The following is a 56,042-nucleotide window of genomic DNA, read 5'->3' as shown; positions in this document are numbered from 1 at the left end:
CGGCACCCGCGGCGCGGGCCTCCTCCGCCTTCGCGGCGTTCGCAAACACGATGACCTTGGCGGTCTTACCCGTACCGTGCGGCAGGTTCACCGTGCCGCGGACCATCTGGTCCGCCTGGCGCGGGTCCACACCGAGACGGAACACGACCTCGACGGTCGAGTCGTACTTGGTGGTCGCGGTCTCCTTGGCGAGACGGACCGCCTCGAGCGGCGCGTAGAGGTTGTCGCGGTCGACCTTCGCGAACGCGCTGCGGTAGTTCTTGCCCTGCTTGGCCATTTCTGAGCCCTTCCTTCGTGGTCGTAGCGGGCCTGACGGCCCTGCCACAGTGCTGAACCGGGGAGCTTCCTAGCCGGGCTGCCGGCTCCGGCCTCGTTCCTCGGCCGGTGCCGTTCGCCGCGTCTTCGTCAGTTCCACAGTGCTGCCCGACGGCGGTCGCCGGGCACCCGGTCTGGTTCGGATCGGTCGCCTGCCGGTGTCGCGGAGAACGCGACCGCCGGCGGCGGGACCGTCACTGGCTGACGGTGATCCCCATCGAGCGGGCGGTGCCCGCGATGATCTTGGAGGCCGCGTCGATGTCGTTCGCGTTGAGATCCGGCATCTTGGTCTGCGCGATCTCCTTGACCTGGTCCATGGTCAGGTTCGCGACCTTGGTCGTGTGCGGGGTGCCCGAGCCCTTCTTGACACCCGCCGCCTTCTTGATGAGCTCCGCGGCCGGCGGCGTCTTCGTGATGAAGGTGAAGGAGCGGTCCTCGTAGACCGTGATCTCCACCGGGATCACGTTGCCGCGCTGCGACTCGGTCGCCGCGTTGTAGGCCTTGCAGAACTCCATGATGTTCACGCCGTGCTGACCCAGCGCGGGACCGATCGGCGGGGCGGGGTTCGCCGCGCCGGCCTGGATCTGGAGCTTGATGAGGCCGGCGACCTTCTTCTTGGGGGGCATTCTCTGCGCTTTCTGTCGATGGGCCGACGCCGTGGGCGATGACCCGGTTGCAATGGGACCGGGGACGGATCAGATCTTGGCGACCTGGTCGAACCCCAGCTCGACCGGGGTCTCCCGGCCGAAGATCGAAACGAGCACGTGGAGCTTCTGCGACTCCACGTTGATCTCGGAGATGGTGGCGGGCAGCGTGTCGAACGGGCCGTCCGTGACGGTGACCGACTCGCCGACCTCGAAGTCCACGTGCACGGCGGACTTGGCCGGCCCACCGGAGGCGGCGGACTCGCCGCCTGCCTTCCCGGCGGCGGCCGGCTGGGCCTCCACCGTCGGGGCGAGCATCGAGTAGATCTCGTCGAACGTCAGGGGAACCGGCTGGTGGGTGTGCCCGACGAAGCCCGTCACGCCCGGCGTGTGGCGCACGGCGCCCCACGACTCGTCGGTGAGGTCCATGCGCACGAGCACGTACCCGGGGATGCGGACCCGGCGCACGATCTTCTTCTGCGCGTTCTTGATCTCGGCCACCTCTTCCATGGGGACCTCGATCTGGAAGATGTAGTCCTCCATGTTCAGGCTCTGGATGCGGTTCTCCAGGTTGGCCTTCACACGGTTCTCGTAGCCCGCGTAGGAGTGGATGACGTACCAGTCGCCCGGCTGCGAGCGCAGCATGCTCTTGAACTCGGCGACCTCGTCGACGGCCTCGGCCGGAGCGGCCTCGTCCGCCGGGGTCGGCTCCTCGGCGGGGACCTCCTCGTCATCGGCGACGTCCGCAGGCGCGTCGGCGTTCTCGGTGTCCACGGTCACGTCATCGCCCGCCTCGGCGCTCTCGGCGTCGGGCAGCTCGACGTTCTCCGTCTGGTCCAGAGAATCCTGGGACACGTACGAACCTGCTTTCTTCTCCTGGCCGGGAAGGACCCGGCACAACGTTGCGAACCCGGTGGCTCGGATGCGGCCTTCGGAACACGACACCACACCCGGCTCCCATTGTCGCGCAGTGTGCGCGGTGACGAGCTACCGATCGCGCCCGAAGACCTGTGCCGTGTGACACGGCACCGCGGGCCCGGCGAGCCTCGAGGGCTCAGCGTGCTCGCGTCAGTTTCCGAAGACCAGGAAGGTGAGCTTGCCGATCCCGAAGTCGAGTGCCGTCACGAACAGCATGACCACGACCAGGAACACGAGGACGACCCAGGTGTAGTTGAGCAGCTCCGAGCGTGTGGGCGTGACGACCTTCTTGAGCTCGCCGATCACCTGACGCACGAAGAGCGCGATCCGCGCGAAGATGTTGCGGCGGCCCTCACTGGGACGTTCCGCAGTGCTCTTCATCACCTCGGTGTCGCTCACTGCTAACCCCACTCCTGTGGCATCTGCCCCGCCACGGAGGCGGAACGGTCTGGCCCGGCGCCACTCGCGTGGCCCCGCTCTGCGTGACCCCGGCGGGACCAACGCTGGCAGGGTAGACAGGACTCGAACCTGCAACCTGCGGTTTTGGAGACCGCTGCGCTACCAATTGCGCCACTACCCTTCGGCGGCAGCATCGTCACCATCCAGCCACCACGCCAACAGGGGCGCGGTCCAGCTGGCGACGAGCCAATCACCGGTGCCCAACTGTACGGCACGGGAGGCGGTGGGTCGAACCCGAATCCGCCCGCGCACCTCCCGGAGCGCGACAGCCGGAGCCCGATCGTCCCGTGCCGCTCGCCTCAGCCCGCATCCTGCTCAAGACCACCGCCGGCGCCGCCGTCGGCACCGGTCCCGCCGCCACCGGTGCCGCCGTCGCCCGTGCCGTCGTCACCGGTCCCGTCGCCGCCCGTGCCGCCGTCGCCCGTGCCGTCGCCACCGGTCCCGCCGTCATCGTCCGGCGGGTCGGACACCTCGTCGGTCGGCTCGTCCGTCGGTTCCTCGGTGGGATCCTCGGTCGGCTCCTCGCTGGGCTCGGTCGGCGACGACGACGGGGACGACGACGGCGTCGAGGACGGCGTCGGAGACGGCGCCGGTTCCGTCGTCCCGGGGTCCGTCTCCGGCACGGCGGGCACCACGGGATCCGACGACGGCGGCGAGGACGGCGGCGACGGCCTCGGCCGCTTCGAGGCCTCCCGCGTCACCTCGTCGGCAGGAGTCCACGTCCAGTCGTTGTTCAGCAGGCTCGTGAGCGCGAGCCCGCCGGCGCCGAACAGCAGGACCATCGCCACCACGAGGGCGACGACACGCCCGCGCCGGGCCGGCTGCCCCTCCTCGGGGACGGCGACCGGGGGCGGGCCGATGGGTGGCCGCCCCCCGCCCGCGGCCGGCACGGCCGGCGGGAGCACCTCGGTCGACGCCGTGTCGGCCACCGGGACGTAGGCGCCGACGACGGTGGTACGCGACCCGCCTGCGACGTCGTCGGACAACTGACCGACCTTGAGCGTGCCGCCACCGACCTGGTCGAGCTTCTCCGTGGGGTCGCTGCCGAGCTGCGCGAGGTCGACCGTCGGGTCCCCCGAGGGCAGCGCGACGACCGGGCGGCCGCCGGGACCGTCGAAGCCCTTGAGCAGGGATCGGACCGCGGCTGCCATCGCTACGGCGTCCGGGTAGCGGCGGACGGGGTTCTTCGCCATCGCCCGGGCGACGATCCGGTCGACCTGTCCCGGCACCGTGGGCTTGCGCGCGGACACCGCGGGAACCGGCGCCTCGACGTGGGCCCGGAGCACGTCCTGTGCCGCCGCCCGCTCGAACGGGGCGTGCCCCGTGATCGCGTAGTAGGTCAGGGCGCCGATCGAGTACAGATCGCTGCGCGCGTCGAGCGGCTGCCCCTTGGCCTGCTCCGGTGACATGCCGATGATCGAGCCGGAGACGGTCTCGCCGTCGCCCGGGCCTCCGGTCGGTGCCGTCAGCCCCAGGTCGAGCAGCCCGACGCCGTACGTCCCGTCCTCGCGCCGGTCCACCAAGACGTTGCGCGGTGCGATGTCGCGGTGGACGAGCCCGGCGTCGTGCACCGCGGCGAGCCCGTCCAGCAGGTCGGCGACGATCTCCAGCGCGGCCTGCCAGGGCAGGCCCCCGCTCGCAGCCGCGTCGGAGAGCAGTGTCCCGGGGAACCGGCCCATGACCGTCCAGGGCACGACGGCGCCGGCGACGTCGTCCTCCCCCGTCGCCAGCACCGAGACCACCCCGGGATGCTCGACCCGTGCCGACGCGGTGACCTCGCGCAGCAGGGCCGTGCGCGCGAACTCGTCGTCGACCAGGTGTGGGTGCAGCACCTTGACCACCAGGGGCCACGCGTCGCCGGTGCCGGCCTCGTCGACCGCGCGGGCCTCGTAGACCGTGAACGTGGCGCCCGTACCGAGCACGTCGCCGAGCTCGTAACGCCCTCCGAGCATGACGCGCCCGCCGTGATGTTCGGGCTCGGCCGACGCGCCCTCGAGGTCGGGCTGGGTACGGTCACCGTCGGGCTCGGGCGAGCTGTCGTCATCCTCGCCGCCGCTCTCGCGGTCACCGCCGGCACGCTCGCCGCCGTCGTGGTGAACGCCGTCGACATCGTCGCGCTCGGCGTTGTCGACGTCGGCGTCGTCCTTGTCGGCGTCACCGGCGGCGGAGCCGTCATCATCGGTGCCGGCGTCGCCGACACCGGTCGCGTCGGCGTCCGCGTCGCGCTCGGCATCCGCGTCATCTTCGCCCTTGTCAAGGTTGCCGGCGTCGGGGCCGTCACCACCGAAGCCGGCGTCGCCGGCAGTGGTCGCATCGGTGGCGTCGTCGCGCATGGCGACGTCGTCGCGCTCGGCGTCCGCGGCGGCGTCATCCTCGCCCTTGTCGGGGCCGCCGGCATCGGGGCCGTCATCATCGGCCCGGGCGTCGGAGCCGGCGTCGCCGGTGGCCGGGGGCTCGGTGTCCGGCCCGTTCCCTGGGTCCGCGCTCTCGTGCTCCGGCTGGGTGGCCTCGATGTCGTGGTCGTCGGGCACGCCCTCGCCAGGCGTTTTCGGTGTACTGGTCATTTCTCCCGGGAGTTCCGGCGGGCGACGCCAGGCGCTTGTTTCGGAGATCGATGTGGTGGAAACAATCACGGACGGCGCATGCCACGCTCAGCCCGCTTTGCCAGACTACGCAGATGCGAGACCTGGCGCTCCTTCCGAAGGCCCACCTACACCTCCATTTCACGGGATCCATGCGAGTCGGGACACTCACCGACCTGGCGGCGAAGTACCGGGTCAAGCTCCCGGCAGCGCTGACCGACGGCGACCCGCTGCAGCTCCCGGCGACCGAGCGCGGCTGGTTCCGTTTCCAGCGTCTTTACGACGCCGCACGCAAGTGCGTCCGCTCCGAGGACGACATGCGCCGCATCGTCGACGAGGCCGCCGCCGACGACGCCGCCGAGGGCTCGGGGCGGCTGGAGATCCAGGTGGATCCGACGTCGTACGCCCCGTTCACCGGCGGGATCACGCCCGCCGTGGAGGTCGTCATCGACGCCGCACGCCGCGCGAGCGCCGACCACGGCATCGAGGTCGCGGTGATCGTGGCCGCCTCGCGCATGAAGCACCCGCTCGACGCCCGGACGCTCGCCCGGCTGGCCGCGCGCTACGCGGGTGACGGCGTCGGCGACGTCGTCGGCTTCGGGCTGTCCAACGACGAGCGCCGCGGGAACACGAGCGGATTCGCCCGCGCCTTCGAGATCGCCCGCCGGGCCGGCCTCGCGGCGGTGCCGCACGGCGGCGAGCTGCTCGGCCCCGACCACATCGCCGTGGTGCTGCGCGACCTGGAACCCGACCGCCTCGGGCACGGCGTGCGGGCCGCCGAGAGCGACCGGCTGCTCGAGAAGATCGTGGACCGCGAGGTCGCCCTGGAGGTGTGTCCTGCCTCCAACGTGAGCCTCGGCGTCTATCACGAGGCCGCGGAGGTCCCGCTGCGCCGGCTGGCCGACGCCGGAGCCCGGATCGCGCTCGGCGCCGACGACCCGCTGCTCTTCGGTTCCCGCCTGCTGGCTCAGTACGAGACCGCCCGGGACATGCACGGGTTCTCGGACGCGGAGCTGGCCGAGCTGGCGCGGTCGTCGATCCGGGCGAGCCGCGCGTCGTCGTCCACGAAGAAGCGACTGCTTGACGGCGTGGACACCTGGCTGGCCACTCCTGACCCCGGAATCGCCGCAGGTCACGGTAGATTTGGCAGGAATCAGGACGAGCCGGTCACGGTTGTGTGACGATCTCTTGGGACAACGAATGTCGGTACTGGCGCGTCAGCTCTCAGTGACGGACACTCGCGACGAGTGCCGAGGCACTTCACGGGGTCGCGCCGGCGCGACCCCTTAGGCGGCAGGCGCCCCGATCGGGCGGCCTCATGAGGGGAACGACATGTCCAGGACAGACGGCGGGACCTCCGCCCGACGCGCGGTAGCACTGCTCACGGCCTTGCTGCTGAGCGGCACGGTGGTGGCCGGATGCTCCGCCGACGGCGGATCGGAGGCCGACGCGACGGCGTCGTCGCCCGCGAGCTCGCCCACGGCCTCGCCGTCGCCGAGCGGGACGGACGACGGGACCGAGGATCCGGGCCCCTCACCCTCCGAGGAGCCGAGCGGGGCCGGGGAGTCCGAGGAGCCGGACGACGAGGGTTCCGACGGTCCGTCCGGTGACGCGGACGACGCCGACGACGCCGACGACGACGCGAGCGGGGACGACGACGGCGAGCGCGGCGACCGCGACCGTGACGACGGCAGGGACGACGAGGCCGACGACGGCGACGCGGACGGCGACCCGGAGGAGACGACGGACGAGGAGCCCGAGCTTCCCGCGTACATCGCGTTCGGCGAGGACAGCGAGCGCGTCGCGGACGTGCAGCAGCGGCTGCAGGATCTCGGCTACTACATCACGGCGGTCGACGGCGTCTACGGCGGCGAGACGCAGCAGGCCCTGTGGGCGCTGCAGAAGGCGGGCGGCCTGTACCGGGACGGCGTCGTCGGCCCGAACACGCAGCGTGCGCTCGACAACGGGGTGGTGCCGCAGCCGCGAAGCTCCTCGGGCAAGGTCATCGAGATCGACATCGCCCGGCAGCTCGTGCTGGCGGTGGAGAACGGCCGGGTCGTCAGGACCATCAACGCGGCCTCGGGCAACGGGGAGCGGTTCGAGGCGCGGGGCAGGACCTACACGGCGTCCACGCCGCGGGGCGACTTCGCCGTGTACAACCAGATCGACGGGATGCACTCCTCGACGCTCGAGCTGGGCGACATGTGGCGGCCCAAGTACTTCAACGGCGCGATCGCGGTGCACGGGTCGGGGTCCGTGCCGCCGTTCCCGGCGTCGCACGGCTGTGTGCGCGTGTCGAACGCCGCGATGAACTGGATCTGGGACGCCTGGGGGGCGCCTCCGGGGACGCGGGTGCTCGTGTACTGACAACGCGCAGGGAACTCCTGCGCGGGCGTCCTGTCAGAGCGCCACGCCCACCAGGACCGGCTCCGGGACCAGGGTGATGTCGAAGTGGTCCCGGACACCGTCGCGGACCGCCCGGGCCAGCGCGATGAGGTCCTCGGCGCGGGCGCTGCCCCGGTTGGTGAGCGCCAGGGTGTGCTTCGTGGACAGCCGTGCCGGGCTGTGCTCGCCGGACAGCCCGAACCCGGGCTCGAAGCCGGCGTGCTGGATGAGCCAGGCGGCGGACGTTTTCACGACGGCCGGGTCGACGGCTGTCTCCCGCCCCGCCTCGGTGGTCTCCCGGACCGGGAAGCGCGGCGCCGACGCGGGCAACCGCTCCGCGAGGTCGATCGGCACGATCGGGTTCGTGAAGAACGACCCGGCGCTCCACCGGTCGTGGTCCGGTGCGTCCGGCTGATCCAGCACCATCCCCTTGCTGCCGCGTAGCGCCAGCACCGCCTCGCGCACGTCCTGGGTAGGCATCCGGTCACCCTGCGCGGCGCCGAGCCGGGCCGCGAGCTGACCGTAGGCGATCGGGGCCGACAGCGTGCCGAGCCGCATCTGGAACGTGACGTCCAGGACGATGTAGCGCGGTGTCGGGTACCAGGGCGCCAGCGGGTCGCCCGCGCCCTCCTGGCGGCCGGCGGCATGCATGGAACGCTTGAGGGTCGACGTGCGGTACCCGAACCCGAGCTCGCTGTTCGCGAGCGTGCGCACCCGGGACTGCGCGCGGTCCCACACGCGGATGCTGGCCAGCGTCGACGCGACCTCCTGGCCGTACGCGCCGATGTTCTGCACGGGCGCGGCCCCGACGGTCCCCGGGATACCGGACAGCGCCTCCACCCCGTACCAGCCGGAGTCGACCGCTTCCCGGACGAGCTCGTCCCAGCTCTGCCCGGCGGGAGCGGAGACCACGGCGCCGCCGCACGCGTCCGTGGACACGACGTCCAGGCCGGTGCGCACATCGCGGACCACCACCCCGTCGAAGCCCTCGTCTGCGACGAGCAGGTTCGAACCGCCGCCGACGACCAGGAGCGGGGTTCCGGTCTCGTCCGCCGTGCGCACGGCGTCGAGGAACTCCTGCTCGGTCGTGGCCTCCACGTAGGAGGCGACTGGCCCGCCGACCCTCAGCGTCGTGAGGTCGGCGAGACTCGGGACGACGGCGCTGTGTGGAAGCACGTCCTGGTCTGCGGTCACCATGCAAGCCTATCTACACGCGCGCCGGAGATTGTGCACATCTTCGACATGCCGCGGGTGAAGTCCGTCGATCTTGTGGGAACCATTCGGACGTCTCGTGCGTGTCCCCGGGGTGGTCCATGCTGGTTCCGGGAGGTGACCATGCGACGAGTCGCTCGCACGCTGTTCACGCTCGCCGTCTTCGCGGTCCTCGCGGCGCTGCTGATCGTCGTCGGACTGCCCCAGCTGCGGCAGGTCCTCGACCTCGAGCAGCAGGCCTCGATGGAGCCGTTCGTCTGGCGTCCCGACGGGGCCGAGGCACCCGCGCTCCGGCCGCGCATCGACGGCGTCCCGATCCCGCCCGTTCCCGAGGACGCACGGTCCGAGCGCATCCTGCCCGCCGTCGACCCGGGCCCGGGCGGGACCCACGCCTTCGAGCACATGGCCGACGACGACACCCCGGTGCGCCACGACCCGTGCCGCCCGCTGCACTACGTGGTGCGCACGGACGACATGCCCGCGTCCGTGCTGGTCGAGATCCGCGACGCCGTCGAACGGGTGGAGGAGGCTACCGGCCTGCAGTTCGAGGAGGACGGCGCCACGCAGGAGGCGCCGGGCGCGCAACGGAGGCCGATCCAGCCGGACAGGTACGGCGACCGCTGGGCCCCGCTCCTGATCGCGTGGGCGGGAGCCGACGAGGTGGCCGCCCTCGACGGCGACGTGGCCGGGCTCGGCGGGGCGACGATGGTGACCATCGACGGCGCGTCCCGGCTGGTCACTGGCGCGGTCACGCTGAACGAGGACGTGCTCGACCGCTGGCTGCACCTGCCCGGCGGGCGGGACTACATCGAGACGGTGACGGTGCACGAGCTGGGCCACGCGCTCGGGCTGGGCCACGTCGACGATCCGACGCAGGTCATGTACCCGGAGGGGTCGCTCGACGTGCGGGAGCTCGGCGACGGTGACCGGGAGGGACTGGCCCTCGCCGGCCGCGGGGAGTGCCACACGGACACGTGAGCGACGGGGCGGCGCGACCGGGAGGCCGGTCGGACGCCTCAGCCCGGCCCGCCGGTGGTCTCAGAGCTCCGGCACCGGGCCCGTCGTCGTCCCCTCCTGGAACGTCGTCGTCAGCACGACGTCGTCCGGGTCGTCGCCGGTCAGCACCGCCGCCACGGCGGCACCGAGAGCCCGGCCCTTCTCGACGAGCGGCTGGCTGACGGAGGTCAGCACGTCCGGCGACAGCCACGGCAGGTCCAGTCCGTCGAACCCGACCACCGACACGTCCTCCGGGACGCGCAGCCCCAGCTCCCGCGCGGCGATCACCGCGCCGGCGGCCAGCAGGTCGGAGTGCGCCACGATCGCCGTCGGGCGGTCGTTGGCCGGCGCCCACTCCCCCAGGATCTCCGTGGCCGCGTCGCGGCCGTGCTCCACGAGCGACGCCGGAGTCTCCCAGGACATCACCGGCTCGATCACGTCGCGCACGCCCGCCAGCCGGTTGCGGGTCGGGGTCCGGTCCGCCTGCTCGAGGCGCTCGGCGTCGACCGGCCCGGACCGCTCGCCGCGGCCGAACGGCATGGTGATCTCCGCGATCCGGGTGTGGCCCAGGTCCACCAGGTGCCGCACCACCTCCGCCGTGCCGGAGCGGTCGTCGATCGCCACGACCGGCACGTCGTCGACCTTCGCGCCCTCGCCGATCACGATCGGCACGCCACGCCGCTGCAGTGCGGCGATGTTCGGGTCGTCCGTGAGCGCGCCCCAGACGAGCACGGCGACGTCCATCGCGGCCGTCTCCACCAGCGGGTCGACGGCGGCCGTGCTCTCCGGTGCGTCCCCGAGCCCGCCCACGGCCGGCGCCTTGGCGCCCTGCGGCTGGCCGGGGATCAGCAGCACGCCCATGCCCTGTTCCCCGATCGACGAGACCAGGCCGTGCATCACCTGCACCGCCACCGGGTCGCGGAACGACCGCCCGAGCTGGTCGCCGATGACCACGCCCACGATCCCCGAGCGCCCCTGGCGCAGCTGGCGGCCCAGCGGGTTGGGCCCCGAGTAGTCGAGTTCCTTCGCCGCGGCCAGGACACGGTCCCGGGTCTGCGGCGTGATCGGACCTGAGCCGGAGAACGCGAGCGACGCCGTGGACACCGACACACCCGCACGCTCGGCGACCTTCGCCAGTGTCGGCTTGCTGCCGGACTGCCGGCTCATGAACAACTCCCTCACGCGTGGAAATAGGTTCTCGGACCGTATCGTTTCGCGGGAGAATATCCTGTGCCCTACCTCAACGCAGCGTCCCGCGCCGTCTTCGTCGTATTCGCCGCCAGCGGTTTCGCCTTCGCGAGCTGGGCGGCCCGCCTGCCCGCCGTCCGCGACCTCCTCGACCTGTCCGAGTACCAGATGGGTCTGCTCCTGCTGACGGCGGCCATCGGGTCCGTCGCCGCGATCCCCCTGTCCGGTCTCATCGTCCAGCGGATCGGCACCGCGCGCACGGTGCTCGTCTTCGCCGTGGTGATGACGTCGGGGATCGCGCTGGCCGCGTTCGGCGCGTTCTGGGACCAGGAGCTCGTCGTCCGCGCCGGGATGGTCCTCGGGGGCGTCGGCGCCGGGGTGTGGGACGCGGCGATGAACCTCGAGGGCGCGGCCGTCGAGAAGCAGCTCGGCCGGTCGATCATGCCGCACTACCACGCCGGGTTCTCCTTCGGCACCGTGCTCGGCGCGGGGGCCGGCGCGGGTGTCGCGTTCCTCGGGGTGCCGCTGCAGTGGCACCTGGTCGGAAGTGGTGCGGCGGCGCTGGTGTCCGTCGTCGTCTCCGTGCGGTACTTCCTGCCCGAGTCCGCCGTGCGTGCCGCCGGTACCGACGTGCCGGGCGGCGCCACGGCGGACGGCGCGGACATGTACGCGGACCCCGCCTCCAGCACGCCGTCGGACGCCACGAGCACCGGGCTGCGCGGGATGCTGGGGGCCTGGCGCGAGCCGCGCACCATCGCCGTCGGGCTCGTCGTGCTGGCCGCGGCGCTGACGGAGGGCGTCGCGAACGACTGGGTCGGGCTCGCCGTGGTGGACGGGTTCGGGGTCTCCAACGGCGTCGGCGCGGTGGGGCTGGCCGTGTTCCTCGTCTTCATGACGCTGATGCGGCTGGCGGGGACGCGCGCGATCGACCGGTTCGGGCGGGTGCCGATGCTGCGCGTGACGATGCTGCTGGCGATCGCCGGCGTGGCGATCTTCGCGCTGGTGCCGTGGCTGTGGCTCGCGCTGGTGGGCGTCGCGATGTGGGGCATGGGCGCCGCGCTCGGCTTCCCGATGGGGATGTCGGCGTCGTCGGACGACCCGGAGCGCGCGCCGATGCGGCTGGCCGCGGTGTCGACGATCGGCTACGGGGCGTTCTTCATCGGCCCGCCGCTGATCGGCTTCCTGGCCGACCACACGGGCTACCGCCTGGCGGTCCTGGTGCTCGCGGTCCCGACGATCCTCGGCCTGGCAGTCTCGGCGGCGATCCGGGAGCCGGCCACTGCGAGGCCCGCGGCGTAGGAGGCCGCGGCAAGGTGTCGAGTGGCCGTCCGTTGTCGAGCGGTCGGCGGGTTGTCGTGAAGTCGGTCGGTCGGGGGACCGACCTCACGACAACCCGCCGACCTCACCCACCCCGCGGCGGGGCGGACTCACCAGTTCGGGGTGGCTCCCGGGATGTTCGGCGGGAGCTTCACCTTGCGGGGGTGGAGGACGTACGTGAGGCCGTCGGTGGAGGTCTGCCAGACGCGCTCGAAGTTCTCGCGGGTGTAGACACTCCGCACCTGGTCGTTCGTGTCCTTGTTCGGGTCGTTGAGCACCGGGTCGCCGTCCTCGGTGAAGCCGACGATCGTCAGCAGGTGCCCGTTCGTCCCGTACCCCGCCTCCGGCATCTCCTCCTCGGCGAAGTTGACCGAGACCACCAGCGGGATCCCCGCCGCGACGAACCTCTCGGCCTCGGCCAGCGAGCGCAGCCGTGTCACGAACGACTCCAGCCCGAACCGGTGCGCGTACGCCGTGTTGAACGGCCAGTTCCCCGCGCCCTCGTAGGCGTGGTCCCAGGTGTTGATCGCCGCGTAGGCGACCTGCGGGTCGCCGGCGGGCGCGTGGATGTCCTCGAGCAGTTCCTCGGGGACCTCGTGCTTCGGCCCGTAGGAGTACACGACCATCGTGGTCGACGTCGGCGAGCACCACACCTGGCCGCCCCCGCCGAACTCCGGGTACTCGCCGATGTGCGTGAGCTGGCTGTATCCGGGCACGTCGAGCTCGACGGCGCGGTCCAGCGTGAACTCGCTGGTGCCCGCGTAGCGGCCGTCGGGCAGGTACTCGTTGGTCATGGTCGACACCGACGAGAGCCGCGGCGTCACCCGGGATCCCACGGGCCGGTACAGCGTGACGCGGGTCTGGAACGCGGTGGGCTCGCGGCCGGTCCTCGCCACGTACGTGTCGGTGAAGAGGTAGGCGTCGTCGTCGTGCTGGCCGTCGACCGAGGTGCGGTGGATGTCGCCGACGGCGCCGTCCCGGGGCGTGTGGTCGTCGCCGCTCGCCCAGCGGCCCATGACGAACCACTTGGTCCACTCGCCGTCGTCCTTGCGGCCCCGGAACTCGACCTCGACCCAGGTGCCGGTCGGGGTGGTGGCGTTCCACGACGTCACCGACTCGTCGACGGCGTATCCCGGCTCCACGACCGGCGATGTCCAGGTGCCCGTCTCGTACTCGACCGGGACGCCGTCCCCGTGCGGGTCGGTGTACTCGCGCGTCGGTCCGGCGCCGCGGATCGTGAGCGCGCCGCCCTTGCCGGGCCGGAGGTTCTCGCGTGTGCCCTCGGCGAGTCCCCGTGCCCCGGACCAGTGGGTCGTGGTGATCCGGTCGCCGTCGTCGTCGCCGTCGCCCGGGTCGTCGCCGGCGGGCTCGTGCAGTTCGACGTCGTCGGCGTTCACGAAGAAGTGCCGGTGCGCCAGCCAGACCTGGTAGTAGCGCGACTCACCGAGCACGTCGGTGCGGTCGTCCGGGCCCGTGCCGTCGAAGGTCGCGGCCCGGTAGTAGTCGGTGACGACGTCGTCGTCGGAGACCGCGTACCGCTGGCCGACGCCGATCTCGTACTCCAGGTCGCCGATCGTCTGGACCGGGATGTCCGGGTACGGGGCGTACGCCTCCGGCTCGGGGTAGGCGCGGCCGTAGACGGGAGCAGGTTCGTCGCCCGCGACCGTGATGGTCTGTGCCGTCGTCGGCACCACGACGGGGCGCGACGCCGGGTTGTGCAGCCACGCCTTGGCTCCGGCCCACCAGACGCCGAGCCATTCGCCGTCGACCTCGTCCACCACCAGCTTGTGGCCGGACTGCACCCGGGCGCTGATGTCGCTCGCGTAGGTGCTGCCGTCCGAGCCGTCCGGCTTCCAGCCCGGGTCGCGGGCCAGCGGCGCGTCCGACGACGGCTCCTGGTGCAGGTACAGGAAGTTCGTCCCGGCGCCGTCCGCGCACGGCCCGCTGCCCGGTGACGCCTGGTCGCAGCCGGTGACCTCCTGCGGGTTGTCGGCGTAGCCGGTCCGCACCTCGACGACGTCGCCCGGTGAGACGTCCGTCGTCGCCGGCCGGTCGCCGCCGATCGGCGCGCCGAGCAGTTCGAAGTAGTGGTCCCAGTCCCAGTACGGGCCGGGGTCCCAGTGCACGTTCCGGGTGTAGCCCTCGAGGATGCCCGGGATCTGGTCGTGGCCGATGACGTGCGCCCGGTCGAGCGGGATGTCGTACCGCTCCGCCAGGTACCTCACCAGGTCCGCCGACGACCGGTACATCGCCTCGGTGTACCAGCCCGCGGTCCCCGCGAAGCCCTCGTGCTCGATCCCGATCGAATGCATGTTCATGTACCAGTTGCCCGCGTGCCAGCCGACGTCCTCGTTGTCGACATGGTGCGCGACGTGCCCGTCCTCGGAGCGGATCGTGTAGTGCCAGCCCAGGTACTCCGGGTCGAGCACCAGGTTCACGGAGCTCTGGTAGGAGCCCTCGGTGTCGTGGATGACGATGTAGTCCAGGCTCGGACCGCCCGCGCCGGTGCGGTCGGCCTGGTCGTGGTTGCCGTAGTCCGTGGTGTCGCCGGGGGCGTCGGGATCGTGCTTCTCGTACGGTGCGGGCAGCCACTCGCAGTCGACGGTGTCGGGGCAGTCCGGCTCGACGGCGGTCGTGGGCGCGCCGGCGGCGGCCGGCTCCCGGGCTGCCGGATCGCCGGTTGCCGGCTTCCCGGCCGCGGGCTTCCCGGACGCCGGCTTCCCGGACGCTGCGGCTTCTTCCTGTCCGGGGACGACGACGGACGGGTCGCCCTCCAGGATCACCGTGTCCCCGTCCGGAGTGACCTCGCCCGCGCCGGTGCGGAGCACTTCGTAGACCTGGTCGGTGAAGGTTTCGGAGTCGTTCATGCGCGAGACGGCGACCTCCCACTCGACGATGTCGGTGGCAGCCGCTGGCCGCTCGACCGTTCGGTGTGCCTCGTCCACCGGGCGAGGCATCGACTCAGGAGCGGCGACGCCGTCGTCGACCGCCTGGATCTGGTACGACGCGAGCAGCGCCGCACCGGCGCACAGGTTGATACGCGGGTCCTTCTTGACCTCCGCGACCGGGACACCGGCCAGCGAGGCGGCCCGCGCCAGTTCGCTGCCGAGTCCGGACCCTGCTTCGCTGCCGAGAGCGCTGTCGGGGGCGCGGAGGGCGCCCGCCTTCGCGGCGGCGTCGTGGCCGGTGGCGTTGCCGATGACGCGGTGGCCGGTGGCGTGACCGGTGGCGTCATGCCCGGCGGCGTTGCCAGCGGCGTCGCTACTAGTGGCGTGGTCGTTTCCGGGGAGGCCGTCGCGGGCGGCGGCGATGTGGGAGGCGGCGGAATGGCTCATGCCGGAGAGGCCCGCGAGGGAGTGGCGCGCGGGGTAGCCGGTGGCGTCGAGGTTGAAGAGGCCGTACCCGCCCTCGACACTCGGGCGGCCGCCGTGCTGATCCCAGCGGGATTCCAGGTAGGAGACGGCCTTGAGCAGCTGGGACGGAACGCCTGTGGACCTGGCGGCGTCGTCGAACGCCTCGTCGAGCGAGCCTGCGGCGACGACGGGCGCGCAGGCGGCTTCGCCGTCGCCGGCTTCTGGTTCCAGGGCGGCCGCCACGGTCAGCGGGGCCGCGGTACTCGCGAGGGCGGCGGCAACGACCAGCGCGGTGGTGCGTCGTCGGACGTGTCTCACGGAAGGTTCCTCTCGTTAGCCGGACAGTACGGACAAGTCCGAGCATCAGATCGCGAGACGAATCTATCCGGAAGGGGGAGAACGAACCATGCGGCAAGGCGACGAGGTAGGCAGCAGACGGGACGAACGCAACAGCTGATCGGGACGCGCATGAGTGATCGGCAACGTGAGGATCACGCGGGTAGGCGATGCGGTCGGCAACCTGTCGTGTGGTCGGGGGTTTCCCGTGTGGTCGGTCAAGTGATTGACCGACCACACGGGAAACCCCCGACCACACGGCAGCACGGCAGCACGGCAGCACGGCAGCACGGCAGCACGGCAGCACGGCAGCACGGCAGCACGGACAATGGACGAGCAGCACCCACCCGCGCGATCCACGTTGCCGATCGCTCACGGGCGGAACGATCACGGTCTCGGATCGTCCTGCCGGTCATTCGGAGGCCGACCGGGCGCGCCACGGTTCAGGGCGTCGCCGGCGGTTCCCGAGGGATGGCCGCAGAGCGTGGGAGTTGGCTCAGGGCTCGAGGCGGACGACGGCCTGGGTCTTCATGAGAACCTTGGCGCCCTCGAAGGTGACGGTCAGGTCGACGCGGGCCGTGCCGGCATCCGTATCGATGGCACCGATCTTGCCGCTGACCTCGACCGTCGCAACGCCGTCGGCGGGCACGGGGACGGGGCGCGAGAAGCGGGTCGCGTAGTCGACGACGGCGCCGGGGTCGCCCGCCCACTCGGTGACGAGGCCGACGACGCTGCCCATCGTCAGCATGCCGTGGGCGATGACGCCGGGGAGCCCGACCGCCTCGGCGAAGGCCTGGTCCCAGTGGATGCGGTTGAAGTCGCCGCTCGCACCGGCGTAGCGCACCAGGCGCGCCCGGTCGAACTCGATCGTGCGGGTGCCGATCGCGTCCCCGACGGCGAGGCCGGTGAGCGTGGGCCGGGTGCCGGCGGGCTGGGTCTCCGGGCGGCCGGTCTGTGTCGTCATGCGTCCTCCCCGCGGACCGCGAGCGTCGAGATCACCGTGGCGACCGGCGTACCGGGGTCGCTCTTCGCCTCGGTGGGGGTCGCGAAGATCTCGCAGCGGGTCGTGACCATCGAGAGCGGACCGCGGCTGATCACCGAGTCGACGTGCAGGACCGTCACGAGCTCGTCGCCGGCGACGATCGGACGGTGGTGCGTGAAGCGCTCGTCGGCGTGCACCACGCGGGAGAAGTCGATCCCGGCTTCCGGGTCGGAGACGTACTGCCCCTCTGCGCGCTGTGCGATCACCACCGCGAAGGTCGGCGGCGCGACGAGGTCCGGATAGCCCAGACCCCGCGCCGCCACGAGATCGTGGTGCGCGGGGTCGGTGGCACCGACGGCGTCGGCGAACTCACGGACCTTCTCGCGTCCTACGGAGTAGGGAGCAGTGGCCGGGTACTCACGGCCCTGGAAGTCGGCGTTCGCCACGTGACAGCTCCGTCGGTGGAATCCTGCTGCGTGGGTTTCAGCGAGTCTCGCGGTGCGACGTGTGCTTGCCGCAACGCGGGCAGAACTTCGCCATCTCGAGCCGGTCCGGGTTGTTCCGGCGGTTCTTCTTCGTGATGTAGTTCCGCTCCTTGCAGTCCACGCAGGCCATCGTGATCTTGGGGCGGACGTCAGCGCTCTTGCTGGCCATGGCTCTCACCTCTCGCGCCTCGAGGGAGGCGCCATGTGTGCGGATGATGTCTTACGGATTCCGCCCGACGACCGGCGCCGGACGGAGGCGGTAGCGAGGGCGGGGATCGAACCCGCGACCTCACGATTATGAGTCGTGCGCTCTAACCATCTGAGCTACCCCGCCGCACGTGACCGAACGCGAGGCCACCCCTCCGTATTCCGGTGGGCGACCCCGCGCCGATGCACAGAGCCCCGAAAGGGAATCGAACCCTTGACCTTCTCCTTACCATGGAGACGCTCTGCCGACTGAGCTATCGGGGCAGCGAGGAAGACTCTACATGCCCTCGGGCCTGGTGTGAAATCGAATCGGATGTGATCTGAACCGCTCCGCCGACCCCACCCGGAAGGGCCCGGGCGAAGCCCCAGGGACGGGGCACAGGGACCACACCGGCACTCACCTGCCCACCCGCAAGTGCCTGGAAGCAGCGGCGCCAAGCGGGGCGGCGCCGCGAGGCCGGCGATCCACCCCACGCAACCCCGGCGGGGCAAGGGGCGAAGCCCCACAGGGGGGTCCGGGGGCGTGCCCCCGGGCGGGGTGTGGGGGGGCTGCGCCCCCCACAAGAAATGACGAAGGCGGCGCGACTCTCCCGTGGAGAGCACACGCCGCCTGCTGTCGAGTGGCGGGTGAGGGATTCGAACCCCCGTAGGCTGTGCCAGCTGATTTACAGTCAGCCCCCTTTGGCCGCTCGGGTAACCCGCCGTGGTGCGGGAGCAACACTAACCTGATCCGGGCCCGCACGGGAAATCGAAAGTCGCGTCTCCGCCGGTGATCACCCTCACAGGCCCGCCGGGCCGGATGCTCCGGCCCGCGCCCTATCGTGGCGAGGTGAGCACCACCGCCCCTGACGGGGCATCCACGGACCCGCACCGGACCGCCCGGCCGGACCGGCCGTCGTCGGACATCACCGGCCGCGGCGCCGAACCGGACCACAACGCGGGACCGGACCACGAGGCCGAGCGCAACACCGACCGCTGGGGTCTGCCCCTCGCCGTCGCCGCCTTCCTCTTCTGGGGGGTCGGCATGCCGCTGTTCTTCCCGCTGCTGGAGCCGGCGGGGGCGATCGAGATCATCGCGCAGCGGATCCTGTGGAGCCTGGTCTTCTGCCTGCTGGCGCTGGTCGCGACGCGGACGCTGGGCGAGCTGCGGCCGATCCTCTCGAGCCCGCGCATGGTGGGGACGCTGGGGATCGCCTCGGCGCTGATCGTCGTGAACTGGACGGTGTACGTGTACGGCGTCCTGACCGACCGGGTGCTCGACGCCGCGCTCGGGTACTTCATGAACCCGGTGGTGACGGTGCTGCTCGCGGTCCTCGTGCTCCGCGAGCGCCTCCGTGCGGCGCAGTGGGTCGCCGTGGGTCTGGGGCTCGCGGCGGTCGGGGTGATCGCGGCGGGGATGAACGGCCTGCCGTGGATCGCCGTCTGCCTCGCGTTGTCCTTCTCGGTGTACGGGCTGGTGAAGAACCGGACCGGGCGTTCCGTGGGTGCGTTGCCGGGGCTGACGGTGGAGACGATGCTGGCGGCCCCGGTGGCCGCGGGGTATCTGATCTGGCTCGGTGCGGCGAACACGTTCGGGGATCACGGCGTCGGTCATGCGGCGCTGCTGGTGTCGGCGGGGATCATCACGGCGCTGCCGCTGCTGCTGTTCGGTGCGGCTGCCCGTCGGCTGCCGCTCTCGATGATCGGGATGCTGCAGTATCTCGGCCCGACGCTGCAGTTCCTGGTCGCGGTGCTGGTGCTGGGTGAGGAGATGCCGCCGGCTCGCTGGGCGGGCTTCGGGCTGGTCTGGCTGGCGATCACGGTGCTGTCGTGGGACGGCCTGCGTGTGGCGCGCCGCAACCCGCGCCCGCGCCGCTCGCGGTAGCACCCGTGGTCGGCTCCTTGTCGCATGGTCGGCCGGTTGTCGTGAGATCGGCCGCCCGGGGAGCCGATCGCTCGACAACCGACCGACCAGGTCGCAGGGGCGCCGGTCAGGCGCAGCCTCAGCCTTCCGCCAGGAGTTTCTCCAGGGCTACCGCCACGCCGTCCTCGTCGTTGGAGCCGACGACGTCGTCCGCGCCGGCCAGCACGTCCGCGTGCGCGTTGGCGACGGCGATGCCCCGGCCGGCCCAGTGCAGCATCGGCAGGTCCACCGGCATGTCGCCGAACGCCCACACGTCTCGCGCGACGACGCCGAGCCGGGCGCACCAGCGTTCGAGCGTTGCGGACTTCGTGACGTCGAGGGGGTTGAGCTCGGCGAGGCCGACCGCCCCGGAGTAGGCGAGGTTCGCCCGGCCCCGGGCGATTCCCCCGACGACGTCCTGCAGCGCGCCCGGCTCCGTGATCGGGGACTGCGCGATCAGCTTGAGGACGGGGTCCAGGCCGAGGGTCTGCTCCACGGGCACCGCGCGGTGGGCGGCCGTGATGCCGGGCTCGGCGAAGTTGGGTGAGGACACGAAGGCGGGGTCGTACGCGGGTCCGCTGACGCGCTCGACGACCATCGCGACGTCGGGCAGCGTGGTCCGCAGCTCGGTGACGAGCGAGCCGACGACGTCGTCGGCGAAGCCCCAGGATTCGATCACCTCGTCGCTGTCGAGGTCCCAGACCGCTCCCCCGCCGAAGCAGATCACGTGTCCGTGCCCGCCCACCAGGTCGGCCAGGTGCCCGAGGGCGCGTGCCGGGCGCGCGGTGACGAACACGACCTCGATGCCCTCGGCCTCCACGGCTGCGAGCGCCTCGCGGGACCGTTCGGACACGGTGCCGCCGGAGCGGAGCAGGGTGCCGTCGAGGTCGGTCGCGATGACGCGGGGCCGGTCCGGGGATGCGGGGCGAGGAGGGATGATCACCCCGCAACGGTACTGCGGTGCTCTGCTCGTGGGGACCGTCGGGTCGACGCCGGATGCGAGTGACGGGTGGCCGACGGCGGCGCGGCGGCGAGCCCGCGCGGGGCGAGGGTGCGCTCGCCGCGCTGCTCGGGCGTACGCGGGCCAGGGCGTTGCGGGAGCTCGCCGGGTCGGCGTCGACCACCTTGCTGGCGCAGCGCATGGACATCTCGCCGGCGTCGGCGTCGGAGCACACGACGGTGCTGCGCCGCGCCGGGCTGGTGACGTCGCAGCGCGACGGGCGGCGTGTCGTGGACGTCCTGACGGAGCTCGGCCAGGGCCTGCTGGAGGGGACGACGACGTAGGCGCGTGGGCGGGTGGGCCCGGGACTTCCCCAGGGCCTAGGTTCGTGGCATGAGCACGGAGGAACAGCTGCCGGGTCCCGACCACGTGACGATCGACGGGGCGCGCATCGCGACGTACGTCCTGGCTCCTGAGCGGGAGGCTCCGGTGGGGGACATCGTGTTCTGCCACGGCACGCCGTGGTCGGCGGAGGTGTGGGCGGAGGCGGCACGGCACCTGAGCAGCGGACGCCGGGTGTACCTGTGGGACATGCCCGGGTACGGCCGTTCGGCGCAGGATCCGGCGGTGCCGGTCGATCTCGCCTCCCAGATGTCGCGATTCGCCCAGCTGCTCGAGCACTGGCGCCTGGAGCGGCCGCACGTCGTCGCGCATGACATCGGAGGAGCCGTGGCGCTCGGGGCCCACCTGCTTCACGACCGGGAGTACGCCGGCCTCTTCCTCTGGGACGTGGTGACGCTCGAACCGTGGGGATCGCCGTTCTTCCGGCTGGTCGCCGAGCACACCGACGTGTTCCTGGCACTGCCGCCTCCGCTCCACGCGGCCCTGGTCAGGGAGTACATCGCCGGTGCGGCCGGTCACCGCCTGACGGCGGGCTGGGTGGAGACGCTGAGCCGGCCGTGGCTGGAGGCGGCGGGGCAGGCGGCCTTCTACCGTCAGATCGCCGCGCTCCGGCCCGAGCACACCCGTCCGGTCGCGGCGCGCCTGGGCCAGGTGTGCTGCCCGGTGGCGATCGGATGGGGCGAGGAGGACCCGTGGATCCCGGTCGACCAGGCGGCGCAGCTACAGGCACTCCTTCCCGGGCGTCCCCGCGTGACCACGCTGGACGGGGTCGGCCACCTCGCGCCGGTCGAGGCGGCGTCGCGGGTGCAGGAGGCTCTCGACGGCTGGCTCGCCGAGGGGCACGCTGCCTCTTAGGGATGGATGGACGACGGAACGTCAGCGCAGGTGATTCGCGATGACGTGAGGTCGACCTCAGGTCCGGTGGAACTCCGCACGCCAGATTCCGGGGCGGCTGGGGACGCCCGGGATCGTGAGTTCCTCGATCGAGACGGCCGACAGTCCGTCCTTGCCGAATGCCTCAATCTCCGGCCGGGTCAGTGGCCAGGGCGGGCCGTCGTCGTCGGCTGGTTCGGCAATGGCCTGGACCGCAAGCAACGTACCGCCCGGCGCCACCAAGGAGCGGACTCCCGCGGTGAGCTCGTCGCGGACGCTGCGGTTCACCGCCTGGACGGTGTAGATCTCGACCACCAGGTCGAAGGCGCCGATCCACTCACGCGGCAGGTCGAGCAGGTCCCCGACGGCGTAGGTCACCGGTGAGCCGGGGTTCCGGTCGCGGGCCGCGGCGACCGCGGTAGGTGAGATGTCGAACGCCGTCGTCTCGTAGCCGAGCCGGGGCAGATATTCGGCGTCAGCCCCGAGCCCGCACCCGACGACGACGGCGGTGCCGCTCGCCGTGCCCGGATCCGGAGCGCCCGGCCACGAGGCCAGCGCGGGGTGTGGGTCGACCCGCTCCCACGGCATCGTGACGTCGCCGTCCCGGGCCGACGACCAGAGCCGCTCGAACCAGCCGGTCGGATCGGACGGGTCGGCGTTGCCGAGCCGCGCGGTCTCGGACTGCCAGGAACGGGGCTCGGCCATGACGTCGACAGTAGTCAGGCGGGGATTGCCAGACAAGGCGGTGGGATCGGGGGAAAGCGGGGCGCTGATCGGGGCGAGGGGGGGTTCGGATACACGTCGTAGCGCTGGTCACATGGACAGATTTCAGAGCGCCCGGACCGCCGTGCCGGCTCGTCCTCGGTGGCGGTGCACGCACCCCACCCACTACCCCTCAGGGGCCAGTGCGTGCTCGGGCCGTGACTGGCCGTCGTTGATGGCGGCTTCGACCAGGCGTGGTCCGGGGTAGTCCTCGGGGATGGCGTCCATGAGGACTTCGTCGGCGGGTTGTCCGAGCCAGGTCGCGGTGCGGCGTCGGGTGCCGATGGTGCGGAAGCCTGCCTTCTCGTAGGCGCGGACGGCTGCGGTGTTGTTCGCGATGACGGAGAGGTGGACGCAGCCCATCGCGGTGACGTGGAAGGCCCAGTCCAGGACCATGCTGGTGGCGATGGTGCCGGTGCCGCGTCCGCGCTGGTCGGGTTCTCCGATGTAGATGAAGAACTCCGCGGTGCGGTAGCGGTCGTCGATGAGGAGGGAGGTCATCCCGACGGGCTTCCAGGCGCTGTCGTGGTTGCGGTAGATGGTGAACCGGGTCTGGCCGGCGGTGCCTTCCATCTGGGCTTCGAGTCCGATGGTGCGTTCGGTGAGGGATTCGGGGGTCTGGCGGGCGTAGCCGGCCATGACGGGCAGGGAGTTCTCCCAGCGCCAGTAGGTCTCGGCCAGATCCGGGCGCAGAGGGCCGAGGCCGACACCGTCGTGGGTGAGCCAGAGGTCTGGGCTGGTGTTCGTGTTGATGATGGACTCCAGGTCAGGTTGTCGTGTACAGGACGGTGTATTTGCTGGTTGTGGCTGGTTCGGCGACCGGGCGGCCGTCGATCTGGATCCAAGCGTGGAACTGGATCGGGTCGGGCGCAATGCCGTGGCACCAGGTGGCCCGGCGGCGGCGCATCGAGAGCAGGAGGACGGCAGCGACGGACTCTTCGAGGCAGGCGACGCGGGCAGGCATCCACCGCGCGGCTCGACGCACGACCCGCACTGCACGTTCGGCTTCAGCGGGCGTCGCTGTTGAAGGTGCGTGTCGGACGGTGACCTCGATCAGCCGGATCAACCGGGAGATCGATGCGGTTCGCCGCCCGAGGCTGCGGGCGGTCAGTGTGACGGCCAGCGCGGCTACAGCGGCAGCGAAGTCGTGGGCGAGCACCGGAGACGGAGCCTGTGGTTCGAGATCGGTCTCGTCGGTTCCGAAGGACAGGCCCCAGACCGAGCCGACGACGGCGCCGGGGGCGTTGGCCCAGACACGCGCGGTATGGCCGGTTGCGGCGGTCACGGCTCCGGTGCAGTAGTCGACGCGTACCGTGACGTCGTCGAATGCTGCCACGACCTTGTCCGAGCGGCTGGTTCGAGCATCCCTCATGGCGATGGCACCTTCGTTCGAGCGTCTTCCCAGGTAGTTAGGGGTGCGGCGTGGTGTGTGCGGAGCCATGCCTCGATGGCGAGGGTCGTATCGAGGGGCCATAGCCCACCGGTGATTCCGACAGCGCCGCGCTTGAGCGCACCGGACAGGGCTGCCACGTCGATCAGTCCGGCGGCGGCCAGGTGGCCATCGGCCAGGTCGGTGAGCGATGGCAGATTTGCTCGAAGCCCTTGGTGGTAGTCGGGGGTGTATACGCCCTTGGTGGTTCTCCGCGCCAGGGACTCGGGCAGGACGCCGCGCATTGCCGAACGCAGAACGGGCTTGTATGCGGCTGGACTCGGCATCCTTCCGGAGACCGCCGATAGGTAGGAGTCGATGACGCGGGAGTCGGCGAACGGGTTGTGCAGGCTGATGTCGTGGGCGGCGGCGAGCTGCGCGTCGGCGTGCGCGGTACGCCCGACGTCGGTCATCTGCTGGGCCACGTCCCATGCTGCACGATGACCCGGCTCACGGACCGGGTGCGCCGAGTCGGCTGCCGCCTCGGCAACCTGTGCCGCGCGGTGTCGGGCCAGCGATGTGACCCATGCGGCCTGGTCAGGAATCGGCAGGTACGCAGCGGCTCGCCAGGCTGCACGCCTCGACGCCTGCCGGCGAACGAGCATCGCCCAACTGGTCAGCGCATCGCCTGGCTCAGTTCGACTCAGCACCGCCGCATCGCTCAACGTCCGGCGAGGCGAGCAACGACGCACCCGCGCGACCTGGACGGCCAGGCCGCCCGCCTCGGCGTACCGTCGGGTCGCGATCAGATCGGCGATCCAGGCGTCCGGCGTACACAGCAGCGAATCGCCTCCGTCTCCAGTGAGGTGCACGTCGCTGGCGACGTGGTCCGCCATGGCGTCCATCTGGTAGGAGAAGCGCGCGTATGCGCGGGTCGAGGGTGCGGGTTCGTCCGTGACGGGGAGCCGCCTCAGATCCCGGTACGGGAGGTGCTCTGGTGCGAGAGAGAGCATGTGGTGCCGGATGCCGGGATGTTCTGCGGCCTCGACGGCGTAGCGGATGTCACCGGTGGGTTCGTCGAACGGGGCGTGGACGGTGAACGCCGCCACGGACCGGTCCGGGCTGCGACGCCGGGCCGCCAGAAGAGTGAGCGTGGTCGAATCCAGCCCGCCGGACAGATCAGTCGATGGCGACACCGCGTCATCCACCCGGACGCCAACCGCGGCGTCCAGCTCATCACGAAGTGGAACGTCGGAGGGCACAGCCACGTCCGCCGGCCACCACACCCGCCGCATCGACATCGCGCCGCTCCGCTCGATCCGCAGCCGATGCCCGGCCGGGACCATGTCCACGTTCTCGAAGAACGTGGAGTTCCCGGCCAGTAGTGGCGACGACGGTGCCAAGAGCTCAGCGGCCAGTCGATCGGTGTTGACCGAAGCCTCTGCCAGTCCCGCCAGGCCACGAGCCGATGTCGACCAGTAGGAGCCGCCGTCGAACTCGGTCGTGTAGATCGGAACGGCGGCGGCGAGGTCCGTCCAGATCGTCGTGGACGACGGCGTGAGTTCCACGACGGCGTATGCACCGGACCACCGCCAGGCCACGTCGTCACAGACGCCGAGGCACGCGAGCCGGTCGATCTCGGCGTCGGACGCGCCACACACTCCCAGCACCACGACCTGCCGCAGCGGCCCAACCGCCGTCCGCACCCAGCGTGCCGGCGACCGCCCGACCTGCCAGACCGGGCCGTTCGTCATGTCCAACCGAACCGCTGCCGCTGGGCTCCGAGTCGTTCCGGCCCCGCGGAATCCCGCAAACCAGTACATTGTCCGCTCCTTCGCGCATCCCGTGTACTCGCGCTGGTGAGCTTCGGCCGCAGCCGAACCCACCAGCGCAAGACCCTCAGCGGTAGGTGTAGCGCTTGTCCTCGGTGCCGGCCTTCTGCTTGCTGCCCAGCGTCAGTGCGACCACGTCGCCGAGTTCGACGACGGTGTCGGTCTCCGCCGGTGCGATGTCCCGCGGCATGTTCTGCTCCATGACGGGCCTCCTTGGTCCAGCACCACGGGACGGTCCCGTGGTGCTGGACCAAGCCTGCAGCCAAGCAAGACGTGGCTGAACTGACCGGCGGTACGAGTTTCCCGACGTGGATCGGGCATTCAGAGCCAGAGGGGCATGCGAGGGTCAACAAACCCTGACCCACACGCGGGGTGAAGGATCCTGCGACGGAAGACGGAACGATTTGCGACTTGGTTGCCGGTCACCGCCAGACGAGGGGGTCGGTTTGGAGTGCGGCGTCGGCGACACGGGCGGCGAAGGCGGTGGTGAGGGCGGCGCGGGAAGACTCGATCCAGTTTTCGACCCCCTGCTGTCCGTTGTGCCGGTACTCGATGGCCTGGATGAGGCATTCGAGCTTGTCGGCGTCGCGGGCGCACCGCGCTTCGGGTGTTTCCTGGGCTTCGAACTCGGTCACGGCGTCCAGAACGGTGCTGGCGGCGGCATCCGGCAGGGGCTTGACCTGGTCGCGGGAGATGGCGACGTTGTCAGGCTTGGTCATGTAGGGGCGAGCTGAGTGCGGGATGTCGGTGACGCGCGTCTCCTGCGAGTCGTGCCAGAGCCCGAGGTAGGCAGCCCGGGCAGGGTCAGCGCCTTCCTCAGCGGCGATGAGTGCCGCGAGCTGAGCCACACGGAGACTGTGCTCGGCCACGGACTCGGGGTCGCGAACCCCGACGTGCCACCAACCGGCGCGGCGCAGACGCTTGAGCACACCCATCTCGTAGGCGAACGTGGCGACCCCGGTGGCGGGAGAGTCTTCGTGCGGAGCGGTCATGGTGGACTCCTTCATGACAGATTCGTCGTGCAGCGGTTCATCGTGCGGCGAGCCGGATGGCGTAGCGGACATTGTTCAGGTCGCTGGTGGCATGGCGTCCCATGTTTCCATCGAGTGCGGCCTCGACGCACCGGGCTGCCTCGACGCGGGCGGCGGGATTCTGGCTGAGTAGTGCGGGACGCGCGGCAACCACGGTGGCGAGGCTGTGGATGTTCAGCGGGCCGTTGCGCGGATCGTCCAGGTGGTGGAGCAGGTGGTCGAGCAGTCGGTTGCCGGCCCACGCGTGCTGGCCGTGGCGAACCATGGAGTGGTCGTCGGCGTACTCAGCGGGGATCTCGCCGAGCCAGTAGGCCCAATAGGTGAGGTTGACCTCGGCATGAGCGTCGTCGGCGAGTGTGACGTCGATGAACCTCCGTAGTGGGTCGCGATCGCCGAGTCGCGCGAGGGCGAGGGCAGCAGATCTGCCGTGGATCGTCGCGACCGCGTCGCCGCGTGCGGGCGCCGTCTCGATCGCCCGCGTGTACTCGCCCAAGAGCCATTCGTCGGTCCCGGAACGTTGGTCGAAGCCGAGCAAGTACGCGGCCTGACGCCGGAGAAGCCCGCCCTCTGGGTGCCGTGCCCGCTCAGCTGCAGCGAGCACGTGGTCGAAGATCGCTGATCGCAGACTCGGATCGAGCACTGGCCGATCGCTGACAGGACCGCGACTACGAGGGCGGGGCAAGTGGCGCAGTGCACGGGGCGCGATCCCGGTGAAGGGCCACGTGAGCAGAGAGACCAATGTGCGTCGGTGGACCGATGTCCCTAGCGGGTGCGCCGCCGAGGGCAACGACCTGCTTGAGGACTGGGCCAGCATAGTGAGGATCATGTCGGCGTCGACGGCCTCGATCAGCATGGCCGCTGCATCAAGCGGCGCGCCGAGTGCCACGAGCCGGAGACGTAGGCGCATCAGGTCAGCGGCTCGCAGCGCGGCCAGCGGGCGTCGGCCAGACTCCCAGCCTTGCACCGTGGACACGTCGACTGCGAGACGTTCCGCGAGACCGGCTTGTGTGTGACCGACCGCTCCTCGCAACGCCTTGAGCACGAAGCCGGAGATCACCCCGATCTCCAAGGCGGGGTCTTCACCCCGCACGTAGGTCATGGTTGTTGGCCCCCTCACGTCCGTCAGGCTCTCATGCGCCTCGCACGACGTCACGAAACTCGTACCACCAGTCAGTTCAACCACGTCACTCCCGGTCGCAGCCTTGAATCGCGTCCCTAAGGACCAAGTCCCGCTGGCCGCTGCAGGACGTCACGCCAGTGAAGGACCAGTCCGCGAACTCGATCGACCGGAGCACGAAATGCTGACTACCCCACACGAGTCCCTGACTCCCCGCCGCCCGGTGGGGGTTGCCTTCATCGATCTGGACGGCACCATCGTGCGCGAGGGGGACAACGTGGTGCCGGAGCGAACGCGTCGAGCGGTGGCGGCGGCGGTCGCCAGGGGTATCAGGGTGGTGCCGTGTACGGGTCGGTCGGTAGTGGGCGTCTTGCCGATCGCCGAACACCTCGGGCTGGGCAAGGGCAGTGTCTTCATCGCCTCCAACGGCGCGATCACCGCCGAGCTGACCGGCAACCGCCGCCGCCCGTTCACGGTGATCCGCAAGCGGGTGTTCGATCCGTGGGCCGCGCTGACGGTGGCGATGGCCGTGGAGCCGCAGGTGCTCATGGCCGTCGAGCAGGTCGGTGTCGGCTGGCACGTGAACCAGCCCTTCCCCACGGGACGGCTGAACGGCCTGCAGCATGTCGTGCACGAGAAGGTCCTGTGGTCGCAGCCCACCACCCGCGCCGTCGTGCACGCTCCCGGGATCGCGGCCTTCGCCCCGCAGATCGAGGGCGCCGGGTTCACCGCGACCCCGGCCGCCGAGGACTGGGTCGACGTCACCGAGCGAGGGCTGTCGAAGGCGAGCGAGGCGGACGCGCTGCGCCAGCGGTGGGGCATCCACCCCGAGGACACCGCCGCGATCGGCGACGGCGCCAACGACGTGCGCCTGCTGCGCCAGGTGCAGCACGGGTTCGCCATGGGGCAATCGGCGCAGGACGTCAAGGACGCCGCCAACTACATCACCGGAACGATTGACCACCATGGCGCGGCGGCTGCGCTGGACTCCCTGACCTTGTCTACCCGGGAGCAGCCGCCGCTGCCGACGCCGAGCGGGGCGGGTACGCGATGAGCACCTTCGATGGCGAGGAAGACTTCACCGCCGAGACGGCCCACCAGCCCGCACAACCGTCCACGCGCTGGTCAGTAGGTGACCGGGTGCGGGTGATAGACGGGCCCCGCATGCTGATCGGCGCCACCGGGACCGTCGTCGAGATCGACGTCCCCGGATTCTGGCCCGTACGCGTCCGCATCGATCGCGGAGGTTTCGACCGGGCGATCCTGGCACCCGACGAACTGGAACCCGCAGACAAGGCGACCTCATGACCTGGGTGCTGATCGGGTACGTCGTCGTGCTCGCCGTACTGCTGGGCGTGCTGCGCGCCTCACGGGTACGGCGGTGAGCCCGGCACGCCGAGCCGCATCCTCCCAATCATCACGCCCACCCCCAGCCAGGCCGCGGACCCCTCTGCCTTCCGCTGACAGGAGAACCGCTCATGTCCCAGCACGCGTCCAAGCATCCGGTCGCGGTCGGCTACGCCCACGACCGATCCCAATACGCCGAGGTGCGCGGCTATGCCGCATCGCAGGGCTACGCGCTCGTCCAGATCGTTGAGGACCAGTACGACGCGGCCACGATTAGCCAGATCACCCAGCACGCCCGCGACGCGCACGCAGATGTCGTCATCCTGCCCGGCGCCGCGCTCCTGTCGGCCGCGCGCAACCGGCTGGAGAAGGAACTCGCACACCTCAACGCCGCGTGTGTCGTGCTCGGTGCTCCGAACTCCCCCGCCCGGGCGGCGATGGAACGCGTGATGCCGCGCCGTGACCTCGACGCCGTCACCCGAGGCAGACACACCAAGGACAACCTGCCGATCCGCGCCACAGGCGACACCTGAGAACTTGCGGTCGGGCGTGCACCCCCGAAATCCCTGCACCTCCATGCACAACGCCCGGCCGCAGGCCCGCCACCCCCGGCGGGCCCAGACGGGCCGGGACTCGCGCCCCGAGTCCCGGCCCACCCACCCCAATCCAGCGGGCATGACCCGCAACACGACCGAGAGGAGAGAGCCCGCCGTAGGCTCATGCTCATGCGTCTCTACCGTTTTCTGCCGTGGCTGTGGCCTGTCATCGATGCGAACCTGCCCGAGGGGGTCGAGCGCCTGGATTGGGCCGAGACCGGCATCGGCAAGGACCCCGGCGTGGGGGAACACACCGATGGGATCGTGCTGCGCTCACCGGCAGGCGGGGTCATGTACATGGGCATAGCGAACGCCAACTTCAAGCCCTCCGGTGACAGCTACGACGAGCCCGAACAGATCGTCGAGGGCGACCCGCCCGAGCCGGTCGCACCCATCGATCTGAATATCTCTCCCGACGGTCGCATCCGCATGGACGACCTGGAGGAGTGGTTGGTGGTGGTCCTGAACAACTCCGGGAACAAGGAGATGGACCGTGTTCGGCGGCTGTCCACCCGCGAGGCGATGTACCAGCCGCAGTTCGGGTTCTGCATCTACTGGCACAGCCTGGAACGCACGTACTCGACGCCGTTCTACACCCTCAAGCCCGGCCAGCGCCGGACCGAAGAGTCCAGATACCACATATCGGAGGCATTCTGATGGCCAAGCGCTACAGCGTGAAGTGTCCCGACTGCCGACAGCGCGTCGGCATCGTCCGCAGCAAGATCGCCATGCACCAGAAGGGCGGCCCCGGCACGGGGAAGTGCCCCGGCTCCAACAAGAATGAGTCGGCCGGTTCCGACCGCGCCGAGCACGACGGCTGATTCACACGCCGCGCAGCGCCCCCGGCCAGGTCACACCTGGCCGGGGGCGCTTTCACGACTAGGACGTCGTTCGCCTCACTGCGATCACAGCGACAGGCCCGGGCCGTCGCGGCCGGGTTCCCGCATCGGCGACCCGCCGGGACTGGGCGGCGTCGGCTGGGCGTGCAGGAGCGCGGTTGCGGCGTGTTCGGCGTCGCGTTACTGGACGAGTGTGGTGGGCGCATCCCCGAAGGGGTGGTCGCTGGTGATGTGGTGCTTGTCACGGTAGACAGCCACGGCGGCGCGGAGCCATGCGGCCTGGCCTCGTCCGGTGGGGCGCGGCGGCAGGTGACGGGTCCAGGGCTCGCCGGCCTTGACGGCGTGTTCACCCTCAGCACGTACGCACACCTGTGGCCGAGCGCCGAGGACAAGACGCGGGCGGCGGCGACATCCCTGATGCGCACCGTCCTGTCCGCGAAGCCCGCCGCCAAGGCGGCGCAAACCTCCTGAGGCGAGCGGCCCGAAACCTTGGCGACCGCCCGCCCACGGTCCTCACCGAACCGACTTGCGGACTCCCTGCGGACCGAGGGGCCAAGAACGGCCCCTGACCAGCACCGTTATCGGTAGTTGGTGAACTGCAGCGCCACGTCCAGGTCCGCGCCCTTGAGGAGTCCGATGACCTCCTGGAGCTGGTCGCGCGACTTCGACGTGACGCGGACCTCGTCGCCGGTGACCTGGGTCTTGACGCCCTTGGGGCCCTCGTCGCGGATGATCTTGGTGATCTTCTTCGCGTTCTCGCCGGCCAGGCCCTCCTTGAGGGACCCGACGAGGCGGTACTCCTTGCCGGAGGCCTGCGGCTCCTTGTCCCCCGTGTCGAACGACTTGAGCGAGACGCCACGCTTGATCAGCTTGGTCTGGAACACGTCGAGTGCGGCAAGTACGCGCTCGGCCGAGTTGGCGACCATGACGATGTTGTCCTGGCCGCTCCACGAGATCGACGCGCCCACGCCCCTGAAGTCGTACCGCTGCGAGATCTCCTTGGACGCCTGGTTGAGGGCATTGTCGACCTCCTGGCGGTCCACCTTGCTGACGATGTCGAACGACGAGTCGGCCACGACCGTGCTCCTTCTTCCTCGCGGGTCAGTTACTGGGTCAACCGTAGTCGCCCTGCCGGAACCGCGAGTCCGTTACGGCCGACCGTAACGGAATCCGTTGTGGCCGGCCGTAACAGGTCGCGGACCAGACTCGCCGACCGCCGTCGTCAGCTCCGCTCGGCCCGGCCCGCCGACCGCCGTCGTCCCTTTCGCTACAGTGGCGAACCATGTTCCGCAGCCTTGACCTCGATACCTGGCGCCGGCGTACCGAGTGGCCCCTCGTCGCGGTCGCCGTGCTCTTTCTTGTCGCCTACGGCCTGCCGATCGCGTTCGACGGCGTTCCCGCGCTGGTGGAGACCGCGTGCAACACGTTCATGACGATCGCCTGGATGGTGTTCGCCGCCGACTACATGGTCCGGCTCCACCTGTCCGGGTACTCGTGGGAGTTCGTCCGGAGGAATTGGATCGACCTGCTGGTCGTCGTGCTGCCCCTGCTGCGCCCGCTCCGGCTCCTCCTGCTGGTCAAGGTGATCCAGCGGTTCAGCCGCACGGGCGTGCAGCGGCTGCGCGGCCGGGTCGTCACCTACGCCACCGGCGGCACCGCCCTGCTGATCCTCACCAGCGCCCTGGCGATCACGGACACCGAGCGCCACGTGGAAGGCTCGAACATCACGAACCTCTGGGAAGGGTTCTGGTGGGCGATCGTCACGATGACCACCGTGGGGTACGGAGACTTCTATCCCGTCACGGTCACGGGACGCTTCATCGCCGCCGGCCTGATGCTGGGCGGCGTCGCCCTGCTCGGTGTGGTCACGGCAACGCTCGCCTCGTGGATGGTGCAGACCGTCGAGGAGGCCAACGAGCAGGAGGAGGCGGCAACCCGCCGCCAGGTCGACGTCCTGGCCGAGGAGGTCCGCATCCTCCGCGCGGAGAGGGCGGAGGAGGTCCATGCACTCCGCGCGGAACTCGCCGCGGCCCGCAGCCGCCTGGACGACGACGGCACGCTGGCACGCATCCCCCGGCAGGAAGAGAACTGACGGGTGGATGCGGTCGGTCCGTCGTCGGCGCCGGTCGGTTCGTTGTCGAGCGGTCGGCCGCTCGGGGGGCCGATTTCACGACATCCGACCGACCGATCTCGACAACCAACCGACCGCGGCGCGGGCCCCGCTTCGTCAGAACCCTCCGAAGCCGCCCGGGCCGTACTGGCTGCCGTAGGTGCCGCCCGGACCGCCCGCCATGCGCTCGAGGCGGGCGATGCGCTCCTTCATCGGCGGGTGCGTGGCGAACATACGCGCGATGCCGGCGCCGCGGAACGGGTTCGCGATCATCACGTGCGAGACGTTCGTCAGCTCGCGGTCCTGCGGCAGCGGGGCGAGTTGCGTCCCGCGCTCCAGCTTTCGCAGCGCGGACGCCAGGGCGAGCGGGTCGCCGGTGAGCTTGGCCCCGTCCTCGTCGGCGTCGTACTCGCGGGTGCGGGAGATGGCGAACTGGATCATCGTCGCCGCGATCGGTGCGAGCAGCGCCGTCGCGAGCGCCGCGAGCGGGTTACCGCCCTCGCGGCTGCCGCCGAACCACATCAGCATGGTGGCCACGGAGGTGATGACTCCCGCCATGGCCGACGCGATCGACGACGTGAGGATGTCGCGGTTGTACACGTGCATCAGTTCGTGTCCCAGCACACCGCGCAGCTCCCGCTCGTCGAGCAGGCTCAGGATTCCCTCGGTGCAGCACACGGCCGCGTTGGCAGGGTTGCGGCCCGTGGCGAACGCGTTGGGCGCCTTGGTGGGCGAGATGTACAGCCGGGGCATGGGCTTGCGGGCTTGGGTCGACAACTCGCGCACGATCCGGTGCATCTCCGGCGCCTGCAGCTCCGTGACCGGATAGGCATGCATGGCGCGGATCGCGAGCTTGTCGGAGTTCCAGTAGCTGTAGGCCGTCGTCCCGAGACCGACGAGGACGAAGATCCACATCAAGCCCGAGCGCCCGCCCGTCAGGACCCAGATCCCGAGGAGCACTGCCCACATCGCGCCGAACATCGCGGCGGTCTTCAGACCGTTGTAGTGCCGATGCATCGCTACTTCCTTTCCACCCACCCCGCTGAACGGCTCGTCGCGGCGAACGGTTCCCCGGTTCGCCGTCGGCATGATGCCCGACGACGACGGACCGCAGTCGAGGCGTGCAGTCCGGATCCGCGAACTGCCGGACTGAGGTTTGCCCGCGGCCACAGGGATCGCTCCCACGTGATCCACCACGCGTCCGCCAGCGGGCGCGTCACTTCCGGATTGCGAACCTGTGCCGCTGAGCACCGGCTTTTGTCCCCCGCGCGACATCCTCACGAACTCGCCCTGTGGACAGCGATGAGGGTCACCTGACACGGTCGGTAGAATCGCTCCTGGCCTTCGATTGTGTACAGCCCATCGACCGGAAGGCGCCTCTTCGTGAGCACCCGACCTTTGCGCGTCGCCGTCGTCGGTGCCGGACCCGCCGGCATCTACGCGAGCGACATCCTGTCCAAGACCGACCTCGACGTCTCGATCGACCTGTTCGAGCGCCTCCCGGCGCCGTTCGGGCTGGTCAGGTACGGCGTCGCGCCGGATCACCCGCGCATCAAGCAGATCATCGTGGCGCTTCACAGGGTTCTCTCCCGCGGTGACATCCGCCTGCTGGCGAACGTCGACTTCGGCACCGACGTCAAGCTCGAGGACCTGCGGCAGTTCTACGACGCCGTGATCTTCTCCACCGGCGCCATCAAGGACGCCGACCTGAACATCCCGGGCATCGACCTGGACGGCTCCCACGGGGCCGCGGACTTCGTCTCCTGGTACGACGGCCACCCCGACGTGCCCCGCACCTGGCCGCTCGAGGCGCGCGAGATCGCCGTCGTCGGCGCCGGGAACGTCGCGCTCGACGTGGCGCGCATGCTGGCGAAGCACCCGGAGGACCTGCTGCCCACCGAGGTCCCGGCCAACGTGGTCGAGGGTCTCAAGGCCTCGCCGGTGACCGACGTGCACGTGTTCGCCCGCCGCGGCCCGGCGCAGGTGAAGTTCTCGCCGCTGGAGCTGCGCGAGCTGGGTCACGTCCCGGACGTGGACATCATCGTGTACCCCGAGGACTACGACTTCGACGAGGGGTCCGAGTCCGCGATCAACTCGTCGAACCAGACCAAGCAGGTCGTCAAGACGCTCACGGACTGGGCGCTCGACGACCCGGAGGCCAAGACGGCCTCCCGCCGCATCCACCTGCACTTCCTGCACCAGCCGGCCGAGGTGCTCGGCGAGGACGGGAAGGTGACGGGCTTCCGCACGGAGCGCACCGCGCTGCAGGGCGACGGCACCGCCAGGGGCACCGGCGAGTTCCACGACTTCCCCGTGCAGGCCGTGTACCGGGCGGTCGGCTACTTCGGGTCGCCGCTCAGCGAGATCCCGTTCGATGACCACAAGGGCGTCATCGCCAACCGTGAGGGCCGCGTCGTCGACATGGACGGCGAGCACGTGCCCGGCGTCTACGCCACCGGCTGGATCAAGCGCGGTCCGGTGGGCCTGATCGGCCACACCAAGTCCGACGCGTCCGAGACCGTGAAGCACCTGGTCGAGGACGTGGTCGGCGTCGCCGACGGCGCCGCCGTGTCGGAGGGCGACCTGGACGGCGGCCGCACCGCGCCGCAGGGCGACCCGGAGGCCATCAAGACGTTCCTCGCCGACAAGGGCGTGCGGGTCGTCGAGTGGTCCGGCTGGGAGTTGCTCGACGCCCACGAGCGCGCGCTCGGCGAGGCGGAGGACCGCGAGCGGATCAAGGTCGTCCCCCGCGAGGAGATGATCGCGATCACCCAGGGTGAGCGGTAGACCCGACGCGGAGTACCACGACGGCCGGGGCCCCTTCCCTACGGAAGGTGACCGCGGCCGTCGTCGTACCAGGCCGCGGTCGGTCCGGACGTGGGCACCGGTCACGCCGCACGCCGCACGAGCATCGGCGGCACGCCGGCCTCAGTCAGGACGGCGGTCCGTCAGGACGGTGAGTGTCGTGTACGGCATCGTGACCGTGCCGCCCAGGCCGTCGATCACCTTCGCGTTGCCCTCCAGGACGCGGGACAGCGCTTCCGGGGACAGGCGTTCGTGCCAGGCCAGGGTCGGCACCTGGTCGACCCAGGCGTCGCGGGTGAACTCCACCTGCCAGGGGATGTCGACCCGCCGCACCGCACCGAAGGCGCGCGAGCCCCAGATGCCGGCGGTGGCCGCCTCGGCGAGCCTCTCGTAGCCGGTCAGCGGGGACCGTTCCCAGGGCACGAAGTCCAGGCCCATGTCCTCGCCGCGGTAGACGTCGGCGAGTGCCGCCGCGACCCGCGGCTCCGGCACGCAGACGTTCCAGAACACGGCGAGCCGACCGCCGGGCCGGAGCAGCTCGGCCGCCTTGACGGCGCCCCCGCGCTGCTTCACCCAGTGCCATGCCTGTCCGGAGACGACGACGTCGTACTGCCGCTCCGCCGGGTACCCGTGGTCGAAGGCCCGGATCTCGACGGGGAATCCGGCGCGCCGCGCGAGGGCCGCCATGCGCTCGTCGGGCTCGACGCCGGCCACCTCGCAGCCCGCGTCGCGGAACAGGGCCGCGGCGGAGCCGGTGCCGATCCCGACGTCCAGGACGTCGGGTGCACCGGCTCCGCCGAGGCCGTCGAGTACAACGTCGGCCAGCGCCGGCGGGTAGCCGGGCCGCGTGCGGTGGTAACGCTCCGCGTCCTCGCCGAACGAGACGGCGATCGCACGCAGCGGAGGCCGCCTGTCGGACCGGGCTGTCATCGGGCGGCGATCAGCCCTGCCAGTCGCCCGTGAGGTCCAGCGACTGGTCCACCTGCGTGACGAAGTCCTGCGTCATGACGGTCTCGACGCCGGAGAGCTGGATCAGCGAGGGTGCGCCCTGGCTGTCGGTGATGCCCCACACCACAGCCACGTACGTCTCGCCGCCGGACTGATAGGTGTACGACGTGTTCGCCCGCTGGCCGTCCGTGCGGAGCGTGTTGACCGGGGCGAAGTTGTCGTCGGTCGATCCGGTGCCGTCGACCTGGTCGATGAACCAGTTGACGGACTCCTGCGCATCCATCGCCTGGCCGCCCGGCATGAAGGCGATCCGGCCCACGACGCCGCCCTGGTCGTTCGGCTTCTGGTGGATGTACTTCCACGGGTCCTCGTCGGCCGAGGGCGCCCAGTCGGTCGGGACCTGCGCCGTGATGTGCGAGGCCTGGATCGTCTGCATGCTCGCGGCGGCCGTGTCGCCTCCCGCCGTGGTCTCGTCGGTCGCGCCCTCGTCCGCGCTCTCGGTGTCCGTGCCGGCCGTGGCGGAGTCCCCGCCGATCTCCTCCAGCTCGCCCACCGAGAAGGAGCAGGCGGTCAGGGTCGACGCGAGAACCCCGGCCGTCAGGGCGGCCAGCAGGGAACGTCGGGTTCGCATGTGAATCACTCACTTCCTGGATTGAGGGCAGTTCGGCCACGCGGGTGAAAACTATCGCGCCGCGCGCCGGGCCCACTACGTCGGTACGGCCGTGGTTCGACCGGTCGCTTCGGGCTACTTCTCGAACATCCGCGCTCCGAACCAGTCGAAACGCGGCCGCCAGCCGTTCTGGCGCAGCACGGTGAACACCGGGACCTTGGCGTCGGCCGGCCTGATCATGGCGACGCCCTCCCACGAGGTGCGCGGACCGGCCTGGCCCCGCACCGTGACCTCGCCGTCGGCGCCCTGCACGACGCTCCCGGACACCTGACCGGCGGTCTTGCCGCGGGTTCACTTCCAGCTGGCATGGATGAACCCGCCGCCCGGACTGAGCGCGGACCGGACCGACGCCGACCCGGAGTACTCGACGAACTTGTACTGTCCGGTCGCCGGGTCCAGGTCGACCTCCATGCGCCACGCGTACGCCCTCTTCCCCCGGACGAACAGGGTCTGCCAGCGCACCTCCTCGACCTTCCAGCGCACGTCCACGCGCACGCCGCCGGCCTTCCGCGACGCCTCGACGAGATACGGCAGCCCGTCGCTGTTCATGCTCAGGAGATCGGCGACCACCCGGTCGACGGGGGTCGGGGCGGCCGGCGAACCGCCGGCCGGCTCCGGTACCTGTGCCTTCTCCCGCTCGGACACAGCCTTCAGACCGCGCCGCGTCACCCATATCCCGCGCGCGAGCACCATGATGCCCGCGGCGACGAGCAGGGCGACGCCCAGAAACACATTCCCCTGGAGGATGGCCCAGACACCGCCGGCAGCGAGGGCCAGGCCACCGAGGAAGACGATCCTCTGGACCGGGCCCCCGGACTGAGCGGCGCGGTCGTCCGTCACTGTTCGGCCAGCTTGACGCTGTCCTGGATCTCGCGGACCTGGGGCCAGATCTCCGCGGCCTGTGGGCCCGCGCAGGTACCGGTGACCTCCACCATGTCGCGTACGCCGTCGTGCTCCACGACGGCGATCCGCAGGGCCTGCGCGATCGTGCCGGCCTGCTGAGTGGTCCAGGCGCCCTCGATCCGGACCGCGGGCAGGCCGCCGAACGTCGTGTCCAGCCGGCCCACCTCCTCGTACCCCGGCGTGGCCTGGAACTTCGCCACGGCCTGCTCGATCACGGCCTCGATGCTCTGCTCCGCCGGCATCCGCTGGATCACCACGACGACGTTCGGGCGGAACTCGCCCTCGGGCCGCTCCTGGATGATGGCCATCTGCGCCTGCGGCACCGAGTGCGTGACCCAGCCCTCGGGGCAGTCCATGACCACGGCGGGGAAACCCGGGAAGGTCTCGCTCGGGTAGGTGACTGTGCTCATCTCTCCATCCAATCAGGTTTGTACCGCGGTCGTGTCAGAGCGAGGTGACGGCGCCCCAGGCGTCGCCGGCCAGGTCACCGGCCCCGTCGATAAGGTCGCCACCGGCGTCGAGGACGTCACCGCCGACGTCGGTGATGGCGTCGACCGTGTCAGCCGGCGACCAGTCGAGCGAGACGTCGAATCCGGCCCCGATGCCGAGAGCGGCACCGAGCTCGAAGTCCACGCTCACCTCGTCCCACCCGACGTTCGCGTCGAATCCGGCGTTGACACCGATGCCCGCGTACACCTGGCCTCCCACGCCTGCTGTCACGCCGGCGACGGTTCCGGACACGTCGGCGCCCGCCTCCGCACCCACGAAGGCCTCACCACCCAGGCTGGCGCCGAGCCCGTCCGGACCGATCGACAGGCCGCCGTTCACGTCGGCCCTGCCCCCGACGAAGGCCCCGGCCGAGCCCTCGGCACTCAGGTGGTCGCCGTATCCGACCTGGCCCTCGGCATTCGCGCCGAGCCCGACCTCACCACCGACCTGTCCCTCGGCCACCAGGCCGTTCTCGGACAGGCTGACCTCGCCGGAGGTGTCCCACCCTGCTCCCGCGGACACACCGGCCGAGCCGGAGCCGTGCGCACCGTCCTCGTCACCGAACTCTCCCCCGACGCCTTCCTCGTACCCGTAGAACTCGCCGGCCTCGCCCTCGGCGAGGGTGTGGTGGATGTCGCCTCTCTCGGACGTGCTGGCCGTGTCCTGGTCGCCTTCGGCACGGACCAGGTTGCCGTTCTCGTCCTCGACCCAGCCGCCTTCGTTGCTGTGCTGGCTGCCGTTGTGGACACTGCCCGACGTCCGGTCGTCGGGGTCGTTCACCGCCGTCGGGTCCGAGCCCACGTCCGGCAGGCCACCCTCGTAGTCGTAACCCTCGTCACCGCCGGACCCGGCACCGCCGCCTCCGCCGGCACCCGCGCCGCCGCCCACACCACTGCCCACGCCGCCCCCGCCACCCGACAGGTCGCCCGACGTCTCCTGCTGGTCGTCGGCGTTCTCGCGCACCGTGGACGCGACGTCGCGCAGCGCGGCCGCCGTCTCCCGCAGCCGGACCGCGTGCAAGTCGGTCCACTCCGCGCGAAATTCCTCGCCGTCCGGGCCGCTCCACCCATCGGCGGCCGGCATCGCCGAGTCGACGACGTTGACGACATTGGCGAGCGTTTCACCGCCCTGGGCGACTCGGTCGGCGAATGACCGCAGCGCCTCGATATCGGCGCCGTAAAGCCCTCCGCTCATGATTTCTCCTTAAAGTCTTCCGCGCCCCGGCGGTAGAGTTCTTCCCTCGGTCCACACGGCCTGTGACGGGCCGTCGCATTCAGCTGCCGCTCAAACCCCCGCCGCTGCACTCTGCTGCGAAGGCGCGCCCCGGGCTCAGTACGAGCTCGAGGTGCCTTCCTGCTCGGCGGCGTTGGCGTCCGCCGACCCGGCAAAGTCGTCGAGCGCCGCGGCGATCTCGTTCAGCTTCGACGCGTGGGTGTTCACCCATTCGTCCTCGAACCGATCCGCGTCCGGCCCCATCCAGTCGGTCTCACCCAGCTGCTGGGTGATCTCCTGCACCGTCGAACGGACCTCTTCGGCCTGTTGACGCAGGACGTTCGCCATCTCCCGGACCGCCTCGATGTCGAGGCCGAGCATGTCTCCCGCCATGTCCTTCTCCTTCACTACCGGCCGCCCATGGGTCGAGGGGCCTCGCCTGGATCACCGCTACGCACCTACCCGGGGATTCTCCCGGATGTCACCACCTGATCGCCCACCGACGAGCGATGGGTGCGGCACCGGACCGGCACCGCACCCATCGTGTTCACGCCGTGAGGAGGAACGCGTCAGAGAGCGTTCGAGGTGCCCTCCTGCTCGCTGGCGTTGCGCTCAGCGGTCTGGCCGTGCTCGATGAACTGCTCGGAGAGCTGCTGCAGCGTCACGTAGTACTGGCCGTCCCACAGCTCCTCGTACTGGGACGCGTCCTGACCGTTCCACTGCGTCTGCTCCATCGTGGAGTTGATCTGGTCGCCGATCTGCCGGAGCTGGTCGGCAGACTGCTGCAGGAGCTGGGAAAGCGCCCGGACTGCCTCGACATCGAGACCGGAAACGTTGGCAGAGCTGTGGTCAAGGGGCATTTCTTACTCCTCCATCGGTGGCCACCCCTGCTGGGCGACCTCGGTTGATTTCGACACCACGTACTCAATCAGAGTCCGTGGCACGGCGGAATGGGGAGAGCTCCCCATCCCGGTCCGTCACGATCCCAGGTACCTCACCCGGGCTGCGCGACGTGGATCTTGGCCTGCCGGCCCGCGCTGATGAGGAACCCGCGCCCGGGCGGGAAATCCTTGCGCCGCAGCCGGCCCAGCGGAGTGTTCAGGAGCGAGTCTCCGTCCATGTCGCCCGGCGTCATCAAGATGCCGTTGCGGCCGGACTTGAACGGACCGGCCAGCGCGAACGCCTTCGACCAGGTGGACGACTCCGCCTCGCCGATGATCATGATCTCCTTGCGGACCGCGGCCTTCACGAACGCCTCCAGCGGCTTCTCAGCCGGCGTACCGGTCAGCTCGGTGTAGTTCTCGATCATGACCGTGAGGCTCCCCGGGGGGAACTTGTCCGCCTGAAGCGCCTCGGTGAGTTCCTTGACGGCCTCCTGGACGTCCTCGGGGGTCTGCGCCACCTTGTCCCAGAGGTCCATCGAGCCCACACTGCTGCGCCGCGACGAGAAGTACACCAGCCTCGTCCTCGTGCTCCGCCGCAGAGAGGTCGCGATCGTCACGAACGTCGTCGTGCGACCCGAACCCGGGGGGCCCGCGAGCATGAGCGGCGACCGCTCGGGCAGGGCGATCGGCGTGATGTCCAGGTCCCGCAGGCCGATCGTGGGCCGGTTGCCGACCGTCGGCGGCAGGGCCGAGAGCATGAAGTCGTCCGGCAGGCGCTCGACTCCGGGCGCCTTGGGCGTTCCCGCGCGTTCCATCGCGTGTTCGAGCTTGCCCATCTCGCGCGACTGGACGACGCCGTTCGAGTCGCCGCCCAGCACGGCGATCTGCGCCTCCTGCCCGAACATGATGGCCCGGCCGGGCGCCGACGTCGGGTTGAGGACGTCCTTGGGCACGGCCAGCATCATGTAGTCGTCCTCCCGCGCCATGCGGTGGATGATGCGCTTCTGCACCGTGGACGCCAGCGACGGCGGGATGTTCTGCGCCCGGTCACCGGTCATGACGATGTGGATCCCGACGGGGCGGCCGTCAGTGGCGAGCTGTGTGAACGCGCCGAAGATCGAGAACCCGCGCGACACGCTGATCTCGTACGACTCCCGGAACGCCGCGAATCCGTCCACGAGCACGAAGATGCGCGGCTCGTCGGGCCTGTTCGCGATCTTCCGGTACTCGGCGATGCTGCCGGCCCGCGCCTCGGCGAACCGCGCCGAGCGGGACTCGAGTTCCTCGGTCAGCCTCCGCAGGAGACGGGTGATCCGTTCCTCGTCCTCGCCGTCGATGATCGCACCGACGTGCGGCATGTTCTCCAGCATCGTCAGACCGCCCGAGCCGCAGTCGATGCCGTACACCTGGGTCGGTCCGCCCCGCACGGTCAGTCCCGCGGAGATCGCGATCGTGCGCAGCGTGGTGCTCTTTCCCGAACCGCCGGCGCCGTACACGGCCAGGTTGCCGTCCGCATCCGGCTCGTAGTGCACGGTGGGCTGCGCCTGGCCGTGCGGGTCGTCCATGACGCCGAGCAGGAGCTTGGCGTCGGTGCGCGGGTTCGGCAGCAGCGCCAGGTCGTAGGTCTCCGCGAGTTCCGGCAGCCAGGGCTTGCGAGGCTCGGGGACTCCCGCGACGGTGGCTGCCTCGCGCATGATCCGGACCATCCGCGAGATGTCGTTGGGGCCGGGGTCGCCGCCGTCGTCGGACGACTCGACCGCCGGCATCTCCCACTTCCGGGCGACGCCGAAGTCCAGCTCCTCGACGTCGATCTGCCGGGTTTCCGGCTCGTCCGAGGTCCAGCCACCCGCGTAACCGGTCTGGAACGTGGTGATGCGGCCCGGGCCGGTCTTCGCCGCCCCGCGCCCCGGGATCGACGCCGCGAAGTGCGCCGCCATCTTGTCGCCGAGCACGTCCTTGGAGTCGGACTCGTCCGCCATGCGCAGGGCGATGCGCAGGTTCGTGTTGGCGCGCAGGTTGTCCTTGATCACGCCGGCCGGGCGCTGGGTCGCCAGGATCAGGTGCAGTCCGAGGGACCGGCCACGCTGGGCGACGTCGACCACGCCGTCCACGAACTCCGGGACCTCGCCGACCAGGGCGGCGAACTCGTCGACCACGATGATGAGGCTCGGTGGCGCCTCGGGGTCGCCGGTCTTCTCCAGCGACGCGAGGTCCTTCGCCTTCTTCCGGTTCAGCAGGTGCTCGCGGTAGTGCAGTTCGGCGCGCAGCGACGTCAGGGCGCGTCGCACCAGGTGCTGCGACAGGTCGGTGACCAGGCCGACCGTGTGCGGCAGGTGCACGCAGTCGGCGAACGCCGCACCACCCTTGTAGTCCACGAACAGGAACGTCACGCGATCCGGGCTGTGCGCCGCGGCCATGCCCATCACCCAGGACTGCAGGAACTCCGACTTACCGGCACCGGTGGTGCCGCCCACGAGGGCGTGGGGGCCCTGGGTGCGCAGGTCGAGGTAGAACGGCTCGATGCCGTTGTGTCCCACCAGACCGCGCAGGTTCGTCGGGTTCTTGCGCCGGACGGGGGGCGACCCGTCGCGCGGCGTGAGCGACAGGTTCTCCTTCCACCGGTCGATGATGCTGCCGGCCTCCGACGCGACCTCCGTACCGGCGAGCGCCAGGTACGACACCGATCGGGGCAGGTCCGTCTCGTCGCTGACCGCGGCGCCGACGTCGACCACGGGCGCGAGGATGCGAGCGATTTCGTGGGCGGTGGCCAGGTCGGCGGTCTCGGAGCGCACCGGGAAGGACAGGAGTCCGTAGTGCACCTGACCGGAGGTGGCGCCGTCGGCCCCGGCGGTGGGGTCGAGCACGACGAACGTGCGGCACGCGGCAGGTAGTTGCTCGACCGTCGGGGCCACCCACACGACGTGCACGTTCACGGAGGGGCCGCGTTCGACGAGGCGCACGAGGCGCGAGCGTTCGAGCGGGGCGTCGTCCTCGACCAGGACGACGACGGACGGGAGGATCGGCTTGGGCGGCTGGTCGCCGCGGTCCTTCTCGGGGTCGCGCTCCCCCTCGAGGGGCGGTGGGCCGTCGAGCTTCATGCCCCGGGCCTCGATGAGTTCCTCGAGCCGGGTGAGCAGGGCCGCGCCCTGACCGGGGTCGGCGGCGAGGTGGTCGCTGGCGCCCAGCGGGCTGTGCGGGGAGCCGGTGTGCGGAGTCCACTGCAGCCATTCCCAGTCCTGTCGCGACCGGTTCGAGGTGAGCGCGGTGATCACCACCTCGGCGGGCGAGTGCAGCGCGATCATCTGCAGGATGACGGACCGTGCGACTCCCTCGACCGCGCCGGACCGGCCGGCGATGCCGACGCTGCCCCCGAACCGCAGCGCGGCCGGGGAGGGCACGTCGTCGATGAAGACGCACTGCTGCTTGAGCTCGAGCACCTGCTCCCAGTGCTCGGGGAGGGCGTTGTTCTCCCGTGGTTCGGTATACCCGGTGCGGGCGGGCGCGCGCCCGAGCCCGAGGCGGACGGTGAGGAATCCGCGGTGTTCCGGCCGGTGCGTCCACATCAGGCCGCCGAGCCGGCGGACGTTGTCGATCGCCTCGGCCAGCGAGGGCGTCTCGGCGATCCGCACGGCGCGCTCGACGGCGTGGGTGCGGCGGATCCGCTCCTTGGTGTACTCGACCGCCTCGAGGAACTGCTCGGTCGCCTTCTCGTACTCCTTCTTCGCGTTGACCCTGCGGTCATACCACATGCCGATCATGAACATCGGGCCCATGAACATGAACATGAGCATGCGCACGTTGTCGAAGATCAGGAACATCGTGAGGCCCATGATGAACGGGATCACCATCATGATCCAGGGCAGCGGGCGGGGCTTGGGCGGCTCGGGCGGCGTAGGTGCCTTGATCTCGTGCTCGCCGAACCGGGTCACGACCCGCGGCGACCGGTTGAACTCGACGGCCGGGCTGGTCGGGGCGATGCTGGTGGTCCGGTGCAGCGCAATGACGGAGACGACGTCGTTCCCGATGGTGATCATGTCGGAACTGGTCACCGTCGCCCGGGTGACCGCCTGGCCGCCCATGACGAGGCCGTTGGCGGAGTCGAGGTCGTGGACCTCGATCGACTCGCCGACCACGATGCGCGCGTGCCGCTTGGACACCTGCTTGTCGGAGAGCCGGATGTCCATGTCGCGGCCGCGGCCGATGTAGGACGTCCCGACGGGGAGCGGGAACTCCCGTCCGGCGTCGGGCCCTTCGATCACGCGGAGCGTGGCGACGGCGGCGCCGCGGTCCGCGCCGGGGACCATGAACTGGTCGGAGACCCGGACGATCTCGACGGTCGAGCCGGAGCGCAGGCCGGCCTGCGTGAGGTCGCTGTCGGGGCGGAGCACGCGGCTGTCGGCGCCGCTGCCCCCGGACTCGCCGCGGACCTGGAGGGTCAGGTTCTCGGGTGCGGTGGCGCCGTTGCGCGTCGGGTCGGCCGAGAACAGGGTCTCGGCGACGTCCCGCACGGTGGCCGTCGCGTCGGCCGTGACCGCCACGTTCGCGGAGGTCTGGTCGGGGCGGTTGAGTGTCAGCTTGATCCGCACGTCAGGCGTCGTCCTTCAGGTCGAGCAGGGGTAGGTCGTCGGCGGTCACCAGGCGTGAGGCGACCGCGTACTCGACGAGACGCGCCCTGCGGTTGGTGGCCTGGGATCCGGAGTCACCACGCAGGCCCTTGACCCCGATCCGGTCGAGCTTCTCGCACACGTTGTCGAGCTTGCGGTTGAACCGCGTGCTCGCCCAGCCGAGCCGCCGGGCCGCGGCCGCGGAGCTGGGGATCTCGCTCAGCCCGCTGCCCTCGCGGCGCAGCATCGGCTCGGCGAGCGCGACGATGAGCTGGCGCTGGCTCGTGGTGAACCGGATGGCGCCGATGGTCGTGGCGCCGGTGCCCGCGTCGTCGTCGGACGAGATCTCGTGGTACGGCGCGTCCTCGAGGTGCAGGCCGAGCTCGTAGGTGGTGGGGCCGGCCGTGAACACCACCGAGGTGCTCGGGAAGACGATGGGCAGCCGGTTGCCCGGAGGCAGCCAGGACTGCACCCCGCCTCCGGCGTCGCACACCGTGGCCGCGATCAGCGAGCCGACGTTCGACAGCCACCAGATCCCGTCCTCGTGCGTCACGCGCAGGAAGCGGCGGTGCAGGTACGGGTTGTCGTCGACGGTGAGGTCACCCTCGCGGCCGATGTCGAAGCTGTCGCTGTCGCCGTCCGGCCGGAACCACTCCCCGCAGAACTCGATCGACAGCGTGCTCATCCATCCGCCCCTTCGGCGGCTACGCAGGCGCGCTCGGGGTTGGACTGGTTGTTGTCACGCTGAGTCACGACCTCGACACACGTGGCGCCGGCCTCGCGCGGCACGGTGACCGTGGTCTCGTTGCCCAGGGACTCGAAAAGGACGATCTCCTCGGTCAGGCTGTCCACCCGGTACCCGAACCCGTCGCCCTCCTCGAAGGACTCCGGGGGCTCCCAGGTCACGACGACCTGGTCGCCGTCGGCCTCGGCCGTGACCTGGAGCGGGGGTGCCACGTGGTTGGACGCGATGTCGATCGGCCCGGCGTTCGACTCGGCGACCGTCGGATCCCCGTCGTCGTCCCGGCCCTCCCACGGCTTCAGGTTGAAGACCAGCACCGCGACCGCCACGAGCGCGACGACGCCCAGGATCGGCGCCACGAGCCGCCACGGGCTGGGCTTCGGCTCTTCCTCCTTCGGCGCGGGCGCGACGTACTCCTGGGCGCCCTGCTGCCCGGCGGGCAGCGACGTGCGCGCCACCGTCTCCTCGACGGTGCCGACGCCGGAGCGGTCGCCCGCGACGAACGGCAGGTCGGGCGCCGAGGCGCGGCTCATGGACGACGACGGCGCCCCGGTCTGCGCCGGCATCCCGGTACCCGACGCCGGCGGGCCGAAACCGCCCGCCGTCGGAGCGGCGGGCGCGAAGCCGGGAACCGAACCGGGCCCGGCCATCGGCGGCTGGGCCGGCACCTGAGCCGACGGCGCCTGCTGCCCCGGGTCGATCGAGACGACGCTGCGGAACCTGGTGCCGTCCTCCTCCGCGTCATCCTCCTCCTGGTGCATCTGGCCGGACTCGTCGAGGATGTCGATCGTCGTCATGTCGCGCGACATCTCGACCTGGACCTGCTGCAACGCCCGGGCGAACGCCAGCGCCGTCGGATAGCGCGAGGCAGGCCGCTTGCTCATGGCCGTGGCCAGCACGCGCTCCAGGGAGGGCGGCACGTCCGTGCGGCCGATCGGCGGCAGCGCGCCCGTCTCGATCCGGGCGATCAGGTCCGCCGAGCGGTTCGACCCGCCGGGAACCTCGAACGGCGTCCGGCCGGCCAGCAGCGTGTAGCACGTCGCGGCCAGGCCCCACACGTCCGTCGCGATCCCGCTGACCGGCGGGTCCTGGAACGACTCCGGCGGCGACCACGGGATGGACATGCCCTCGGCGGCCGACGCCTCGTCGACGGTCGACGCGATGCCGAAGTCGGTGAGGACCGGGTGGCCGAACTGCGTGACCAGGATGTTCGCGGGCTTGATGTCGCGGTGCAGGATGCCCAGGCGATGCGCGGTCTCCACGGCCCCGGCGATCTGGATCGTCGTGCGCATCGCCTCGGCGACGGAGAAGCGTTCGCTGCGGTAGCGCGCCCCGAGGTTCGGGCGCGAGCAGAACTCCATCGCCAGGTACGGGCGGCCGTCCCCAGCCACGGCCGCCTCGTACATCGTCACGATCGACGGGTGGTTGCCGAGCGTGGCCATGAGGTCGGCCTCGACGTCGAACGTCTCCCTCTGCGTGGCGCTCGACCACTCCTTGAGCAGCACCTTGATCGCCACCTGGCGACGCGGGCGGCGCTGCTCGTAGAGGAACACGTCCGCGAAGCCGCCCGAACCGATGACTCTCTTGAAGTCGTAACCATCGATCTGAGGCGGCGCGGAGGGCGCTCGCTTGCTGCTCACTCGGTTCCTTTCGTGTCTTCTCTTCGTCGAGTGCACCGTGCCCGTGGGCTCTGGGGCGTGAACCCCACAAGTACCGTGCGCTCAGCGCGGGATCCGGAGATTCACCAGATCCCCTCGAACTTGAGGGTGACGCCGTCGCCCAGGTCGACCACGTCGCCGTCGGCGATGATCTCCTTCTCGTTCGGGTGGAGGCGGCGCGGCGGCTGACCCGGGCGGATCAGCGTCGTGCCGTTAGTCGTGGCCATGTCCGCCACGAGGACGTGCCACTCCTCGAGCGAGATCTCCAGGTGCGAGCGGGAGATGTCCTGGTTGGGGCTCGAGACCGTCACGAGCCGCGGTATCTCCGAGGCGGACGTGGTGGACGTCCGCGGGCGGCGTCCCACGACGACCGCGCGATCGAGCTGGACGATCTGCTCCCCGCTCGCACCGGCGGCACCGCCCTGCGCCGACCCGGTCGTGACCACGAGCCGGCCCAGCGGCGGGCGCGCCGCGGTGGACGGCTCGCCGGACAGGCCCTCGCCACAGGTACGGCAGGTCGGCCGCGCCGGCGGGTTCGCATGGCCGTTCGGACAGGTGACGGCCAGGATCTGGACGCCGCCCGAGACCGGCTGGGCCTCGACGACGGGAGCGGGTGACGCCGAGCTGCCCGGGCCGCGCAGGGCGGCGAGGTCCGACTGCATCACGGTGTGGCCGTCATGGTCGTCGGGTTCCTCGGCCCCGGCCCCGGCCTCGTCCACGGCCGCGGCGCGGTGCGCGGCGGCGGGGGTCTCGCCCGGCACCGCCGGAGACGGCCCCGGAAAGCTGCCGGGAATCTCGGAGATCAGACTCGGCGCCTGCCATGGCTCGTCGGCCGGCTCCGGCGCGGCGTGCGCCCCCGGGGGCTCGGCCGCCGGCGGCAGGTCCGCCGCCGGCACGGCGGAGGCAGGTCCGGAGGCGGCCGGGCTCTCGTCGCCCTCCTCCTCGTCCTCCTCCGCGGCGCGCACGGCGGCGTCCTCGACGCTGCGCATGATCGTCTCGCCGAACAGGTGCTCGTACTCGTCGTCGCCGCCGATCTGCGTCGCCTCCGGCACCGGGCTGTCCGGCGCGGAGCTGCCCGGCGCCGGGCTGTCCGACGCCGGGCTGCCCGGCGTCGGCCCGGCCGGCGGGGCGAACGGTGTCGCGGACCCGTCGCCAGGGCTCACGGAGGGATCGGCCGGCCCGGGTCCCGGAGAGGGAGGTGGCGGCGGGACGGGCGGAGCGCTGCCGACCCCGGGGATCCTCGCGAAGACCGACGCCTCGTCCTGCTCCGGGGTGCCGGCCGGGCCGGTCTCCGGGGAGCCCGACGCCGACGAGCCGACGGGCGAGCCGCTCAGCGCGCCCTCCACGAGCACCCGGCGGACCGACGACGCCGGCACCACCGCGGACTCGACCGGCAGACCGCCGTCGGACGAGGTCACCCCGGCGGCGGCGCGGTCGGTCGGAACCCCCACCACGAACGACGTCGGCTCCTCGATGACACGCTCCGACCAAGACACGACGTCCTGACCCGTCACCTGGACCGGGCCGCCGGCCGTGGTCACGGTCACGTCCACGCCCAGGCCGCGGACGGCCACGTGCGCCGCTCCCGTGGACTGGACGGTGACCACCGCGAACGGCGGCACGGCGCGCAGACCGCCGGGCACCGACGTGAGCACGCCGAGCGCGGCGGCGACGCCGTCGGCCGCGCCGTCCAACTCGGACCAGAGCTCGGTCAGCAGGGTGGCGTCGGCCTTGTCCGGGAGGACCACCACGGTCTCTCCCCGGATCACCGCGCGGGCAGGTCCCTCGGTGTAGTGCACAGTCATCTCGGTCCCTCCGGCGTCTCGGTCATCCGCCGCTACGTGGTTGCGTGTCTTCCATCAGTCGTCTGCCCCCCGGCACCACGTCGTGGTCGCGCTCGGCGGTGACGCCGTCCGTGTCGTGGGGGACTCCCGTCACGTCCACGACCAGCACCGTCACGTTGTCGCGACCACCCGCCTCGAGGGCGGAGTCGACCAGTTCCCGGGCGGCGTTCCCCGGATCGGGGACCGCGAGCAGGATCTCGCGGATCTGCTCGTCGTCCAGCTCGGCCGTCAGGCCGTCGGAGCACACGAGGATCCGCTCGTGCGCCTCGACCGGAACATACCGGAAGTCAGCGTCCAATTCGTCCGGCCCACCGAGCGCCCGGGTGATCACGTTCCGCCGGGGATGATGGCGTGCCTCCTCGGCTGTGAGCATGCCGGCGTCGACCAGCTCCTGGACCTCCGAGTGGTCCACGCTCATCTGCTCCAGCTCTCCGTCGGAGAGCAGGTACGTGCGCGAGTCGCCGACATTGACGATGAGCCAGTACGGGGCACCGTCGACGTACGCCAGCACCGCGCCGGTGAGCGTGGTACCGGCACCGCGGCCCTTCGGGCCGGTCTCGATGGCACGGACCTCCTTCTGGGCGACGTCCACCAGCACGTCGACGAGTTCCGGCTCGATCTTCTCGGCCTCGAGCAGGAAGCTCAGGGCGCCCAGCGCGGTCGCGCTCGCGATGTCTCCGGCGTCGTGCCCGCCCATCCCGTCCGCGACCAGGAACACCCCGTTCTCGGCCAGGTAGGCGTCCTCGTTGATCTTCCGGCGCCGGCCACGGTCGGATGCGGCACCCCACATCAACGACGGCCGGTTGCCGGAGTTCACCCCTCCGCCCCAGGGTGGACGACCACGCGCCGATCCCCGAAGTGGATCGTCGACCCGACGGGGACACGCATCCGCGCCCCGGCTTCCGCGACCCGGGGCGGCAGACCCGGCACCGACACCACGGTGCCGTTCGTCGACCCCCGGTCCGTGAGCCAGAGGCCCGCCGAGTCCACCCCCAGCTCGGCGTGGTTCTTCGACACCGAGCGCGTCGGATCGGGGAGCTGCACCAGGCGCACACCGGAGCTGCCCGGAGCCTGCGGGTTACGTCCCACCAGGGTGGGGCCGTCCACAGAGACCCTCTCGCCCGACTCCAACTCCAGCTGGGCGCTCAGGACGGGCGGCGGGTCCATCGCTCCGCTCGACCCGGTCGGCAGCTGCATGACCGTCTCGTCCGGCGCCTGTTCGACGCCGGCCGTGTCCGGGCCGGGAGCCGGCGGGGCGGCGTACCGGCCCTGCGGCGCCTGGCCAGGGGCAGCACCCTGTCTCTGGCCGGGTCCGTCGATGCTGACGGCGCGGGTGGGCTGCGAGTCCCGCTGCCGCGGCTGGGAGATCGGTGGGTACCGCGACGTCTCCAGCAGCGGATGGTCCGGGATCGTGTTCGCGGCCGTGATCGGCCGCGGCGAGTTCGGCGTCGCCGGGGGCGACGGCGTGGACGCCGTCGTCGGCGGCCCTGCCTCGGGCGGGGACGACGGCGGCGCGCCGGGCAGCATCGGCCGCTGCGGCTGGTCCGGGGGCTGCTGCTGGGCCGGCCACTGCTGGGCCGACGGCTCCTGACCGGGCTGGCCGGACCGCACGGGCGGGAACGGGCCGGCGGGCACGTCCGGGCCGGCGGGCACGTCCGTGATCAGCCCGCCGCCGGACGGCGGTCCGGATGCCTTGGGGAACGACCAGGGGTCCGGCTGAGCCGGTGCGGGCGAGCCGCCCGGCGTGAACGTTGCCGGAGCCTGTTGCCCGGACTGCTGCACCGGGTCGAAGGCGGGCGCCTGCCCTGTGGGCGACGCAGCCGGGTGTGTCTGACCCGCCGGCGAGCCGGGGGCCGAGGTACCCAGGGCCGGGGCGCGGCCAGGAGCGGGGGCGCTCCGGCCCGCGGCGCCCTGCCCGGAGGGACCCCGACCGGGCGCGTGGGGACGGGAGTCCGGGTCGAAGCCCTCCACCACGGGTGCGGGCTTCTTCTTGATGTCGATCACGACGGCGCCCGCCGCCTTGTCGTGCCAGCCCTGCTTGCGGCCGCTCTTGTCCCACAGCGGGCTGAGCAGCACGACCCACAGGCCGACGCCGCAGGCCAGGCTGCCGGCACCGACGACGAGCGCGCGCAGGACGACGCGCCAGAAGCCGACCGGTCGTTCCGGGTCGGCCGCCGACAGCGTGCGGATGCCGAGCGCGACGTTGCCCAGCGTCTTGCCGGAATTCCCCTCCCAGATCCACATCGACAGGCCCCAGAGGAACATGAGCGTGAGGCCGCCGGCCCAGCCCACGAGGGCCATCGTCTGCATCGTCTGCATCGTGTTCGCGTCGACCGAGTTGGCGCCCTCGGGCACCTGGGCCTCGATCGCCACGGCCATGGACAGTCCCACGATCGCGTACAGGACGCCCGCCACCGCCCCGTCGACCAGCAGCGCGACGATCCGGCGTCCGACGTGCGCGTACACGGGCCCCGGCGCGGCCGGTGCGGGACCCGGGTCGCGGACCGGGACGTACGTCCCGGTATGGAACTCGTCGTCGACCGCGGGCCCGCCGTGGTGGTACGGCAGGTCCTGGCTGCCCCGGGACGCGCCGTACCCGCCGCCCGCCATCTGCTGGACAGCGCTCTGCGGCCCGGGCTGCTGCTCGACCACGGGCCTGCCGGTACGCGGGAACTCCCGCCCGCACACACCGCAGTACTGCGTCCCCGCGGCCTGGCGCGACAGGCAGCCGCTGCACACCACGTCCGTCATCGGTTCTCCTTCGAGCCTCGCTTCACCAAGTCCTGCAGGACCCCCCGCATGCCGCGGCCTCCCGCCATGCGCGCACGAACGCTGCGCAACGACAGCGCGGCGGCGATCCTCTGCCGGGTGCCCACGGAAGAGCGTAGGCCCCCGAGGACCGTGTCCACCTCCTCCCAGAAGGAGTCGACCTCGTGCTGTGTCGGTTGTCTCCCGCTGAACACGGTGGCGTCGGCCCGATGGGCAAGCATAAGCGTCCCCTGCGCTTCATGCTTTGTCGCGATAAGTCCTGCACCCTCGCGCCGCGTCGCCGATCTCGGCACGGGCGTCCCCAGGTCGGTGACGGCATCGACCACCTCGTGCCAGCCACCGCTGAACCGGTCGGCGAGTTCCTCGGCGGTACGACGCCGCGTCCTGCGGCGCGCCTTGTGCGCGAGGATCAGCAGGATCGGAAGGAGTATCAGCGCCAGCGGGATGGCCACCGCGAGCACGATGGTCAGGAGCATCGCCCAGTCGAAGCCCTCGTTCTCGGCCTCGTCCTGCTCCTCGTCCTCCACGCTGCCGGCCTTGTTCTGCTCGGGCTCCTCCGGCGGCTCGGGCTCCTGCAGCACCGGAGGCTTGGGCCGCGGCTCCGTCCGGGGCACGGGCTGGAGCTTCGTGTCCTCGTCGGGGTTCACGTCGATCGGAACCCAGCCGTACTCCTCGAACGGCACCTCGATCCACGCGTGCACGTCCTCACCGCGCACGACCCATTCCTCGCCCGCGGCGCGGTCCGACTCCTCGTCCTCGGCGAAGCCCATGACCACCCGCGCCGGGATGCCCGTCTGCCGCGCGAGCAGCGCGAGGGCGACGGCGAACTGCTCCTCGTCGCCGACCATCTTGTCCTTCTCGAGGAGGCTGTCGATGCGCTCGGCGGCATGGCCGGGGCGCGACGGTGGCTGGCCCTCCAGGCCGCTGGAGAGGATGCCGTCCGCCTCGAGCGCGTCCCGGAGCATGAACAGCTTCTCGACGGGGTCGGTCTCCTCACCGGTGTACTGGGCGACCTTGGCGGACACGTTCCCCGGAAGCGCCCGCCGCGCGGTCTCCGGAAGCTCGACCTCCGCCATGGTCGCGCCGGCCAGGTCCTCCTCCGACGGGTACGACGTGAACAGCGTGTCGAGCTCGTAGGTGTCGCCCGGCCACACACCGGCGAGCGTCACGGCCGTCTCTGTCTCGCTGTTGTAGTAGGTGCCCCCGACCTGGTCCGCGGCGCGCGCACCCGTCCAGTCGACCCCGGTCAGGTCACCCGCCTCCGGTACCCACACATCCTGGTACGCGAGCGATGTCACCTCGACCGTCGCCGGAGTGCCCTGAGCCGCCGTGACGATCTCCTGGCCGACCCGCGTGTAGACGCCCGTCGACCCGCCCTTGCCGGCCGCGTCGTAGACGATGCCGTCGTACTCGTCGAGCGTGGCGAGGCGGACCCGGGCGTTCTCCGGGAGGCCGGTGATACTGAGGAGCTCGGTCTCCTTCTCGTCCTTGGCGTAGTACCGGAAGGAGGCGAGCGGCGTCGGAAACTCGTGCAGGTCGAACGGGGGCGTGATCTCCTCGCGCAGCACCGTTCGCGGACCGTCCGGCAGAAGCGCGGGACCCGTGAAGGCCGCGGCGACCGCGGCCACGCCGAGAATGACCGCGCCCGTGCGAACGCGGTACCAGGTCAGGCGACGGGTCGCCTCGCGGCTCTGCTCGGTGCTGATCGAGTGGGTACCGACCCGGGCGCCCATCGCACGGACGCCACCCCACAGCAGGCCGACGACGGCGATCACCAGCCCCTGCACGATCGGCAGCGCGGTTTCCAGGGTGCCGAGCAGGATGACTCCCGCGAAGCCCGCCGTGATCGGCAGCATCGCCCAGGACGCCTGCCGCACGCGGAGCGCGATCGTCCCCGCGACGAGGGCCACGAGCAGCATCATGAGGTACGGCACGACCGCGAGGTCGGGGAACGAGTACAGCGGGGAGACCGTCGTGACGAACGCCTTCCACCCCTGGATCGCGCCGATCAGCAGGTCCCGCAAGGTCGTCAGACTGGGCACGAAGCCGAGGAACGCGTCACGGGGCAGCGCGAGCACGGCGCCGAAGAGCAGGTAGCCGACGACGGCGAGGGCGGCCACCGTCACCGCCGGCCAGCGGCGCCACGCGCACAGCCAGGCGACGAACAGACCGACGACCGTGCCGCCGACCGCGGGAAGCAGGTACCCCAGCGATCCCCACACGGGGCCGAAACCGGCGATGATCGCTCCGCACATCACGGCGATGGCGCCCAGGTCGAACCAGGCGCCCTTCTTCACCGCGCGGGGGCGCGCGTCGTCGGCACGCCGTGTGGTGCCGCTTCCTCTGGTGCTCGACCCGGTCAGGCCGGAGGGCCTCCGGCCGTCGGGGTTGATCCCGCGGCGTGCTCCGCCGCGGGTGGTCTCGTCGTGGCTCATCCCTCACTCATCTTTCGCAGCGCGAGCGGCAGGTCGCCGAGCTTGCCGAGCGTCAGCACGCCGAGCTCGGCGATGGCGTGCCTGGACAGCGAGGCCCCGGGCACGCACTGGATGGCCATCACCTGCACGCCCACGGGGAGGCGCGCGGAGGCCGAGCGCAGCTCGGTCGGCGTGACCAGGCTCCCGGTGATGAAGGACATCACCGACGCGTCGTTGATCGTGGTGCCCGCGATCCGGGCCAGGTCGGCGAGTGTGCTCTTCGTCGAGGTCAGCTCGATACGCGACAGGTCGTCCAGCAGCCGCGTGCGGTGGTCCCCGCGCAGGTTGCCGGTGTCGTTCACCATCACCGTGACGCCCCGGTCCTCGCGGATCGCCTGGAGTCCCAGCGAGCCGCAGACGCTGACCGCGAGCTCGAACTCCTCCTCGCTCGCGTAGTCCGCGGCGCGCGTGCTCAGCAGCACCGCGAGGTGGGAGCGCCGTGTCTCCTCGAACTGGCGGACCATGAGCTGGCCGGTACGCGCGGTGGTCTTCCAGTGGATGTGGCGGCGGTCGTCACCGGGCACGTAGTCGCGCAGCGCGTGGAAGGACACGTCCGAGTTGGAGATGTCCTGGGTGACCCGGCCTTCGAGATCCTTGAAGAAGCCGGTGTTCGACCCCATCAGGTTCTTCACCTGGGGGTGTACGAACAGTTCCTCGGGATCGGTCCACGTCACTTCGCGACGCAGCAGCCCGAGCGGGTCGGCGCGCACCGACTTCACCGGGCCCACCACGATGACGCTGCGGCGCCGGGTCGGGATCGTGAAGATCTCCTCGTGGGAGCCCCCGCCGCGCAGGCGGGGCACCGGGAACGCCGCGGTCCCGGTCCCGACCGGCAACTCCATCACCGACGGCAGCACCGGGTGCCTCGCCTCGTTACGCACATCGAGGCGGCCGACGGCGCGGTCGCCGACGGTCACGCGCCGCTGCGCCAGGTCGAGCACCACGGTGTACCGGATCCTGCCGAGCACGAACGCGCTCGCCGCGATCAGAGTCACCGTCAGCAGCACCGCCGCGATCAGCACCTCCACCCAGGAGAGCAGGAGGCCTGCCACCCATGCCGCCACGGCCATGACCAGCACGGCCAGGCCGAAGCCGCTGAACGCCTCCGTCAGCGGGCGCAGCCATTCACGGACCGCGGACAGTCCCTGCCGGACCGCTCCCCAGAACGTCACCCAGCCGCGCCGGGTGGCACGCCGCATCTCCGCGCCACGCGCCCCGAGGCCGCCCGGGGCCTCCGTCCGCTTTCCGTACCCCGGCCGCGACGTCGCGCTGGTGGTGACCGGCGGCCGGGTCGCCGTCGCCGTCATGCGGTCACACGCTCCTGCGGAGCGGCGACATCGGACAGGATGCGGCCCAGGATGATGTCCGGCTGCGCGCCGGCGAACTCCGCCTCGGGGTCGAGCACGAAGCGGTGCGCCCACACGGGCTGGGCCAGGTCCTTCACGTCGTCGGGCAGCACGTAGTTGCGGCCGTGCGCGGCCGCCCACACCTTGGTGCAGCGCACCAGCGCGAGCGCGCCGCGGACCGAGACGCCGATACGCGCCTCGGGCGCGTTGCGGGT

At 71.1% G+C, this 56,042-nt stretch carries 53 protein-coding genes, 4 tRNA genes and 1 pseudogene (2 of these 58 cut by a window edge); 15 read left to right on the top strand and 43 right to left on the bottom strand.

Annotated elements, in window-relative coordinates:
* The 6 genes from rplA to ACYVK5_RS03715 form a co-directional block, all read right to left on the bottom strand.
* On the bottom strand, nucleotides 1-277 hold the beginning of the coding sequence (gene rplA, locus ACYVK5_RS03740) for a 50S ribosomal protein L1 (protein ID WP_460701951.1). 440 nt of this gene lie to the left of the window's left edge; only the first 277 of its 717 coding nucleotides appear in the window; it begins with the start codon at nucleotides 275-277; its stop codon lies off the left edge, out of view.
* A 232-nt stretch (nucleotides 278-509) separates the two neighbouring features.
* The gene (rplK, locus tag ACYVK5_RS03735) at nucleotides 510-941 is read right to left on the bottom strand and encodes a 50S ribosomal protein L11 (RefSeq protein ID WP_460701949.1); all 432 of its coding nucleotides are present in this window, start codon (nucleotides 939-941) and stop codon (nucleotides 510-512) included.
* Between the two features lie 69 nt (nucleotides 942-1,010).
* On the bottom strand, nucleotides 1,011-1,814 hold the full coding sequence (gene nusG, locus ACYVK5_RS03730; protein WP_460701947.1) for a transcription termination/antitermination protein NusG: 804 nt from the start codon (nucleotides 1,812-1,814) through the stop codon (nucleotides 1,011-1,013).
* 213 nt (nucleotides 1,815-2,027) lie between these two features.
* On the bottom strand, nucleotides 2,028-2,258 hold the full coding sequence (gene secE / locus ACYVK5_RS03725; RefSeq protein ID WP_460702960.1) for a preprotein translocase subunit SecE: 231 nt from the start codon (nucleotides 2,256-2,258) through the stop codon (nucleotides 2,028-2,030).
* Between the two features lie 123 nt (nucleotides 2,259-2,381).
* Nucleotides 2,382-2,457, bottom strand: a tRNA-Trp gene (locus ACYVK5_RS03720).
* A gap of 178 nt (nucleotides 2,458-2,635) precedes the next feature.
* Nucleotides 2,636-4,900, bottom strand: a complete 2,265-nt coding sequence (locus ACYVK5_RS03715) for a serine/threonine-protein kinase (protein WP_460701945.1) — start codon at nucleotides 4,898-4,900, stop codon at nucleotides 2,636-2,638.
* A 113-nt stretch (nucleotides 4,901-5,013) separates the two neighbouring features.
* On the opposite strand from ACYVK5_RS03715, the gene ACYVK5_RS03710 reads away from it, so the two are divergent.
* Entirely contained in the window at nucleotides 5,014-6,099 is a 1,086-nt protein-coding gene (locus tag ACYVK5_RS03710) for an adenosine deaminase (RefSeq protein ID WP_460701943.1), read from the top strand.
* A gap of 151 nt (nucleotides 6,100-6,250) precedes the next feature.
* Nucleotides 6,251-7,285, top strand: a complete 1,035-nt coding sequence (locus tag ACYVK5_RS03705) for a L,D-transpeptidase family protein (protein ID WP_460701941.1) — start codon at nucleotides 6,251-6,253, stop codon at nucleotides 7,283-7,285.
* Nucleotides 7,286-7,318: 33 nt separating this feature from the next.
* Here the strand turns inward: ACYVK5_RS03705 and ACYVK5_RS03700 are convergent, their stop codons facing one another.
* A complete protein-coding gene (locus tag ACYVK5_RS03700) occupies nucleotides 7,319-8,497 on the bottom strand; it encodes a UDP-N-acetylmuramate dehydrogenase (RefSeq protein WP_460701939.1) in 1,179 nt (392 codons plus the stop codon).
* A gap of 141 nt (nucleotides 8,498-8,638) precedes the next feature.
* Here ACYVK5_RS03700 and ACYVK5_RS03695 point away from each other — a divergent pair, with 141 nt between their 5' ends.
* Nucleotides 8,639-9,493, top strand: a complete 855-nt coding sequence (locus tag ACYVK5_RS03695; RefSeq protein ID WP_460701937.1) for a matrixin family metalloprotease — start codon at nucleotides 8,639-8,641, stop codon at nucleotides 9,491-9,493.
* Nucleotides 9,494-9,553: 60 nt separating this feature from the next.
* On the opposite strand, the gene ACYVK5_RS03690 is transcribed toward ACYVK5_RS03695, so the two are convergent.
* Nucleotides 9,554-10,678 carry a LacI family DNA-binding transcriptional regulator gene (locus ACYVK5_RS03690; protein WP_460701935.1) on the bottom strand — a complete coding sequence of 375 codons (1,125 nt, stop codon included), beginning with the start codon at nucleotides 10,676-10,678 and terminating at the stop codon, nucleotides 9,554-9,556.
* Between the two features lie 63 nt (nucleotides 10,679-10,741).
* On the opposite strand from ACYVK5_RS03690, the gene ACYVK5_RS03685 reads away from it, so the two are divergent.
* On the top strand, nucleotides 10,742-11,998 hold the full coding sequence (locus ACYVK5_RS03685; protein ID WP_460701933.1) for an MFS transporter: 1,257 nt from the start codon (nucleotides 10,742-10,744) through the stop codon (nucleotides 11,996-11,998).
* A gap of 128 nt (nucleotides 11,999-12,126) precedes the next feature.
* On the opposite strand, the gene ACYVK5_RS03680 is transcribed toward ACYVK5_RS03685, so the two are convergent.
* From ACYVK5_RS03680 to ACYVK5_RS03650, 7 genes are all read right to left on the bottom strand, one after another.
* Complete coding sequence (locus tag ACYVK5_RS03680) at nucleotides 12,127-15,687, bottom strand: N-acetylmuramoyl-L-alanine amidase (protein WP_460701931.1); 3,561 nt, start codon at nucleotides 15,685-15,687, stop codon at nucleotides 12,127-12,129.
* Between the two features lie 514 nt (nucleotides 15,688-16,201).
* Entirely contained in the window at nucleotides 16,202-16,669 is a 468-nt protein-coding gene (locus ACYVK5_RS03675) for a MaoC/PaaZ C-terminal domain-containing protein (RefSeq protein WP_460701929.1), read from the bottom strand.
* Complete coding sequence (locus ACYVK5_RS03670; RefSeq protein WP_460701928.1) at nucleotides 16,666-17,133, bottom strand: FAS1-like dehydratase domain-containing protein; 468 nt, start codon at nucleotides 17,131-17,133, stop codon at nucleotides 16,666-16,668. The genes ACYVK5_RS03675 and ACYVK5_RS03670 overlap by 4 nt, the downstream gene beginning before the upstream one ends.
* Nucleotides 17,134-17,170: 37 nt before the next feature.
* A complete protein-coding gene (gene rpmG, locus ACYVK5_RS03665; RefSeq protein ID WP_123815762.1) occupies nucleotides 17,171-17,341 on the bottom strand; it encodes a 50S ribosomal protein L33 in 171 nt (56 codons plus the stop codon).
* Between the two features lie 91 nt (nucleotides 17,342-17,432).
* Nucleotides 17,433-17,506: transfer RNA gene (locus ACYVK5_RS03660), tRNA-Met, on the bottom strand.
* A 64-nt stretch (nucleotides 17,507-17,570) separates the two neighbouring features.
* Nucleotides 17,571-17,643 (bottom strand) — tRNA-Thr (locus tag ACYVK5_RS03655).
* A gap of 357 nt (nucleotides 17,644-18,000) precedes the next feature.
* Nucleotides 18,001-18,082, bottom strand: a tRNA-Tyr gene (locus ACYVK5_RS03650).
* A 126-nt stretch (nucleotides 18,083-18,208) separates the two neighbouring features.
* On the opposite strand from ACYVK5_RS03650, the gene rarD reads away from it, so the two are divergent.
* Nucleotides 18,209-19,243, top strand: a complete 1,035-nt coding sequence (gene rarD / locus ACYVK5_RS03645) for an EamA family transporter RarD (protein WP_460701927.1) — start codon at nucleotides 18,209-18,211, stop codon at nucleotides 19,241-19,243.
* Nucleotides 19,244-19,361: 118 nt separating this feature from the next.
* Here the strand turns inward: rarD and ACYVK5_RS03640 are convergent, their stop codons facing one another.
* Complete coding sequence (locus tag ACYVK5_RS03640) at nucleotides 19,362-20,204, bottom strand: HAD family hydrolase (RefSeq protein WP_460701926.1); 843 nt, start codon at nucleotides 20,202-20,204, stop codon at nucleotides 19,362-19,364.
* A 59-nt stretch (nucleotides 20,205-20,263) separates the two neighbouring features.
* Here ACYVK5_RS03640 and ACYVK5_RS03635 point away from each other — a divergent pair, with 59 nt between their 5' ends.
* Both ACYVK5_RS03635 and ACYVK5_RS03630 read left to right on the top strand, forming a co-directional pair.
* The gene (locus ACYVK5_RS03635) at nucleotides 20,264-20,545 is read left to right on the top strand and encodes an ArsR/SmtB family transcription factor (RefSeq protein WP_460701925.1); all 282 of its coding nucleotides are present in this window, start codon (nucleotides 20,264-20,266) and stop codon (nucleotides 20,543-20,545) included.
* 49 nt (nucleotides 20,546-20,594) lie between these two features.
* Complete coding sequence (locus ACYVK5_RS03630; protein ID WP_460701924.1) at nucleotides 20,595-21,458, top strand: alpha/beta fold hydrolase; 864 nt, start codon at nucleotides 20,595-20,597, stop codon at nucleotides 21,456-21,458.
* A 57-nt stretch (nucleotides 21,459-21,515) separates the two neighbouring features.
* Here the strand turns inward: ACYVK5_RS03630 and ACYVK5_RS03625 are convergent, their stop codons facing one another.
* The 8 genes and pseudogenes from ACYVK5_RS03625 to ACYVK5_RS03590 form a co-directional block, all read right to left on the bottom strand.
* Entirely contained in the window at nucleotides 21,516-22,181 is a 666-nt protein-coding gene (locus tag ACYVK5_RS03625; protein WP_460701923.1) for a class I SAM-dependent methyltransferase, read from the bottom strand.
* Between the two features lie 183 nt (nucleotides 22,182-22,364).
* The gene (locus ACYVK5_RS03620) at nucleotides 22,365-23,111 is read right to left on the bottom strand and encodes a GNAT family N-acetyltransferase (RefSeq protein WP_460701922.1); all 747 of its coding nucleotides are present in this window, start codon (nucleotides 23,109-23,111) and stop codon (nucleotides 22,365-22,367) included.
* The gene (locus ACYVK5_RS03615) at nucleotides 23,005-23,610 is read right to left on the bottom strand and encodes a lasso peptide biosynthesis B2 protein (protein WP_460701921.1); all 606 of its coding nucleotides are present in this window, start codon (nucleotides 23,608-23,610) and stop codon (nucleotides 23,005-23,007) included. Before ACYVK5_RS03615 ends, ACYVK5_RS03620 begins: the two co-directional genes overlap by 107 nt.
* A complete protein-coding gene (locus ACYVK5_RS03610; RefSeq protein ID WP_460701920.1) occupies nucleotides 23,607-25,430 on the bottom strand; it encodes an albusnodin/ikarugamycin family macrolactam cyclase in 1,824 nt (607 codons plus the stop codon). The genes ACYVK5_RS03615 and ACYVK5_RS03610 overlap by 4 nt, the downstream gene beginning before the upstream one ends.
* Before the next feature lie 76 nt (nucleotides 25,431-25,506).
* Nucleotides 25,507-25,641, bottom strand: coding sequence for an albusnodin family lasso peptide (locus ACYVK5_RS03605; protein ID WP_460701919.1), 135 nt, complete (start codon nucleotides 25,639-25,641; stop codon nucleotides 25,507-25,509).
* Nucleotides 25,642-25,861: 220 nt separating this feature from the next.
* A complete protein-coding gene (locus ACYVK5_RS03600) occupies nucleotides 25,862-26,431 on the bottom strand; it encodes an HD domain-containing protein (protein WP_460701918.1) in 570 nt (189 codons plus the stop codon).
* A gap of 37 nt (nucleotides 26,432-26,468) precedes the next feature.
* A complete protein-coding gene (locus tag ACYVK5_RS03595; RefSeq protein WP_460702998.1) occupies nucleotides 26,469-27,071 on the bottom strand; it encodes a hypothetical protein in 603 nt (200 codons plus the stop codon).
* A gap of 330 nt (nucleotides 27,072-27,401) precedes the next feature.
* Nucleotides 27,402-27,569, bottom strand: a pseudogene (locus tag ACYVK5_RS03590) (helix-turn-helix domain-containing protein); the annotation flags it as partial.
* 199 nt (nucleotides 27,570-27,768) lie between these two features.
* Between ACYVK5_RS03590 and ACYVK5_RS03585 the strand changes: the two are divergent.
* The 6 genes from ACYVK5_RS03585 (at nucleotide 27,769) to ACYVK5_RS03560 (ending at nucleotide 30,840) form a co-directional block, all read left to right on the top strand.
* Nucleotides 27,769-28,641 carry an HAD family hydrolase gene (locus ACYVK5_RS03585; RefSeq protein WP_460701917.1) on the top strand — a complete coding sequence of 291 codons (873 nt, stop codon included), beginning with the start codon at nucleotides 27,769-27,771 and terminating at the stop codon, nucleotides 28,639-28,641.
* The gene (locus ACYVK5_RS03580; protein WP_460701916.1) at nucleotides 28,638-28,895 is read left to right on the top strand and encodes a hypothetical protein; all 258 of its coding nucleotides are present in this window, start codon (nucleotides 28,638-28,640) and stop codon (nucleotides 28,893-28,895) included. The genes ACYVK5_RS03585 and ACYVK5_RS03580 overlap by 4 nt, the downstream gene beginning before the upstream one ends.
* Nucleotides 28,896-29,065: 170 nt before the next feature.
* On the top strand, nucleotides 29,066-29,467 hold the full coding sequence (locus ACYVK5_RS03575; RefSeq protein WP_460701915.1) for a hypothetical protein: 402 nt from the start codon (nucleotides 29,066-29,068) through the stop codon (nucleotides 29,465-29,467).
* 186 nt (nucleotides 29,468-29,653) lie between these two features.
* Nucleotides 29,654-30,187 carry a hypothetical protein gene (locus tag ACYVK5_RS03570; protein ID WP_460701914.1) on the top strand — a complete coding sequence of 178 codons (534 nt, stop codon included), beginning with the start codon at nucleotides 29,654-29,656 and terminating at the stop codon, nucleotides 30,185-30,187.
* The gene (locus ACYVK5_RS03565) at nucleotides 30,187-30,351 is read left to right on the top strand and encodes a hypothetical protein (protein ID WP_460701913.1); all 165 of its coding nucleotides are present in this window, start codon (nucleotides 30,187-30,189) and stop codon (nucleotides 30,349-30,351) included. The genes ACYVK5_RS03570 and ACYVK5_RS03565 overlap by 1 nt, the downstream gene beginning before the upstream one ends.
* Nucleotides 30,352-30,534: 183 nt before the next feature.
* Nucleotides 30,535-30,840, top strand: a complete 306-nt coding sequence (locus tag ACYVK5_RS03560; protein WP_460701912.1) for a hypothetical protein — start codon at nucleotides 30,535-30,537, stop codon at nucleotides 30,838-30,840.
* A gap of 107 nt (nucleotides 30,841-30,947) precedes the next feature.
* Here the strand turns inward: ACYVK5_RS03560 and ACYVK5_RS03555 are convergent, their stop codons facing one another.
* Nucleotides 30,948-31,445 (bottom strand): YajQ family cyclic di-GMP-binding protein, encoded by a 498-nt coding sequence (locus ACYVK5_RS03555; protein WP_460701911.1) that lies wholly within the window; start codon nucleotides 31,443-31,445, stop codon nucleotides 30,948-30,950.
* Between the two features lie 206 nt (nucleotides 31,446-31,651).
* Between ACYVK5_RS03555 and ACYVK5_RS03550 the strand changes: the two genes are divergently transcribed.
* Nucleotides 31,652-32,461: a potassium channel family protein gene (locus tag ACYVK5_RS03550; RefSeq protein WP_460701910.1), complete on the top strand. Its 810-nt coding sequence runs from the start codon at nucleotides 31,652-31,654 to the stop codon at nucleotides 32,459-32,461.
* A gap of 135 nt (nucleotides 32,462-32,596) precedes the next feature.
* Here ACYVK5_RS03550 and htpX read toward each other — a convergent pair whose 3' ends face one another.
* Nucleotides 32,597-33,496 (bottom strand): zinc metalloprotease HtpX, encoded by a 900-nt coding sequence (gene htpX / locus ACYVK5_RS03545; protein ID WP_460701909.1) that lies wholly within the window; start codon nucleotides 33,494-33,496, stop codon nucleotides 32,597-32,599.
* 366 nt (nucleotides 33,497-33,862) lie between these two features.
* Between htpX and ACYVK5_RS03540 the strand changes: the two genes are divergently transcribed.
* Nucleotides 33,863-35,266, top strand: coding sequence for an FAD-dependent oxidoreductase (locus tag ACYVK5_RS03540; RefSeq protein ID WP_460701908.1), 1,404 nt, complete (start codon nucleotides 33,863-33,865; stop codon nucleotides 35,264-35,266).
* A 141-nt stretch (nucleotides 35,267-35,407) separates the two neighbouring features.
* Here the strand turns inward: ACYVK5_RS03540 and ACYVK5_RS03535 are convergent, their stop codons facing one another.
* From ACYVK5_RS03535 to ACYVK5_RS03455, 17 genes are all read right to left on the bottom strand, one after another.
* Nucleotides 35,408-36,214, bottom strand: a complete 807-nt coding sequence (locus tag ACYVK5_RS03535) for a class I SAM-dependent methyltransferase (protein WP_460701907.1) — start codon at nucleotides 36,212-36,214, stop codon at nucleotides 35,408-35,410.
* Nucleotides 36,215-36,224: 10 nt separating this feature from the next.
* Nucleotides 36,225-36,863, bottom strand: coding sequence for a hypothetical protein (locus ACYVK5_RS03530; protein WP_460701906.1), 639 nt, complete (start codon nucleotides 36,861-36,863; stop codon nucleotides 36,225-36,227).
* Nucleotides 36,864-36,977: 114 nt separating this feature from the next.
* Entirely contained in the window at nucleotides 36,978-37,169 is a 192-nt protein-coding gene (locus tag ACYVK5_RS03525; RefSeq protein ID WP_460701905.1) for a hypothetical protein, read from the bottom strand.
* A gap of 24 nt (nucleotides 37,170-37,193) precedes the next feature.
* Nucleotides 37,194-37,742 carry a hypothetical protein gene (locus ACYVK5_RS03520; protein WP_460701904.1) on the bottom strand — a complete coding sequence of 183 codons (549 nt, stop codon included), beginning with the start codon at nucleotides 37,740-37,742 and terminating at the stop codon, nucleotides 37,194-37,196.
* Nucleotides 37,739-38,215: an LpqN/LpqT family lipoprotein gene (locus ACYVK5_RS03515; protein WP_460701903.1), complete on the bottom strand. Its 477-nt coding sequence runs from the start codon at nucleotides 38,213-38,215 to the stop codon at nucleotides 37,739-37,741. The genes ACYVK5_RS03520 and ACYVK5_RS03515 overlap by 4 nt, the downstream gene beginning before the upstream one ends.
* Nucleotides 38,216-38,249: 34 nt before the next feature.
* The gene (locus tag ACYVK5_RS03510; RefSeq protein ID WP_460701902.1) at nucleotides 38,250-39,488 is read right to left on the bottom strand and encodes a WXG100 family type VII secretion target; all 1,239 of its coding nucleotides are present in this window, start codon (nucleotides 39,486-39,488) and stop codon (nucleotides 38,250-38,252) included.
* Nucleotides 39,489-39,623: 135 nt separating this feature from the next.
* The gene (locus tag ACYVK5_RS03505) at nucleotides 39,624-39,899 is read right to left on the bottom strand and encodes a hypothetical protein (protein WP_460701901.1); all 276 of its coding nucleotides are present in this window, start codon (nucleotides 39,897-39,899) and stop codon (nucleotides 39,624-39,626) included.
* A 176-nt stretch (nucleotides 39,900-40,075) separates the two neighbouring features.
* Nucleotides 40,076-40,366, bottom strand: a complete 291-nt coding sequence (locus tag ACYVK5_RS03500; protein ID WP_460701900.1) for a hypothetical protein — start codon at nucleotides 40,364-40,366, stop codon at nucleotides 40,076-40,078.
* Between the two features lie 134 nt (nucleotides 40,367-40,500).
* Nucleotides 40,501-44,976 (bottom strand): FtsK/SpoIIIE domain-containing protein, encoded by a 4,476-nt coding sequence (locus ACYVK5_RS03495; protein ID WP_460701899.1) that lies wholly within the window; start codon nucleotides 44,974-44,976, stop codon nucleotides 40,501-40,503.
* Nucleotide 44,977: 1 nt separating this feature from the next.
* On the bottom strand, nucleotides 44,978-45,679 hold the full coding sequence (locus tag ACYVK5_RS03490) for a hypothetical protein (protein ID WP_460701898.1): 702 nt from the start codon (nucleotides 45,677-45,679) through the stop codon (nucleotides 44,978-44,980).
* Entirely contained in the window at nucleotides 45,676-47,376 is a 1,701-nt protein-coding gene (locus ACYVK5_RS03485; RefSeq protein ID WP_460701897.1) for a serine/threonine protein kinase, read from the bottom strand. Before ACYVK5_RS03485 ends, ACYVK5_RS03490 begins: the two co-directional genes overlap by 4 nt.
* A gap of 101 nt (nucleotides 47,377-47,477) precedes the next feature.
* Entirely contained in the window at nucleotides 47,478-49,199 is a 1,722-nt protein-coding gene (locus tag ACYVK5_RS03480) for an FHA domain-containing protein (RefSeq protein ID WP_460701896.1), read from the bottom strand.
* Nucleotides 49,200-49,221: 22 nt separating this feature from the next.
* Nucleotides 49,222-50,055 carry a PP2C family protein-serine/threonine phosphatase gene (locus ACYVK5_RS03475; RefSeq protein ID WP_460701895.1) on the bottom strand — a complete coding sequence of 278 codons (834 nt, stop codon included), beginning with the start codon at nucleotides 50,053-50,055 and terminating at the stop codon, nucleotides 49,222-49,224.
* Nucleotides 50,052-51,989, bottom strand: coding sequence for an RDD family protein (locus ACYVK5_RS03470; protein ID WP_460701894.1), 1,938 nt, complete (start codon nucleotides 51,987-51,989; stop codon nucleotides 50,052-50,054). The genes ACYVK5_RS03475 and ACYVK5_RS03470 overlap by 4 nt, the downstream gene beginning before the upstream one ends.
* Nucleotides 51,986-54,442, bottom strand: a complete 2,457-nt coding sequence (locus ACYVK5_RS03465; protein WP_460701893.1) for a DUF3488 and transglutaminase-like domain-containing protein — start codon at nucleotides 54,440-54,442, stop codon at nucleotides 51,986-51,988. The genes ACYVK5_RS03470 and ACYVK5_RS03465 overlap by 4 nt, the downstream gene beginning before the upstream one ends.
* A complete protein-coding gene (locus ACYVK5_RS03460) occupies nucleotides 54,439-55,788 on the bottom strand; it encodes a DUF58 domain-containing protein (RefSeq protein WP_460701892.1) in 1,350 nt (449 codons plus the stop codon). Before ACYVK5_RS03460 ends, ACYVK5_RS03465 begins: the two co-directional genes overlap by 4 nt.
* Nucleotides 55,785-56,042 carry the 3' end of an AAA family ATPase gene (locus ACYVK5_RS03455; RefSeq protein ID WP_460701891.1) on the bottom strand. Its footprint extends 717 nt past the window's final position, so 258 of the gene's 975 nt are visible here — the last part of the coding sequence; its start codon lies beyond the right edge, outside the window; the stop codon is at nucleotides 55,785-55,787. The genes ACYVK5_RS03460 and ACYVK5_RS03455 overlap by 4 nt, the downstream gene beginning before the upstream one ends.

The organism is Myceligenerans halotolerans, from assembly GCF_054782975.1.
The sequence above is the reverse complement of the archived record's forward strand: the minus strand, read 5'-3'. Positions and strand labels throughout refer to the sequence as shown.

What these genes read in the sequence shown, in the direction of transcription:
- ACYVK5_RS03585 (WP_460701917.1), top strand. Translation starts at nt 27,769, where the DNA reads ATGCTGACTACCCCACACGAGTCCCTGACTCCCCGCCGCCCGGTGGGG.
- ACYVK5_RS03580 (WP_460701916.1), top strand. Translation starts at nt 28,638, where the DNA reads ATGAGCACCTTCGATGGCGAGGAAGACTTCACCGCCGAGACGGCCCAC.
- ACYVK5_RS03715 (WP_460701945.1), bottom strand. Translation starts at nt 4,900, where the DNA reads ATGACCAGTACACCGAAAACGCCTGGCGAGGGCGTGCCCGACGACCAC.
- ACYVK5_RS03470 (WP_460701894.1), bottom strand. Translation starts at nt 51,989, where the DNA reads ATGACGGACGTGGTGTGCAGCGGCTGCCTGTCGCGCCAGGCCGCGGGG.
- ACYVK5_RS03505 (WP_460701901.1), bottom strand. Translation starts at nt 39,899, where the DNA reads ATGGCGGGAGACATGCTCGGCCTCGACATCGAGGCGGTCCGGGAGATG.
- secE (WP_460702960.1), bottom strand. Translation starts at nt 2,258, where the DNA reads ATGAAGAGCACTGCGGAACGTCCCAGTGAGGGCCGCCGCAACATCTTC.
- ACYVK5_RS03625 (WP_460701923.1), bottom strand. Translation starts at nt 22,181, where the DNA reads ATGGCCGAGCCCCGTTCCTGGCAGTCCGAGACCGCGCGGCTCGGCAAC.
- ACYVK5_RS03690 (WP_460701935.1), bottom strand. Translation starts at nt 10,678, where the DNA reads ATGAGCCGGCAGTCCGGCAGCAAGCCGACACTGGCGAAGGTCGCCGAG.
- ACYVK5_RS03565 (WP_460701913.1), top strand. Translation starts at nt 30,187, where the DNA reads ATGGCCAAGCGCTACAGCGTGAAGTGTCCCGACTGCCGACAGCGCGTC.
- ACYVK5_RS03500 (WP_460701900.1), bottom strand. Translation starts at nt 40,366, where the DNA reads ATGCCCCTTGACCACAGCTCTGCCAACGTTTCCGGTCTCGATGTCGAG.
- ACYVK5_RS03510 (WP_460701902.1), bottom strand. Translation starts at nt 39,488, where the DNA reads ATGAGCGGAGGGCTTTACGGCGCCGATATCGAGGCGCTGCGGTCATTC.
- ACYVK5_RS03535 (WP_460701907.1), bottom strand. Translation starts at nt 36,214, where the DNA reads ATGACAGCCCGGTCCGACAGGCGGCCTCCGCTGCGTGCGATCGCCGTC.
- ACYVK5_RS03605 (WP_460701919.1), bottom strand. Translation starts at nt 25,641, where the DNA reads ATGGAGCAGAACATGCCGCGGGACATCGCACCGGCGGAGACCGACACC.
- htpX (WP_460701909.1), bottom strand. Translation starts at nt 33,496, where the DNA reads ATGCATCGGCACTACAACGGTCTGAAGACCGCCGCGATGTTCGGCGCG.
- rplK (WP_460701949.1), bottom strand. Translation starts at nt 941, where the DNA reads ATGCCCCCCAAGAAGAAGGTCGCCGGCCTCATCAAGCTCCAGATCCAG.
- ACYVK5_RS03550 (WP_460701910.1), top strand. Translation starts at nt 31,652, where the DNA reads ATGTTCCGCAGCCTTGACCTCGATACCTGGCGCCGGCGTACCGAGTGG.
- ACYVK5_RS03675 (WP_460701929.1), bottom strand. Translation starts at nt 16,669, where the DNA reads ATGACGACACAGACCGGCCGCCCGGAGACCCAGCCCGCCGGCACCCGG.
- rpmG (WP_123815762.1), bottom strand. Translation starts at nt 17,341, where the DNA reads ATGGCCAGCAAGAGCGCTGACGTCCGCCCCAAGATCACGATGGCCTGC.
- ACYVK5_RS03460 (WP_460701892.1), bottom strand. Translation starts at nt 55,788, where the DNA reads ATGACGGCGACGGCGACCCGGCCGCCGGTCACCACCAGCGCGACGTCG.
- ACYVK5_RS03600 (WP_460701918.1), bottom strand. Translation starts at nt 26,431, where the DNA reads ATGACCGCTCCGCACGAAGACTCTCCCGCCACCGGGGTCGCCACGTTC.
- ACYVK5_RS03630 (WP_460701924.1), top strand. Translation starts at nt 20,595, where the DNA reads ATGAGCACGGAGGAACAGCTGCCGGGTCCCGACCACGTGACGATCGAC.
- ACYVK5_RS03490 (WP_460701898.1), bottom strand. Translation starts at nt 45,679, where the DNA reads ATGAGCACGCTGTCGATCGAGTTCTGCGGGGAGTGGTTCCGGCCGGAC.
- ACYVK5_RS03610 (WP_460701920.1), bottom strand. Translation starts at nt 25,430, where the DNA reads ATGTACTGGTTTGCGGGATTCCGCGGGGCCGGAACGACTCGGAGCCCA.
- ACYVK5_RS03530 (WP_460701906.1), bottom strand. Translation starts at nt 36,863, where the DNA reads ATGCGAACCCGACGTTCCCTGCTGGCCGCCCTGACGGCCGGGGTTCTC.
- ACYVK5_RS03465 (WP_460701893.1), bottom strand. Translation starts at nt 54,442, where the DNA reads ATGAGCCACGACGAGACCACCCGCGGCGGAGCACGCCGCGGGATCAAC.
- ACYVK5_RS03480 (WP_460701896.1), bottom strand. Translation starts at nt 49,199, where the DNA reads ATGACTGTGCACTACACCGAGGGACCTGCCCGCGCGGTGATCCGGGGA.
- ACYVK5_RS03705 (WP_460701941.1), top strand. Translation starts at nt 6,251, where the DNA reads ATGTCCAGGACAGACGGCGGGACCTCCGCCCGACGCGCGGTAGCACTG.
- ACYVK5_RS03515 (WP_460701903.1), bottom strand. Translation starts at nt 38,215, where the DNA reads ATGAGCACAGTCACCTACCCGAGCGAGACCTTCCCGGGTTTCCCCGCC.
- ACYVK5_RS03570 (WP_460701914.1), top strand. Translation starts at nt 29,654, where the DNA reads ATGCTCATGCGTCTCTACCGTTTTCTGCCGTGGCTGTGGCCTGTCATC.
- ACYVK5_RS03695 (WP_460701937.1), top strand. Translation starts at nt 8,639, where the DNA reads ATGCGACGAGTCGCTCGCACGCTGTTCACGCTCGCCGTCTTCGCGGTC.
- ACYVK5_RS03615 (WP_460701921.1), bottom strand. Translation starts at nt 23,610, where the DNA reads ATGAGGGATGCTCGAACCAGCCGCTCGGACAAGGTCGTGGCAGCATTC.
- ACYVK5_RS03710 (WP_460701943.1), top strand. Translation starts at nt 5,014, where the DNA reads ATGCGAGACCTGGCGCTCCTTCCGAAGGCCCACCTACACCTCCATTTC.
- ACYVK5_RS03575 (WP_460701915.1), top strand. Translation starts at nt 29,066, where the DNA reads ATGTCCCAGCACGCGTCCAAGCATCCGGTCGCGGTCGGCTACGCCCAC.